Here is a 56,928-nt window from a genome sequence, read left to right as displayed (position 1 = left end):
TTTTGGCAGCAGGTACATTTAGCCAGTCGGCCATTGACAATGCGCTGCTGGAACCCCTCAATGCCCACCGCCGCCCCGCACCCAACGTGGCTCCACACCTGAGCCTGCGCCTGCAAAGCGAACACCCAGACGAACCCATCATTGTCAGCACGCTACAGGCCAACGTGCAAGCGGCGGCAGAACGCCTTGTGCGTCAGTACGTTGACCGCATCAGAACGCAAAATATTCATAACGCCGCCGTATTGGTGATCAACAACCAGACGGGTGCCATAGAGGCCTACGTAGGCTCGGCAGCGTTTGACGACATAGTAGATGGGGGGCAGGTAGATGGCGTACGGGCGATACGGTCGCCGGGGTCGGCGCTGAAGCCACTGCTGTATGCGCTGGCGTTTGATCAGGGGCTGATTACGCCCAAAGCCAAAATCAACGACGTACCCACCAACTTCGGGGCCGGTTCGGGCAGCTATGAACCAGATAACTATGACCGGCAGTTCAACGGCCCTGTCACGGCCGAATTTGCCCTGGCCAACTCGCTGAATATTCCCGCTGTGAAGCTCCTCCGCGACGTCTCGACGCCCGTTTTTGTGGCCAAACTGCGCGAGGCGGGATTTAAGACTGTCCAAAAACAAGCACCCGACCTGGGCTTATCTATGATTCTGGGCGGTTGCGGCGTCACGCTGGAAGAACTGACGCGATCCTACACGGCGTTTGCCAGCCCCCAGAAGCTGTTTTCGCCCGAGGCCACCTTCCTTGTTACGAATATATTGACTCAGATAACCCGGCCCGATTTGCCCAATAACTTCGATAATAGCTACCACCTGCCGCGCATTGCCTGGAAAACCGGAACAAGCTACGGGCGGCGCGATGCCTGGAGCGTAGGCTACAACCGGCACTATACTGTGGGGGTTTGGGTGGGCAATTTTTCGGGTATTGGCGTGCCGAATTTGAGCGGAGCCAATACGGCCACCCCCCTGCTGTTTCAACTCTTCAACGCCATCGATTACAACGCCCCGACGGGCTGGTTTCGGCCACCCACCGACGGCAAACTGGGGTTCCGGCAAATTTGCCCCGAAAGCGGCGACGTGCCCGAACATAGCTGCGCGGGCCGGGCCACCGACTATTACATCATGGGTGTATCACGGGCCAACCGTTGCCAGCATCAGACGCAGGTCTATACCAACCCAGCCGCAACGATCTCATATTGTGCACATTGCCGTCCGGCTGGTATGGACTCATTAACCCGGCCTGTGGCCCGCCTGTATCCCAATCTGGCGCCGGAAGTAGTAGCCTGGTATGCCGCAAGCCACCGGCCCTATGCTGCTATTCCACCCCATAATCCGGCCTGTTCGCGGGTGTTTGGCAACGGCGTGGCTCCGCTTATTACGAGCCTCAACGAAGGCAGTGACTATTTTATCGACCCCAAAAGCCCGGCTGATCTGGCGCTTACGTGCCAAACGGCCAACGACGTGCAACAAGTGTACTGGTATTTGAACAACCAGCTTTTCCGCACCGCCGAACCCACCGAGACGCTCTTTTTCCGCCCCACACCCGGTGTGCTCACCGTCTCCTGCGCCGACGACAAAGGCCGCGTCAGCAAGGTGCGAGTGGTGGTGAAGCGGGGTTAGAATCAGGCGGCTTCCAAGATAAAGTTACCGTCGATATCCAATTTTTCGTGTAGTTGCTTTGCCAAATCAAGCGTCAACCTGCGCTTGCCGTTGAGCAATTCAGAAATACGCGATGTTTCCACGTTTAGGAGTTGGGCCAAGTCTTTCTGCTTTAATCGGCGTTCATACATCTTCAACTCAATCATGCCAATAAGCGTAGTAGGCTTGGGGAAAGGAATATGCGCTTGTTCATAGGCCTGAATTGCTTCTGCTAAAGCGCGAGCCTCATTTTGCAACGCCTCATTATCACCCATGCGGGCTATAAGTTCATCGAATTGAGCAAATGCCTGTTTGTAAGCAGTCTCCGTTGAGATAGTCATGGGTGATAGTTTATCGTTTTAGCGTTGATTTTATCGTAAGCGGCGTGAGTGCCAACGAACTTGATATAAACAGTGCGGATACTGAATACAATGGAAACGATGAGCCTGTATCTGTTACCTTTTATGTTGAACACAAAGCGCTCATTTCCTACGTAGTCTACCGAGTTAAAAATGGCACGTACGTCATTGATTGTACTCCAGTCGGCGGCTAATACTACATCATACCATTCCATCAGAGCTACAAGCACATCGGGGTGTTCTTTCGCAAACTGGACTAGTGCACTCTTTGCAATGATGACCATACAGCAAACATGCGAACTAAATTCCATATTTTGGAATTTAGTTCGCATGTTTGCTGTATGCAGATAGAAATAAAATACGGATAGCTCTACGCCTTCAACTTTTCGGCAAATACTTTTCTGAACTTATCGAGCTTGGGGGCAATGACGAAGGCGCAGTACCCTTGACCGGGGTTCTGTGTGAAGTAATGCTGGTGGTAGGCTTCAGCCTGGTAGAACGTGGTGGCGGGGCTAATCTCGGTCACGATGGGCCGGTCATACGCACCCGACTTGTCCAGCTCAGTCTTGGCCGTTTCGGCGAGGCGTTTTTGCTCGTCGGTATGGTAAAAAATCACCGACCGGTATTGGGTACCCACGTCGGCACCCTGCCGGTTGAGGGTAGTGGGGTCGTGACTGCGGAAAAAGGCCTGGAGCAACTCGGCGTAGGTTATTTTTCGGGGGTCGTAGGTCACCTCTACGCACTCGGCATGGCCTGTGGTACCGTCGCAGACAGCTTTGTATGAGGGGTTTACCACATGGCCACCTTCGTAGCCCGACACAGCCGACTGCACGCCGTCGAGGGTTTCAAACATAGCCTCGGTACACCAGAAACAGCCGGTACCAAAGGTTGCTTTCTCTAAAATGGTGCCCGCCGGGCTATCTGCTGTTACTGATTGGGTGTTCATGCGGTATGATTTTGCTGGATTGTTCGCTGGTTAGTTAACATCCGCCAATTGGTATAAGTTTACCCTGTGGCTGGTCTCTCCGGCCCACCCCGTCCCGATGAAACCCTTCAAAACCGACTCCTTCCGCTACGACGGTTCCGAGAAATTTTCTGCCAAAAAAGCCGACACTAAAATTGACGACTGGTATACCGACGATGACGATTACGCCCTGAAACTGGCCGAACAGGCCGCCGAAATAGACAAGCTCCAAAACCGGATGTATGCCCACAACCGCTATGGCCTACTGACCGTTTTCCAGGCTATGGACGCGGGCGGCAAAGACAGCACCATTCAGCGCGTGTTTACGGGCACTAACCCAATGGGTCTGCGCGTGTATTCGTTCAAACGCCCCACCGAAGAAGAACTGGACCACGACTGGCTCTGGCGTACCTACGTGAACCTGCCCGAACGCGGCACCATCGGCATTTTCAACCGGTCGTATTATGAGGAAGTGCTGGTGGTGAAAGTCCACCCTGAAATCCTGACCAAGTCGCAGCGCATACCCGCCGAACTGACCAAAGACTTGGACAAGGTCTGGAAACAGCGCTACGAAGCCATCGTCGACATAGAAAAGCACCTGTCGCGCAATGGCTTTCCCACGATCAAATTCTTCCTGAACGTCTCGAAAAAAGAGCAGGCCAAACGCCTGATCGACCGAATCAAAGACCCTGAGAAAAACTGGAAATTCCAGGAAGGCGATATTGACGAACGCGATTTCTGGGGTGATTATCAGAGCGCCTTTGAAGATGCTGTTAACGAAACAGCCACCGAAAACGCCCCCTGGTATGTGGTCCCCGCCGACGACAAAAAGAACATGCGCCTGATTGTGGGCCGTATCCTGATCGAAGAGCTGAAGAAGCTGGACCTAAGCGAACAAAAGCCTGACCCTGTTAGGTTTGCGCAGCTGCAAACGTTGCTCCCTAAGCTGGAAAACTAAGATTTAACCTATTGGTTAACAGAAGCTTAACAAGCTAGGTAAACTTGTCTTAACGTCGGTTGTTTAGTTGAGTATAGCATGGCACCAGCAGCCGTAACAAGGTGGTTCCTGGTATGGCAGACGTATTCAACGAATGAACAAACTACAGACTGCCCAATTCCGTTTCGACGGAAGAACGCCCTATTCGGCCAAAAAAACGCCTACGCTTGTCGAACCGTTCTACGCTGATGAAGCTGATCGGGGCAGGCAACTCGATGCGTTGAGCAGCCGCATGGATCAGGCTCAGAATCAGATGCATGCACACGAAAAGTACGGACTGGTGGTGCTGTTTCAGGCTATGGACGCGGCGGGCAAAGACAGCAGTATCCGGCATGTATTTAAGGGCGTGAACCCATCGCGGTTTCGGGTGGCGTCGTTTACCAAGCCCACCAAAGAGGACCTGGCACACGACTACCTCTGGCGCTTCTGGAACAAACTGCCCGAACGGGGTATCATCGGCGTCTTTAACCGGACGTATTATGAAGAGGTGCTGGCCATCAAGGTGCATCCCGAACGCCTCACCGAAGATGGCAACCTGCCCGACGAGTTCATCAAAGGCCTGCCCGCCCTCTGGAAAGCCCGTTACGCCGACATCGCCAATTTCGAATTGTACCTGCACCGCAACGGCTTCAAGGTAGTGAAATTTTACCTGCATGTGGCTAAAGAAGAGCAAGGTAAACGACTGATTGCCAGGCTAGAGGACGATGAAAAGCAGTGGAAGCTAAGCGATGACGACCTGAAAGAGCGGGAGCACTGGCCCGATTATATGACCGCTTATGAGGCCGCAATCAACGCCACAGCCACCCCCCACGCGCCCTGGTACGTGATTCCCAGCGACGACCGAGACAACCAGCAGCTCATCATTGCAACCATCATGGCCGAGATCCTGGAATCGCTCCCCGTCACTTTCCCCGAAAAAGACGACAAAGAGGCCAGGCGGCTGATTAGGGAGATTGAAAGGCAGGATAATTAATGTACAATGCACAATGTATAATGTACAATGGCTTCGCGACCAGATATTCCCGCGCGAAGCCATTGTACATTATACATTGTGCATTGTACATTTTTTTAAAACAGCCACCCCCTGTTCCAACTCATCGGGTGTTTTGGAGGCGAAGCCGAGGCGGGTGTGGTGGACGGTGGGGGCCGTGGGTTGGTAAAAACGGCCGTTGTTGAACATCAGGCCCCGGTCACGGCAGCGGGCGGCGAGTTGGTGCAGGTCAATAGCCTTGTCGAACTCAGTCCAGACGGCCATGCCCCCGTCGGGAATGGTGAACGAAACGGCGTCGCCGAGGGTGGTTTTCAGCAGGTCGCAGAAGTGGTCGCGGCGGGCGTGGTAGGTCTTCTGGGCTTTTTTGAGGTGTTTCTGTACCTCGCCTTCGGCCAGCATTTCGGCAATGGCCTGCTCCAGAATGGTGTCGCCCTGTCGGTCTATGATGCGGCGGAGGTAGCCTATTTCCGCCACCAGATTGGGCGGACAAACCATGTACCCCACCCGAAACGCCGGGGCGATTGACTTAGTAAACGAGCCTACATAGACCACCATGCCCGCCGCGTCGGCGCTGGCGAGGGGCAGAATGGGGCTGCCTGCGTAGTGAAAATCGTAGTCGTAATCATCTTCCAGCACCACAAACCCGTACTGTTCAGCTAGTTGTAGCAGTTTGATGCGGCGTTCAGCACTGAGCGTAACGGTGGTAGGGTAGTGGTGGTGGGGCGTGACATAGACCAGCCGCACGGGCTGTTTCTGGCAAATAGCTTCGATGGCGGCCACCACCAGCCCCTGCGCGTCTACCGGAATCTTTAGGCGGTTGGCTCCGCATTCGTCAAACACCATATTGGCCGACTGGTAGCTCAACTCACCCACCAGCACCACGTCGCCGGGTTCCAGTAGCAGTTTTGAGAGTAGGTAGATGGCCATGATGCTGCCCCGCGTCGTGAAAATATGGTCGGGCGTGGCGGGGATGCCCCGGCTATCGCGGAGGTAGTTGGCTAGTTGCTGCCGAAAAAAGAGCGTGCCGTTGGTATCGGCATAGCCCATCAGGTGCTGCTGAAAACCCCGGTTCAGGATGTTGCGGTAGTTGCGGCCCAACTGCGCCACGGGGGCCAGCCGCAGGTCGGGCATACCATCGTCGAAACTCAGTGTAGCGACGGTTTTCAGGACGGGAATTTCCAGAAAAGGTCGTTTCCGGGTGGTGAAGCCCGTTTGCTGCGCCATGCCTGCGGGTGCCGAAGAGGTCAGCGGGCATGGCGTGACGTCGGGAAGCTGACTGCTCACAAACGTGCCTTTGGCCGGAATTTGCGTAAGCCAGCCCTGCGCCGTGAGTTCGTCGAAAGCCGCCAGCACGGTTTTGCGGTGAACGCCCAGCATCTCGGCCAGGACACGGCTGCCCGGCAGCTTGGCGTTGGCCGACACCACACCCTGCCTGATACGGCGAATGAGGGCGTTGGCAATCTGGGTAGACAGCGGCGTACTGAGCTGACGGTCCAGCGGAATGAGGGTAGCATAGGGGAGCATAACCGGACTACTGACTATTGCTAAACTGGTAGCCTGTAGTAGTCCGGCAAAGGTCGAGTTTTGTGTAAAACAAACCAACGCCATGACGCCCACCTCACGCACCAAGCTCACCCGCCTGCCCAAGCGCGGCGCCCACGACACCGCCACGATCTACCCCATTCTGGACGAAGGGCTGGTCTGCCACGTTAGCTATATCCTTAATGGACAGCCGTTTATGATTCCCATTGCCTACTGCCGCATTGGCGACGTGGTATACATTCACGGGTCGGTGGGTAGTCATTTCCTGCGCGAACTGGCCAAGGGAATCGATGTCTGCCTGGCCGTGACGCTTATGGACGGGCTGGTGCTGGCACGGTCGGCGTTTCACCACTCGGTCAATTACCGGTCGGTAATTCTATTTGGCAAAACGCGGCTCGTCACCGACGATGCTGAGGCCTGGGACGTGCTGAAACAGATTACGGAACACCTCATTCCGGGCCGTTGGGAAGACACCCGCCAACCCAACGACAGCGAGATGAAGAAGACCATGGTGCTGGCCATCGACATCGAAGAGGCCTCGGCCAAAGTGCGCACCGGCAACGTCAACGACGACCCCGAAGACGCCGACCTACCCCACTGGGCGGGGGTTGTCCCTCTGACCATCCAGCCCCAAACCCCTATCCAGGACCCCAGCCAAAACCCGGAAATTACTGTACCAAACTACGTAACGGGGTACAAACGAAATTAAAACAATCCGCACCCATGAATAAAGACGTAAATGTTCCAGCCGTAATCATCAATGCGCAGGGAGAACTGGTAATTAATGCATCGCCTACTTCGTCTAAGCACGATTTTGATTTCTTTGTTGGAAAATGGAATATTCACAACAAAAAACTGAAGTCACGCCTTAGTCAATGCACAGAATGGGAAGAATTTGAATCGACTCAGGAAATGTACCTGGTGCTGAACGGTCTTGGTAATATTGATAATTTTCTTGCTACGGTCAAAAGTCAAGCCTTTGAGGGTATGACAGTTAGGCTATTCAATCCAATAACAAAACTCTGGAGTATTTATTGGGCAGACTCGAACAACGGAATACTTGATCCGCCTGTTATTGGCTCTTTTAATAATAGGATCGGCTATTTTTTTACAAAAGATATAGTCCACAGCAAGTCTATCTTAGTCTTGTTTCGCTGGGATGCACGCGATCAAAATAACCCAATCTGGAGTCAGGCATTTTCCGAAGATGATGGCAAAAACTGGGAATGGAATTGGTATATGTATATGAGTAAACTTTAATGTACAATGCACAATGTATAATATGCACTGTGCATTGTACATTAAATCTACTGACTCCATTCTGTGGGCGTTCTGTCCCAGCGGTGTTTTTTTAGCTCATCCAACAGGCTGGGGTCCAGCAGTTTGCCGTCACTGGCGGCGCAGTTGGCCTCTACATTGCGGATCTGGCGCATGCCGGGAATCGTGGTGGCTACGTCGGGGTTGGCGAGGATAAAGCGCAGAGCCATTTCGGGCATAGTCATGCCTGCAGGAATCAGTGGCTTCAGGGCGTCGGCGTGGTCTACGCTGCTGTTCAGGTTTTCGGGTACGAAATACGTTGAGCGCCAGTCGTTGGCGGGGAAGGTGGTTTCTTTGGTCATCGTGCCCGTCAGCGTACCCTCATCGAAGGGGACACGAGCAATGACGCCCACGTTCATGTCGCGGCAGAGTGGAAAAAGGTTGTCTTCGGGATTTTGGTCGAAGATGTTGTAAATCACCTGAATACCATCAATCAGCCCCGTACGGATAGTATCGAGACAATTGTCTGGCTCCCAGCGGTTTACCGACAGCCCCCAGGCCCGCACTTTGCCTTGTTTGGTCAGGTCTTCAATGGCCCGTTTCCACTCGTCGCGGTTGGCCCAGGCGTCTTCCCACACGTGAAACTGCATGAGGTCGATGGTATCGACGTTCAGGTTTTGCAGGCTCTTTTCGGTGTACTCCACAATGTAGTCGGCGGGGAAAACGTCGTCGAGCGAAAAGTCGGGTTTCGAGGGCCATTTCCGGTTTTTGGGCGGAATTTTGGTAGCGGCGTAGAGGCGTTTGTCGGTATTGTCGCGGAGTAGCTGACCCAGAATCTGTTCGCTCACGCCTTCACCATAGCCCCAGGCGGTGTCGAAAAAGTTGCAGCCCAGTTCTACCGAGCGTTGCAGGGCGCGAAGCACCTCGGCTTTGTCGGAACCAGTCCACCCGGCCAGACCCCACATGCCGTAGCCAATCTCACTTACTTGCCAGCCTGTCCGGCCAAAGGTTCTGTAGTTCATATCAAGTTCAACGTTCAAGGTCCAAAGTTGCGCGCTCTCGTCTTTGTTTGCGTTATCTGAGCCTAACTTTAAACGTTAGACTTTAAACCCGAAACTCCAATATGCTTATTCGGTTTGTTCGTATGACGTTTCAGGAAGACCGGCTGGCCGATTTTCTGGCTATTTTCGAAGGGTCGAAAAGGCAGATTCGGGCGTTTCCGGGCTGCTTACACCTCGAACTCCGCCGCGACCTCGACAACCCGAACGTTCGCATGACGCATAGCATTTGGGCATCGGCTGAGGCGCTGGAAGCCTACCGGCAGTCGGCCCTGTTTCGGACTACCTGGGCGGCCACGAAAGTGCTTTTTTCAGACAAACCCCTGGCCTTTTCCACCGAAACGGTCGAGATTGTGTAAAAAAGTTGTTTCCCTATGACCAAACGGGCGTTTATAAAAACCATGACCGGAGCGCCGCTGCTGTCGGCGAATATGGACACCCTGCTGGCGGGGCTGGGCAACGCGTCGGCCACCGAAACCGCCCGCGATGAGGCTTTCTGGGCCACTATCAGGCAGGCCTACCGAATCAAGCCCGACTACATTAACCTTGAAAACGGCTACTACTGCATTCAGCCGGAACCGGTGCTCAACGCCTTTGTGCAGCACGTGCGCGACATGAACCTGGAGGGATCATATTACCTCCGTACCCGGCAGTACGACGACAAAGCCGCCCTCCGCGACCGCCTGGCCAGGCTGGCTGGCTGCCCGCCTAACGAACTGATAATCACCAGAAATACAACCGAGTCTATTGACACCGTGGTGGCAGGCATGACCTGGAAAACAGGCGACGAAGCCATCATGGCCACCCACGATTACGGCGCCATGCTCGATATGTTTCAGCTACAGGCACGGCGCTATGGAATTGTGAACAAGGTGCTGTCGATCCCCCTGCACCCTACCTCCGACGAGGCCATCGTTGACCTCTACGAGCAGGCCATTACGCCCCGAACGCGGCTGCTGATGGTGTGCCATATGGTGAACATCACAGGCCAGATTTTGCCAGTGCGAAAAATTGCCGACATGGCCCACCGGCATGGGGTAGATGTGCTTGTAGACGGTGCCCACGCTTTTGCCCAACTCGACTTTGCCATTCCCGATCTGGGCTGCGATTATTACGCCACCAGCCTGCACAAGTGGTTGAGTGTGCCCATTGGCGCGGGGCTGCTGTATGTGAAAAAGGCTAAAATTGCTTCCCTGTGGCCTCTTTTTGCCGATTCCAGCTTCGCCGATGACGACATAAGGAAGCTCAACCACACCGGTACGCACCCCGTGCATACCGACCTGACCATCGCCGACGCGATTGATTTCCACGAGAAAATCGGGATCAAGCGTAAAGAGGCCCGGCTGCGGTATTTGCAGGAATATTGGACCAAACAAGTGCGCAACCTGCCCGGTATCCACCTTAACACCCCGGCAGAATCGGCGCGGGCGTGTGCCATTGCCAACGTGGGCGTGGCGGGCATGACCCCGGCAGCGCTGGCCAAAACGCTACTGGACCGGTTCAAGATCTGGACTGTGGCCATTGATGGTGTTACCGTAAAAGGCGTCAGGATCACTCCCAACCTATATACCTCGACTACCGAATTAGACGTACTCGTGTCGGCTTTGAAAACGCTGGCAAAGGGTTGATAATCCAGATACGAACAACATGATCAAGCCCTTACAACAGGACAACGAACTGCTGGCCGATATTGAATTAGCCAAAAACGAACCCGGCAACTTACATGTATGGTGGCTGGGGCAGAGCGGCTTTTTACTGCAATACAATGGTATACATTTGCTCTTCGACCCGTATCTATCAGATTCATTATCAGTCAAGTACGCCCAGACCGACAAGCCCCATACCCGTATGTCAGAACGGGTGATTGACCCCGCCCGGCTCACCATGATCGACGTGGTTACGTCAAGTCACAACCATACCGACCACCTCGATGCCGATACGCTGCTTCCCCTTTTTGCGGCCTCGCCGGGTGCTCAGTTTGTTATTCCTGAAGCCAACCGCGCCTTTGTATCCGATCGCCTGAAGTGTGCTGTAAACTGGCCCATTGGCCTCACGGCGGGGCAGTCCGTGACCATAGCTGGTGTTACGCTGCATGGTGTACCAGCAGCACATAATGAACTGGCAGTCAATGACAAAGGTGAGAATTTATATATGGGCTTTGTAGCCGAGTTAGGCCCTTACAAAGTCTACCACTCGGGCGATACGCTCTGGTATGACGGCATTGTAGATACGCTGGCACCCTTTGGGGTCGATCTGGCGTTTCTGCCCATCAACGGCAACAAACCCGAACGGCGCGTGGCTGGCAACTTAAACCCCGACGAAGCCGCCCTACTGGGCCGCTGCATCGGGGCTAGACTGGTGATTCCGCATCACTACGACCTGTTTGCCTTCAACACCGCTAACCCAGCCGACTTCACCGCCGCCTGCCACCGCGAAGGCACGCCAAACCGGGTGATGCAACTAGGAGGAAGAGTAGTGGTAAGTGGTGAACGGTAAGCCGGTCCGCACTTACCACTATAAAACCACTATTTTAGCTGTCCCGCGGTGGCTTGCAGGGTGGATGCCAGGGCTTCGAGGCGGGTGGCCATGTCGCCTTCAGGACCGACACTCACACTCATCTCGTGCGTGTTGGTCGAGAGGTCGGTCAAGATCTGTTGCATCTCGCCGGGGTTGGGGTCACCAGCTTCCAACTGCGTTTTTAGTTGTTGCAGCAGGTTGGTTAGCTCACGGGTGTTCTCGGCATCACCCAGGGTATTAATCCACTGATCCAGCACACCCTTGCCGTTTTGTGGTGTCATGTCCATCACGCCGGGTTTCAGCGTGTCCATGGTCTGATCAAGTAGATCAGAGGCTTCTTCGTGTGATTCCATACAATTGTTAGAGCGTCTCCGCTATGTTTTTTAGCACAACAGACAGGCTCTCCAGCTTGCCCGTCCAGGGGCCTTCCGACGTGGGGGCTTCGGCATGAGTGGCTGCGTCGGTGGCCAAGTTGTGTAAGAGTTGCTTTAGCTGCGCCGGATCGGGCTGATTGCCACTCAGCAAGTCGCGGAGTTTGGTCAAGTTGGCCTCCAGGCCTTCTACGCCCACATTTCCAGGTAGGACTTCCAGCCAGCCATCAATCAGCGTCTTGCCTGCTTCTGGCTTTGGCAACACACTCAAATCTCCCCGAAACGCACCCAGCGTCTGGTCGAGCATTTCCTGCTCCTGTGTATTTGTTCCCATAACAATAAGGAGTCTTCAGTTTACAGTTGGCGTAGCCCGGACGCGGGACCCCCAACTGTAAACTGAAGACTGTTTTATACCGTCGTAGACAGTTGTCCGGCGAAGTTGCGGAGGGCTGTACCTAGCGTGCCAAGGCGCGAAGGCAGGTCTCCAGCGGCATGTTGGCCCAAGGTTTCGGTCTGGTCGGCCAGGTTCAGCAGGAGGTCGTGCAGTTTTTGGTTGCTGGGCGAACCGCTTTGCAACTCGCTCTGCAACTCCTGCAATGGCTGTATCATTTTGCTTGCCTCGTGGTCGCTTTTCAAAGACGAAAACCAGTCGGTAATGAGCGAAAGGCCCTCTTGTGGTGATGCCGCCTGACCCTGGTCAAAGGCTTCAATAGTAGCGTCGATCAGCGTTGATGCCGACGAACCGCCTGTTTGTGAATGTTGATTTGCCATGTTGTTTTTAGTTTGTGTTACCGTTTTCAGCACCTGAGCCGTACATACCGCCGCCAGTTTGAGTGGTACCTGCGGCGTTGTAAGCATCGCCACCAACCGATGATGACCCCGTAAACGGCGCACCGCTCATGTCGGAGCTATCAGAACCATAGGCACCGTTGGTAGTAGTTGAACCAATGCCGCCTGTGCTGCCGGTAGGATCATCCATATCACTTTGGCGCGACTGGTTGCTTTGGTTGTTACCGCCACCCGCCAGTTGCTGGCCAAACGTTTGTAACGCCGAAGCCAGTTGAGCCAGCGAATCTTGTTCGGGGCCTTCTACGCCCTGCGAAGCTGCTTTTGTCTGGTCGGCCAGTTCCTGAATCGTAGTTTGAAGCTGACCCGCATTGGGCTGACCACTCTGTAGCTGCATCCGCAGTTCGCTGAGGGTATGAGCAATGGGGTTGGTTGTTTCGTCGCCAGAGTGGAGGGCACTGATCCAGTTTTCGATCAGGGCCACGCCGTCTGTCGGCGAAATGGCGGTAACGTCGCCGTTGAACGTTTGCACAGTCTCGCTGAGAAGTTCCGATGCAAATTGTGAGGGTTGGGCCATAGGGGAAGAAAGTCATTAGTAATTAATCATTAGTCATTCGTACAAGGCTTCCGGGCAGCTACCAATGACTAATGATTAATTACTAATGACTCTAGTTAGACACTTGTTGATTAAGACTCTCCAGGGTCGAGATAAGGCGCTGGAGTTCGGTTTGCTGGGCGCTGGCTTCTGGCGAATCCATCACGCTCTGCGTAATGTCGATCAGGTCTTCGAGGTAGGCCTGAATCACCGACGGTTCAGGTGAGCCGCCTTCGTTGCTGTTGGGGTCGAGTTCCGATTTCAGGTCTTCGAGCACGTCAGCGATTTCATCGGTCTCGTCGGTGCCGTTTTGGTCCAGAAACTCAATCCACTGATCAATAAGCGACAACCCGTCTTTGGGTGCCGTATTCTGAATCCCGCTATCAAACGCCGAAACGGTCTGTTCAATAAGCGCGGTGGTTTTGGGGTCTTGTGAGGTCATAGCTTTGGAGTTTGTCTGTTTGTTGGTTGGTCTGTTTTATGCTCCGATCAACTGACAAAAACAGACAAACCAACAAACGGACAAACGCGATTTATTTCAGTTCTTTAGCAAACTCCTTCAGCGATTCGGCCAGGTCTTTAAGCGAATCCTGGAGATCATCGTCGTCCGCTTTTTTGGCCGCTTTGGCGGTTTCGTCGCCCAGCTTTTTCACCAGTTGGGCAATTTTTTTGACGTCGGGTGCTTTCTCGCCCAATTGGTCATGCAGTTCTTGTAGCTCGTCGGCGATACCACTGGCGGTTTCGTCTTTTTTCACTACGGCAATCCAGTCTTTAATGAGGGTGGCACCGTCTTTGGGTTTCACCGTGTCTACTCCATTGTCGAGGGCCTCGATAGTCGAGGTAATCAGCGCTTCGGCTTTTTTAGTGGCCATGTTTGAAAGAAACGTTAGTTGAGTTGAATGACCCGGCGGCAAACCCGGAACTTAAGCCCAATGCCCAAAACGGACGTAGGACTAAAACCTGACTAAATCTGTATTGTTTGTGGAAAATAGATATAGAACGTTGGATGCTGGCATAGTAGACTATCCAGCGTCCAGCATCCAATGTCTAACGTCCAGCATCCTACGAATGGCCCACTTCGTCGGTGCTGGCCAGTAGGCTTTGCAAGGTGTCGGCCAGTTGTTGTAAAGGCTGAGGGTTTGGCGTGGTTTCCTGTCGGGCAAAATAGGCCGTATATTCGGCCAACTCTGTCAGCAAGACCCGCACCTGTACGGGGTCGGGACCAGTCTGATTATCAACGTTAAGCAACGTCTTTTGGAGGTTGCTGAGCGCCGCCCGTACGGCTTCCAGGCCATCATAGTGGCTTAGTTCATTGAGCCAGTCGTCGACCAGGGCCTGCCCCGATTCGCTGGTGTGTTCGCCGTTTCTCAGCGCCTGCGTTGTAGTCTCCAGCAGGGTGTTGGTTGATTGAGGGGTCATGGGAGGGAGGGGAATGAAAAATGTAAAGTGAAGAATGTACAATGAACAATGCACAATGAACAATGGCTGTCGCGACGTGATCGTCTAACGAGACTAATTATGATTATCAGCACATTAGGTCGAAATTATTGAGCCAACAGACCGTGTCCAACTGCTAAACGGAACCGCCATTCTACCGCATCGGCGGACTGGGCGTCCCCGACCGATTCTTCATTTTACATTCCCTCTCATGAACCCCCAGCTACAACGCCTTTACGCCATTGCCCAAAAACCCGAACGCCGCATTGTGGGGCTGATGTCGGGCACCTCCCTCGATGGCCTCGACGTGGCGCTATGCCGTATTTCGGGTAGTGGCGGGCAGACGCGGGTAGTGCTGGAACAGTTTGAAACGGTGCCGTATGGTGAGCCTTTTAAAGACAGCATCCGGGCTGTTTTTGCCAAAAAGCAGATTGATTTCGAGCACCTTACATTGCTGAACGAGCAGATTGGGCGGCAGCATGGGCGGTGGGTGGCGCAGTGCCTGAAGGGCTGGGGCGTGGACCCCGCCGAGGTCGATCTGGTGGCTAGTCATGGGCAAACGGTCTACCACGCGCCGCAACAGCAACACCGTCGACCGGGCTACCTCAACGCTACACTGCAAATTGGCGACGGCGACCACGTGGCGGCCGAAGCGGGCATCATCACCCTCAGCGATTTCCGGCAGCGGCACATCGCCCACGGCGGTGAGGGTGCCCCGTTGGCCGTCTACGGCGATTATTTTATGTTCTCACAGGCGGGCGAAGACCGGATTCTGCTCAACATGGGCGGCATTGCCAACTTTACCTACCTGCCCGGTTCGCTCGATGCCAGCGTGGTGTTTACCACCGACACCGGCCCCGGCAACACCTTGCTGGATGCCTACGCCCGGCAATTTACGGACAAGCCCTACGACGAAGACGGGCAGATGGCCGCAGCGGGAGAGGTTAACGGAGCGTTGCTCGATGCCCTGAAAGACCACCCATTTTTCGTGCAGCCGTTTCCGAAAACCACTGGTCCTGAGGTATTTAGCAGAGAGTATGTACAAAATGCCCAGCAGCACAGCCATACTGAGACCATTGCCCCCAATGACCTGATGGCCACGCTTGCCCGCTTCAGCGCCGAAACCATTGCCCAGTCTATCACACAGATACTTACGCAGGGGGGCATCGCTCACCCGCACGTGTACATGAGTGGCGGCGGTGCGCACAACCCTGTGCTGACGGGTACTATCGAAGCCTTGCTTCCGGGTTGTACCTTTGCAAAAACCGATGCCCTCGGCATTGCTGGCGACGCCAAAGAGGCCGTCCTCTTCGCCGTTTTGGCCAACGAAGCCATCGCGGGCACCGGCGACATCAACTTCGGAAACCGCCAGGGAGTACCGAGCGTGAGCATGGGGAAGATTTCTTTTTATAAGTGATGGGTGGTGAGTGGTAAGTGATGAGTTTGCTTACGCCAGCGTGTTTGCTCTAGCGTAAGCAAACTCACCACTTACCACTCACCACCCATCACTCCAAACTATGACCGACGTAACCATTATTGGCGGGGGGATTGTGGGGTTAGCCACGGCCCTGCAAATCAAGCAGCAACAACCGGCGTTGTCGGTGGTGGTGCTGGAAAAGGAAAACCGCGTGGCGGCGCATCAGACGGGCCACAATTCGGGGGTGATTCACTCTGGGCTGTATTACAAACCGGGGAGTTTGAAAGCTACCAATTGCATTGAGGGTTACCGGATGCTGCTGGACTTCTGCGACCACGAAAACGTGCCCTACGACCTCTGCGGCAAGATTGTGGTGGCTACCAAGCCTGAGGAAGCGAGTCAACTCGACACCCTTTATGAGCGCGGGCAGCAGAACGGATTGGCTGGCCTGCGCCGCCTAAACCTGCCCGCCTTGCGCGAGATTGAGCCGCACGTGAATGGCGTGGCGGGCATCTTCGTGCCACAGACCGGCATCATCGACTACACAGAGGTGTGTCAGGCCTATGTCCGCGTGTTTGAGCGTTTAGGCGGCGAAATTCATTATAACGAAAAGGTAGAGCAGCTTACGCCCGGTAACTCAATGAGTGTGGTAGTCACGAACAAGGCCCGTTACGAAACCAAACTCGTGGTGAATTGCGCCGGGCTGTATTCCGACAAAATCGCGCAACTCACGCAGCGTGAGCCTATTGGCTTGCAGATTGTGCCGTTCCGGGGTGAGTATTTCAAAATCAAACCCGAAAAACATTACCTCGTCAAGAACCTGATTTACCCCGTGCCCGACCCGAATTTTCCGTTTTTGGGGGTGCATTTCACCCGCATGATCCACGGCGGCGTAGAGGCCGGCCCCAACGCCGTGCTGGCGTTTGGGCGCGAAGGCTATAAAAAGTCGGACGTGAATGTGAGAGAGTTGTTTGAAACGTTAGCGTGGCCAGGGTTCCAGAAAGTAGCTGCCAAATACTGGCAAATGGGCCTGGGCGAAATGTACCGGTCGTTCTCGAAATCGGCGTTTACCAAAGCCTTGCAGGAACTGATTCCTGAGGTGCAGGAGGCCGACCTTATCGAAGGTGGCGCGGGTGTTCGCGCGCAAGCCTGCGACCGCACCGGTGGCCTGCTAGACGACTTCTCAATCATCGAAACCGACCGCGCCGTCAACGTCTGCAACGCCCCCTCTCCCGCCGCAACATCTTCATTATCAATCGGTAAGACTGTAGCAGAGAAGGTGTTGAAGCGGTTTTAAGAAAATAGTTATAAGTCGTAAGTGGCTTGACGTGCTAAAACCCTGGCGCCAAGCCACTTACGACTTGCTGATTTACGACTACTTCTTCTTCCCCATTGCCCACTGAATACCGCCCAGCAGGTGAGCGACGAACAGGGGTTCTTCGTAGGATTCGTCGGTGTGGCCCATGCCCGTGTAGAACGACCGGCCCCCGTCGAAGGTGCGATACCACGCGATGGGGTGGTTGTCGCCGTTCTTGCCGCCTTCATACGTTTTCTCGTCGAGGTTGGCCAGAACGTGCATTTCAGGTACGATATTCTTGTAGCTGTACCACTCGTCGAAGCGTTTCCAGCGGTCGGGCAACATGCTAGTGGCGGGGTGTTTTTTGTCGAGAACAGCTATCTCAGCATCCTGCTGTTTGGGGTGGCTCAGAAACCACGCCCCGCAAAGCTGATTATACCACGGCCAGCTGTATTCGGTATCGGCGGCGGCATGGATGCCTACATAGCTACCCCCCTGCTTGATATACTGCTCAAAGGCAAGCTGTTGCAGGCTGTCGAGCACGTTGCCGGTAGTGCTCAGGAACACCACCGTCTTGTACTTTTTCAAGTTAGCCAGACTAAACTGGGCAGCATCTTCGGTAGTGTCGACCCGGAATTTGTTAGCGGCTCCCATGGCCATTATGGCCCGTTTGCCCGCCCCGATAGAGGCATGACGGTAGCCTTTTGTTCTGGAGAAAACCAGGATAGCGTCTTGTGCCAGGGCTGTATAGGTGAGAGAACAGGCCAGGAGCATAACCAGTAGCTGTCGCATGGAAAAAGGGAGTTTGTTTTGTTAAAAAGCCTTTTTTTTCGTAGCTTACTGGTATATCCGAATAGAAATGGGGCTGACCAATAGCCCTGGCATACAACCTGTTTTGCATGAAAGTCCGTCCCGCCGTGGTGTTGAGCCGAAATAACGAAGTGCTACTCATGCAGTATCACTATGGCACCACCACCCTCTTTGCCCTGCCCGGCGGCAACCCCGACCCCGGCGAAGACCTCGAAGCTACCCTGGAACGCGAACTGATGGAGGAATTGGGTGTTGAGATTCAGGTCTTCCAGATGCTCTTCTGCGGGGTGGTAACCCGCCCCAACCAACTTGAGGACGTGCTCCACTGCGTTTTTGTGGGCGAAATCTTCGGTGGCGAGCCAATACTCAATGCCGAACACACTACTGCCGCCGCCATTGTCTGGAAACCCATTACCGAACTGGAAGAACTGGCCCTGTACCCCAGCGTAGCCTCGGCCATTCAGGAATACCACGCCGCCATGCTGCCCACTACCTACCTGGGCTACATCGACCAGCCGTATTTTGGGTGATAATAACGAAACCGAGACAATCCAGGAGATACGTTGCTATAATGACTCCGCTGTTTGTTGCCGGTATGTTTTAGGCGTTGTGCCTTCCAGCAACTTAAATAACCGCGAAAAATAGTGGGCATTGTGGAAGCCAACCATGTCGCTTACCTCCCCCACTGTCATGTTTGGGTTAGCTAATAACCTACGGGCCAAACTAATGCGCTCCCGAATAATGAACTCGACCGGCGACAGCCCGAACACATCTTTAAATGATCGAAAAAAGCTAGACTTACTCATGCAGGCTTTCTGGCACAATATGTCGATCCCAATCTTTTCGGTTAAGTGTTCGTGGATGTAGCTGATCACCGCCGCAAACCTGTTGTTAGTGGGTAAGCCATCGGCCATGACCGCCATATTCTGCGTCTGAATAACCCGGATCAGTAAAGACTTGAGGGTAAGGTCGGCCAGAGCGTCTTTGGCCATGTTATCTTCCATACTGATGTTGATGAGGCGGTTCAGTACGTTGGCCAGTTCCCGATTATTATAGAAGTGATACTGACTGAAGTTCAGTTTCCATTCGCCGCTATCGTCTTGCCGGGGATACTGTTCGTTGAGGAACGCCAGCGTCTGCCCTACTACCTGCCAGTCTAGGGCAATGGTGGCACACTGAACAGGGTGTCTGGCATCGGCTTCAGGAAAATCAACCTTCATTGATACCCCTTCGGGCAGGATGACCGTTTCGCCGGGCAGAAAACTGAAACCAGGATTCTGCGATAAATACATCACCTTACGGCCTCGTAACATGCTGGTAATGACCAGTCCGTCGTAAGACAGTACTACTCCGGAACACGGTTTGTAGGTTTCGAAAATATTTAGTTCGCACTGGTTTAACGTAAACACCCGGCGGTTTTCGACCAGTGATGTGCGTGCGTGGGTATCTGACAGATTGATGGATTCCAGAGCGAATTTCCCAGGCATGGCGCAGAAGGTATGGCTGCTGGTTTAACAGGGTTCCCATCGTTTATGTTATGGTCCACTCGCTAGAACTGGATAATAGTAGCACTGATTGGCATTATAGTGTAACCACGCCCCAGGGCAATGCCCATAGTTTTGACCAGGATTTAAACTCCGGTCAATTTATCTTATCACGTTCATCAGTCGAAATCATGGGTATCACGTTAGATCAGGCAGAAGTGGCTATCAAAGCGGCCAAGGCCAAAGCTTTAGAAATCAACACGTTAATGAATATTGCTGTTGTTGACGCCGGGGCCAACCTGGTGGCGTTTGTGCGCATGGACGGTGCCTGGCTCGGCTCGGCTGATATTTCGCAGAAGAAAGCCCGTACGGCCCGCTTCTTCGACATGCCGACCGGTGAACTGGGCAAGCTTTCACAGCCCGGCGGTCCGCTCTTTAACATCGAACATGCTAACGGAGGCCTCATTACGTTCCCCGGTGGTCTGCCCATTAAAAACAGCGCGGGCGAGATCATTGGGGCTGTGGGCGTATCGGGTAGCAGCGTTGAAAACGACCACACCGTGGCGCAGGCTGGTGTAGACGCCATCAGTTAGCCCGAACTTATCTAAATCCCTACAACTATGTGTCAAAATCATGGTGTTGCCTACATCAGCCCCGGAGTGGTTGAGGTACAACAAATCGAATACCCAAAGCTGGCCCTTGGTGACCGTAAATGTGAACACGGGGTTATTCTGCAAATTGTTTCGACCAACATATGCGGCAGCGATCAGCACATGGTACGGGGCCGCACAACGGCTCCGGCCGGGTTGGTGTTGGGCCACGAAATAACAGGACTGGTGATTGAAGCCGGACGCGACGTGGAGTTTATCAAGGAAGGAGATCTGGTGTCGGTACCGTTCAATATTGCCTGCGGCCGGTGCCGAAACTGCAAGGCGGGTCAGACGGGGATCTGCCTGAACGTGAACCCCGGCCGGGCTGGTGCCGCCTATGGGTACGTCGATATGGGCGGCTGGGTTGGCGGTCAGGCCGAATATGTGATGGTACCCTACGCCGACTTCAACCTGCTCAAGTTTCCGGATAAAGACCAGGCAATGGCTAAAATCCGGGATCTGACCCTGCTTTCCGACATTTTTCCGACGGGTTACCACGGCGCCGTTATGGCGGGAGTGGGTCCGGGGTCTATCGTCTATGTGGCTGGGGCCGGGCCTGTGGGGTTGGCCTGTGCGGTATCGTGCCACCTGCTGGGTGCTGCCGTCGTGATCGTGGGCGACATGATTCCTGAGCGGCTGGAACAGGCCAGAAGCTTTGGCTGTGAAACCATCGACCTGCGCAACGAAACTCCGCTGGCCGACCAGATTGCTCAGATCGTTGGCGTTCCCGAAGTCGATTCGGCGGTTGACTGTGTGGGTTTTGAAGCGAAAGGTCACGGTGCTGGAGCCGACGTAGAGCAACCCGCCAACGTGCTCAATGCGGCTATGACTATTACCCGCGCAGGAGGATCCATCGGCATTCCAGGCCTATACGTAACCGGCGATCCGGGAGCCAAAGAGAAGGCTGCTCAGGAAGGAAGCCTGAGCATCCGGATTGGGTTGGGCTGGGCCAAATCGCACTCGTTTTTCACCGGCCAAACACCCGTGATGAAATACCATCGGCAGTTGATGAACGCCATCCTGTATGATAAAGTCCAGATTGCCAAGGCCGTCAATGTGGAGGTAATCAGCCTGGATAAGGCACCGCAGGGCTACCAGGATTTTGACAAAGGAGCCGCTAAAAAATTCGTGATCGACCCACATGGCCTGATCCCGAACTAAACAAACCAGCAAAACAGCATGATAATGAACTACACCCGGCGTGGTACCGGCAAGCCCCTTTTGTTGCTTCACGGCATCGGCAGTTCGCTGCGGACGTGGGACCTTGTGATGGATGGCCTGACGGCTGAGCGCGACGTGATTGCCGTTGATTTACCAGGTTTCGGCCAATCAACGGCCCTGGTTGGGGAAGTCTCCATTCGTACCCTCGCCGACGCGGTAACCGATTTCCTGACCGAACAGAATTTGCTGGGTATCGACGTTGTAGGCAATTCGATGGGTGCCCGGCTGGTACTGGAACTGGCACGGCGGGGTGGCGTGGTAGGTACGGTGGTGTCCCTAGATCCTGGTGGGTTCTGGCAGGGCTGGGAGGTGCCGTACTTCTATCACTCGGTCCGGCTGTCGGCTCAGTTGTCTGAGCGTATTCAGCCATTGCTGCCCGTGCTGGTAGGCAACCCGATCAGCCGAACACTGCTGTTTGCGCAGTTTTCGGCCCACCCCTGGACCATTCCGGCCCCGGTGGCCCTCAACGAGTTTCGGGAATTTCGGCCCACGCCCAGCTTCACGAAACTGCTCGACAGCCTGGCGCATGGTCCTAAACAGGCTGGTGCCCCGGCCGGATCGCTCCGGCATCCGCTGGTGATTGGCTGGGGTCGTCAGGATCGGATCTGCCTGCCCAGCCAGTCGAAGTTGGCCATGTCTTTATTCCCTGATGCGCACCTGCACTGGTTTTCGAATTGTGGTCACGTGCCTCAACTCGACCTGCCGACAGAGACCGTCCGGTTAATCCTGGACGTGACCGGGGGTATGTACGAACCGCAACCTGTTGACAAACAGGAACTGGCACCGTCGGCTGTATCATCTGACAAAGTGCTGCTGGGCGTGGGCATTGCAGTGTTGACAGCGAGCTTGTTTTTTGCCTTTGGCCGGAAGCGATTGGCCTAATGAGCATCACACTGACTGAAGAGCCACAGTCGACATCCAATTAAGTTATGCGTTGTTCCCGCCCGGGGTTGTTCAGTTTTTGAACAACCCCGGGCGGGAACAACGCATTTAAACCCTACCCTTCCACAAACTCCCCACTACCATTGATATGGCGCTGGCAATCAGGCCCCAGAGCATGGGCGGGAAACTGGTTTTGAGCCAGAGACAGAGCACCCACGTGCCGAAGCCCACCACAATAGCCCAAAGGCACCCGCGCAGGTTGGCCCGTTTCCAGTAGATGCCCGCCGTGAGGGGCACAAATAACGATACCAGGCTGAACGCCGACGATTCGCCCACGAGATCAAATATGCTCGTGCTGCGCCCCAGGGTCATGGCTACACACAGGACCGAGATCACCACAATAGCCCATCGAATGGCTTTAAGCAACTGACTGTCAGTAATGTTAGGCCGGGAAAACTTCAGAATATTTTCGCCGAATACTGTGGCCGGGGCCAAAATTGCCCCGCTCGACACGCTCAGGATGGCCGAGGTGAGTGCTCCGAAAAACAGAATTTGTAGCGGCAAACTGCCGTGGCGCATCACCATATTCGGAATAATCAGTTGACGGGTTTGCTCGGCACCGCCAGCTAAGTCGGGGTGTAATAGCCTGGCCGACAGGGCAATAAATAGGGGCAGGGTCGCCACCGTCAGGTAAAGCCCTGAGGCCAGATACGACGCCCGCACCGCCACCGACGCCGACTTGGCCGACATCACCCGCTGGAAAATATCTTGCTGCGGAATGCTACCCAGCCCGATAGTTATCCAGGCGGCAATGTAGGTGGCCCAACCATTGACGGAGGTAGTTGTCGAATCTGTCGCACCGGCGGACCGGCCGGGTATGAACCGGAAGAAACCATCAGGCACCCGCGCTACCACCCCCGTAACACCCCCCACTTGCGGCCACAGCACCACAGCCAGCACCACCAACGCCAGGATGATGATGAGGTTGTGCAGAAAATCGGTGATGGAGATCGACCACATGCCGCCCAGCAGCGTGTAAATCATGACGATGGTGGCGCTTGCAACAATGCCCCAGGCCATAGGAATGCCAATAACCACATTCAGCACAATGCCAATGGCGATGTACTGCGCAGCGATCCAGCTGAAGTAAGACGGAATCATTATGACGGCGCTGAGCAACTCTGCCGATCGCCCAAACCGAATGCGGAAATAGTCGGGAAATGTGGTAATTCCTTCATTATAGAGTGGTTTGGCAAAAAACGCGCCGACCAAAAACAGACAGAGCGCCGACCCAAACGGCTCTTCTATGACGCTTAACACACCCCCTTCCACAAACTTGGCCGGCGCACCCATGATGCTCTCCGACCCAAACCAGGTAGCAAACGTGACCGACGTGGCCAGCGCCAGCGATAGCCCTCTCCCGGCCAAAACGAAGTCCTGCGAAGTAGTCACGCGCCGCGCTGCCCACGCCCCAATGGCTATGTTCGAGAGCAGGTAGAGGCAGATGCAACTAACAAGAACCATGTTTCTTAAGTAACGTCCAAACCGTGCTGACATAGGGTTGTCAGTGGTTGGGTAGAGCTTTGTGGCTCACAAATCAACGAAAGTTATGACAACCCAGGAAGTAGCCAACCGGTATTATGAACTAGCCCAGCGGGGCCAGATTGAACAGATCCAGGATGAACTGTATGCTTCCACGGCCGTGAGCATCGAGTCTGAGAATGAGTCAGACTTACCCATTCGGGTGGTTGGTTTGCCTGCCATGAGGCAGAAGGAACAACAGTATTACCAGCAAGTAGCCGAGATGCACGGTGGGCAGTCGGGTGTACCAATTGTAGCCGGCCGGTTCTTTGCCTGTACGCAAAGCATGGATATTACGCTGAAAGGGCAACCAAGGCGGAATAAAGAACAGGTTTGCGTGTTTGAAGTAATTGACGGCAAGATAGTGAGCGAACAGTTTATCTATAATGACGCTGATTGACAATCGCTTATACAAAACGAGCCACCCTCAGGCGAGTGTGGTTCGTTTTGTATGAACTGACTATTGGTTAAGTAAGCACTATAAATCAGGAAGAAAGATCTCCATTGCTTGTCTGGCTTGTACCCTACTTCATCGTATCAGATGACCCGTCCATCCGAAAAAGATGGCAAATGAGGCATGTCAAAGCCTATGTTTGGGTGTTTATAATCTCTCCGAAAACCAACCTTCGCATTGCGTCGCAAGCAGCCCGATTAGGACAATTCGAAGAACAAGTAGCCGGGGTTAAAGAACTTTTTATAAACGCCGGAAACTTCAAACTTTCTACCAGTTTCCAAAGTTTCGTCTTCAGCATAGCGTGTAGATACGTATGAGATGAAGGAGAAAATTCTGGCCGAGGCCGAACGTCTTTTCTGGAAATATGGCGTTCGTACCATCACCATGGACGACATTGCCCGGCGGCTAGCCATTTCTAAGAAGACGATATATCAGTATTTTACTGATAAGGAAGACATTGTTTATCAGGTAGTTAGTTTTCACATCGAGCATGAAATGACAGAATGTGATCGGCTGCTCGATGGCTCTATGAATCCAGTAGAAGAGATGATGCTGGTATCGGATATGATGAAGCGTAACGCCGATATGATAAACCCCAGCCTACTGGTGGATGTGCAACGGTATTACCCGAAAGCCTGGGATGTATTCCTGCAATACAAGGAAGGCCGCATAATAAACGACATTAAAGCCAACCTGCAACGGGGCGTAGACGAAGGCCTTTACCGACCCGATATTGACTTGGAAACCATGGCCCGGCTTCGTATTGAACTGATTCAGATTGGTTTCGATGATCGCATCTTCCCTAACACCAAAGATGTAATGGCTACGCAGGATCACCTGTTGCATCATTTCATCCGGGGTATTCTAAGTGAACAAGGTTTCACTGTTTATAACACACTTAAAAACAAGGAATACAACTTAAGCGCATATGAAAACAAGTAATACAAATCGACGTCGAGCCTTAGTCTTGTGGATAGCGGCGGGTTGGCTTAGCCTCACAACGCTGGGTGTGGCCACGGCGCAGATACCAACGACAACGACTGGCACACCGGCTACGGGGCAGTCTGCCACGACCGGAGTGCCTAGTAGTGGGGCTGCGGTATCACCGAGTGGGCAGCAACCTGGCTTGCAGCAGCCTGCGGCAGCGGGTGCCGTAGCTCCACAAACTAACCCAACCAATATCCAGCCAAGCACGGCTACCCAACAGCCGGTTAACATTCAACAAGGCTCAACAGCTGTTCCTGCCATCAACTCAGGGCTGGCACCTGCACAAACGGGGCTAACGAAAAATGACCAACCTCCTAGTGGTCAAAACTTTACTCTGCAAGAAGCCATTAACTTTGCGGTCAAACAGAACGTAGCCGTTCGTAATAGTCAGCTTGATGCTGTTAGTTCTGAGGCCCGCATCCAGGAGATCAAATCCAGTGCCCGTCCGCAACTAAGCGTAGGTGGTCAGTTCCAGTTTAATCCCATCATTCAACAGATTGTCATTCCGGCAGGAGGGTTTGGCCCACCAGCTTCATCAACAGCATCGGGGGGGGCTGATGCCGTAACGACAGTCCGGCTCAGCACAAACTTTGTTGGTAACGCTTCGGCGACGTTTAACCAGTTGCTGTATGATGCTGCGTACAAAGTGGGGCTTCGGGCGGCGGCCACCCTGCGGGAGTTATCGCAGCGGAACGTTACTGCCTCGCGTATTACAGTTGCAGAGCAGGTAGCAAAAGCCTATTACGGCGTATTAGTAGCTCAGGAGCGGGCTAAACTACTGGACCTCAACATTAGTCGGCTCGATACATTGCTTCGTGACACACGGGCCTTGAACAAACAGGGGTTTGTGGAAAAGCTGGACGTACAACGGCTTGAGGTACAGGCTAATAACCTCCGGGCTGACCGACAAAATGTAGAAAATCTAATTCAGTTGAGCTACGCTCTCCTCAAATTCCAGATGGGACTGAGCGTCAATGAAGAGATTACGTTGACAGAGAAGTTGCAGGAACGAAACCTCGATGAGTTGCAAGCGTTAATCGCCCCCGACCCAACATTCCAATACAGCAGCCGGATTGAGTTTACCACACTCCAATCGCAGATTGAACTGGCCAGATTCGACATTGAGGGTACTCAGGCAGCGTACTTTCCACGGGTAGCCCTGTTTGCCAATTATGGCTATAACAATGGGCGGAACAACTTTGTGGATATGCTTTCGACAAAGTGGTTCAACTCGTCGGCAGTGGGTTTGCAGGTGTCAATTCCGATTTTCGATGGATTCGCCAAGCGCTACAAATCGCAACAACAGCGCATTACGCTCCAAAAGGCACAGAACAGCGGCGAGTTGCTGAAGAATTCTATCGACCTACAGATCCGGCAGTCGAGCATCACGCTTAACAACGGGTTTCAGACGCTCCAAACCCAGCAGCGCAACCGCGACCTGGCCGCCGAAATCGTGCGCGTAACCCGGATCAAATACAAGGAGGGTGTTGGCTCGAACATTGAAGTACTCAACGCCGAAACCTCCCTCCGCGAAGCCCAAACCAATTATTTCGCCTCCCTTTACGACTTCCTCATCGCCAAAGTGGATCAGGACAAAGCACTGGGACGGCTGTATGTAGGACAATGAACTGATTTACGAATTACGACTTACGATTGGTTGCTCTCGCGTTAACCCGCGTACAAGCGAACTGAGGCGTAAGCGATAAATCGTAATTCGTACATCGTAAATCGTAAATCATGAAGCGCACATATATCATCACTACCCTGCTGGTTACGTTGCTGGCAGCCTGCGGGCCGAAAAAGTCGGACCTGCAAACGAAGAAAGAAGAACTGGCCAAGCTGAAAGGCGAACAGGCCGATTTGAATACCAAGGTAAAAAGCCTGGAAACGGAACTGGCCAAGCTCGACCCCGTCAAGCGTGAAGAAGCCAAAGTGAAAGCCGTGGCGGTGGCACCGGTGGTGGCGGGCACGTTCCGGCACTTTGTGGATTTGCAGGGTACCGTGGACGCCAAAAACAACGTGCAGGTGTCGCCAAAGGGTGCGGGTGGCGTAATTACGGCCATGTATGTGGTAGAGGGCACACCCGTGCGGGCTGGTCAGGCCATTGCTAAACTGGATGACCAGATCGTTCGTGAGTCGCTGGCCGAGGTACAGACGCAGTTATCACTGGCCAACACCGTCTATGAGAAACAGGCCAACCTCTGGAAGCAGCAGATTGGTACCGAATTGCAGTACCTGCAAGCCAAGAGTAACAAGGAGTCGCTGGAGCGGCGCATTGCTACGATTAAAGCCCAGTTGGGTCAGTCGGTGGTAACGGCACCTATCTCGGGTGTGGTTGATCAGGTAGTGGGCAAAGTAGGGCAACCTGCCGCACCAGGCATGGGCATTGTGCGAATCGTGAACCTGTCGCGGCTGAAGGTAGTCGCCAAAGTAGCCGATACGTATTCGGGTACGGTGCGCAAAGGTGACCCGATCCAGATCACGTTCCCCGACATCAAGAAGCAGATCAACGGCACCATCACGTTTGTCTCTACGTCGGTTGACCCGCTGAGCCGGACGTTTACCATCGAGGCCTCGCTACCGTCTGATAATGCCCTGAAACCGAACATGCTGGCACAGGTTAAGATCAACGACGCCTCGAAGCCAAACGCACTGGTAATCAACCAGAACTTGATTCAGAATACGGAAAACGGCCAGCTGGTGTATGTGGCCGTAGCCGAAGGCAACAAGAAAGTGGCGAAGGCGAAGAAAGTGACGACGGGCCAGAGCTACGGCGGCCAAATCGAGATTACGCAGGGCCTCAGCGCCGGTGACCAGCTCATCACGCAAGGCTACCAGGAAGTGACAGACGGACAAACGATTTCTTTTTAAAGACGCTGGACGCTGGACGCTGGACATTGGATCTGCACGCTGCATCATCTTTTGTCCAGAGTCTAGCGTCCAACGTCCAATGTCTCTTTTATGAAATTCACAGACTACAAAACCCTCGGCTTCACCAACTGGTGCGTTGAGAACAGGACGGCGATTTACATCTTTACGTTCCTGATTACCCTCGGTGGGTTGTTTGTCTATAACAACCTGCCCAAGGAGCAGTTTCCGGACATCAAGGTCCCGACGGTGATTATCCAAACGGTGTATTTCGGTACGGCCCCCGCCGATATTGAAAACACGGTGAATAAACCCATCGAGAAACAACTGAAGTCGATTACGGGCGTGAAACGGCTGAAGTCGAATTCGTTGCAGGATTTCTCGCTCATAACCGTCGAATTCAACCCCGACGTGAACGTGGCCGAGGCGCTGCAACGCGTACGTGACGCTATCGATAAGGCCCGCCGTGACCTGCCACAAAAGCTCGATAGTGGTCCCACGGCGCAGGACGTGAACTTTTCGGAGTTTCCGATCATGAACATCAACCTGGCGGGCAACTTTTCGCTCAACCAGTTGAAAGAGTACGCCGAAGACATGCAGGACGCCATTGAGGCCATGCCTGAAATCAGCCGCGTGGATATTGTGGGTGCCCTAAAACGCGAAATTCAGATCAACGTAGACTTGTCCCGGATGCAGAGCACAGGCCTGACGTTTTTCGACATTCAGAGTGCCGTGCAGGGCGAAAACATCAACGTGTCGGGTGGTGATCTAGACGTTGACGGCGTGCGCCGTACCCTGCGTGTGAAGGGTGAGTTTACGGGTGTAGATCAGATCCGCAACCTGCAAATTCGCTCGGCAACCGGGGCCACCGTGCGTCTCGGCGACGTGGCCGACGTGCAGGATAGCTTTGAAGAGCAGCAGGATTTTGCCCGGCTCGATAATAAGACCGTCGTAACGCTCAACGTGATCAAACGCGCCGGGGCTAACCTGCTGTCGGCATCAGAGCGGATCGAGAAAACCATTGACGAGTACAAAGCCGACCGCTTCCCGCAGGGCCTCGACATCAAAATCACGGCCGACCAGAGCGAGCGGACCAAAGAGAACGTCAATGACCTGGTAAACACCGTGGTGCTGGGCTTCATCTTTGTGGTGCTCGTGCTGATGTTTTTCATGGGTGTGCGCGATGCCATCTTCGTGGGTTTGTCGGTGCCACTGTCGGCGCTGGTGGCCTTTGTGCTCATGCCCGTGCTGGGGCCGGTGGTGGGCACGGCGTTCACACTCAATACCATCGTGCTGTTTGCCTTTTTACTAGGGCTGGGGTTGGTGGTCGATGACGCCATTGTGGTGATCGAAAACACGCACCGACTCTTCAATCAGAATAAAGACTGGACTATTCAGCAGGCCGTGAAAGCGGCGGCGGGCGAGGTGTTCATCCCCGTATTTTCGGGTACGCTGACCACCATCGCGCCGTTTTTCCCGCTGTTGTTCTGGCCGGGTATTGTGGGCGAATTCATGAAATTCCTGCCCCTGACGCTTATTCTGACCCTTTTCGCGTCGCTGTTTGTGGCCTACGTGATCAACCCCGTTTTTGCGGTATCATTCATGAACCGTCATGACGACGATAACCACGAAGACAAACAGGGCTTTGCCGAAATTAAACGTCCGCTGATTATTTTGGGGGTACTGGCCGTGATTGGTTATCTCATTGACCGGGGCATCGGTAACCTGTTTATACTGGCTATCCTGCTCTACGTCTTTAACCACTACGTGCTCACGCCCCGCCTGATTGTACCCTTCCAGGAGCGGCTGTTACCCCGGCTGAAAAATGGCTACCGGAAGCTGATTTCGTTCCTGCTCACGGGCTACCGGCCCGTTTGGACCGTGGCGGCGGCGTTTGGTTTGCTCGTGATGACGTTTTTCCTGTTAGGAGTGTTCCCACCCAAAGTGATTTTCTTCCCCAGCGGCGAACCTGATTATATCTACGTCTATAATGAGATGCCCCAGGGTACCGACGCCACCGTAACCGACTCGGTGACGAAGGTGATTGAGAAGCGGGTGTATAAAGTCTTGGCCGATAACAAAGCTGAACACACCGTAAACTCGGTGATCTCAAACGTAGGAAAGAACGCCGGTGATCCCCAAAACCCCGACCGCAATGCCACGCCGCAGAAATCGAAGGTAACGATTGCGTTCAAAGGCAACGAGGAGCGCGAAGGCATCTCGACCGATTCGCTGTTGAACAAAGTGCGTATTGCCATGCAGGGTATTCCGGGCACGGAGATTTCTGTGCAGCGCGAAAGCAACGGGCCGCCCACTGGTAAGCCTATTTCGGTGGAAATTGCGGGCGACGACTTTGTGGTGTTGCAGAAACTGGAAAACCAGATTCGGCAGCGTATCCAGGCGGCGGGCGTACAGGGTATCGAGAAACTGAAGTCAGACCTGGTGACCAACAAACCCGAAATTGTGCTGAACATCAACCGGGAAAAAGCTGAGCGTGAGGGTATTAGTTCGCAACAGGTGGCCTTCAGCATTCGTACGGCCCTGTTTGGTACCGAGGTATCGAAATTCCGCGATGCCAAAGATGAATACCCCATTATGGTCCGTTTGCGGAAAGACAACCGCAGCCAGATTGAGCGGCTGCTTAGCCAGAATATCGTGTACCGCGATATGAACAGCGGCGGTGCACTACGGCAGGTGCCGCTGACGTCGGTGGTGGATATCCAGTATTCAACCACGTTTAGCCAGATCAACCGCAAGAATCAGAGCCGCCTTGTCACGCTCAGTTCCGACGTGGTGGGGGGCTACAACGCCAACCAGATTGTGGCGCAGATTCAACAGATCGTCGGCGATATCGACGTGCCCAACGGGTACACCGTGAAGATGGGTGGTGAGCAGGAAGATCAGCAAGAGTCAATGAACTTCCTGGTGTCGGCGTTCGGTATTGCCATCCTGATTATCTACCTCATCCTGGCCACGCAGTTCAACTCGGTGGTGAAGCCCTTTATCATTTTCACCACCATTTTGCTGTCGCTGATTGGGGTGTTCCTGGGCTTCATGATCACGGGCAAACAGTTCTCGGTCATCATGTCGGGCGTAGGGATCATTGCCCTGGCGGGGATCGTGGTGAAAAACGGTATCCTGCTGATCGAGTTTATCGAAGAGCTACGGGGCCGGGGCATACCCACGCGTGAGGCCATCATCGAAGCTGGTGGCACCCGTCTGACGCCCGTATTGCTTACGGCGGCGGCGGCGGTGCTGGGTTTGGTACCCCTAGCCTTCGGTATCACGGTCGATTTTGTCAGCCTCTTCCGCGACTTCAACCCGCATATTGTTATCGGTGGCGACAGTTCGGTGTTCTGGAATATTCTGGCCTGGACCATCATCTACGGTCTCACGTTCTCTACCGTGCTGACGCTGGTGATTGTACCGTGTCTTTACTGGATCAACGAGCGCGTCCGCGACAAGTGGTTCCGCAAGGGCGATAGCACAATGCAGCCCGTTGCGCAGGAAGAACCCGCTGAGGTGTAACGGCTTGTCACAAACAAAAAAGGCTCTCAACGCGCGTTGAGAGCCTTTTTTGTTTGTGACAAGGATGAGTTGCCGTGCTGCCGGTGCCTTGAGATTTGGCCAACAGGTTCAGAATCAATGGCCAGATAGGGTAATCGCAGCGCCTGGCTACCTTTCTCTGTGACAACGGATTATGAAAATTATACCCAATGCCTATGCAGACGTTATGCCAGTTTATGGGTGGGCTGCTGGGACTGTTGCTGATCGGGTTGCAAGGGTGCGGGGTTGATAAACCCGCCGAGATAGCCCGGTTCGACGCGGTGCTACCTCAGCAAATAGACTACAACCTGCACGTAAAACCCATCTTGTCGGATAAGTGCTTTTTCTGCCACGGCCCCGACAAAATGGCCCAAAAAGCCGGGCTGGAATTAGCCACGCCCGAAGGTGCCTACGCCACCCTGAAAAAAGCCCGCCATAAGCACGCCATCGTTCCCGGCGATCTGGCCGACTCAGAAGTATATAACCGGCTCATTACCAAGGATAATGACCTGATGATGCCGCCCAAATCGTCGAATCGGGTGCTGTCTGATTATGAGAAAGCGGTGATCTGTAAGTGGATTGAGCAGGGGGCCGAATACAAACCGCACTGGGCGCTCATTAAGCCCGAAAAACGCGCCTTACCTGACATCAGCAACACTATCTGGCCCAAAAACGGCATCGACTATTTTGTGCTACAAAAGCTGGACGAAAAAGGGCTGAAACCGTTGCCGGAGGCAGACCGCGAAACGCTGTTGCGACGAGTGAGCCTCGACCTGACGGGCCTGCCGCCTACCGTGCCCGAAATCGACGCTTTTTTGGCCGACAAAGCGCCCAATGCCTACGAAAAGGTGGTGGATCGGCTCCTGAAATCGCCCCATTACGGCGAAAAGATGGCCATCGACTGGCTTGACGTAGCCCGCTTTGCCGATACCCACGGCTACACCGTAGACCGCTACCGCCCCGTTTGGCCCTACCGCGACTGGGTCATCAAGGCGTTCAACCAAAATATGCCCTTCAACCAATTTGCCACCTGGCAACTGGCGGGTGACCTGCTGCCCAAACCCACGCGCGACCAACGAATTGCCACGGCCTTCAACCGGATGCACGCGCAGAACATGGAGGGCGGTATCGTGAATGAAGAGTTTCGGGTCGAATACGTGGCCGACCGGACCAACACCCTCGGCACGGCTTTTCTGGGCATGACCGTAGAGTGCGCCCGCTGCCACGACCATAAGTTCGATCCCGTTTCGCAGAAAGATTATTTCAGCCTGTTCAGCTTCTTCAACAACGTAGACGAGGCCGGGCAAATCTCTTGGGACGATGCCATGCCCGTGCCAACCATGCTGCTGACCGAGGCCCGGCATGACAGCCTGCTGGCTTATCTGGATGCCACCATCAAAACCACCGAACAGCACCTGGCCACTACGGCACAAACCGAAAAAACAGCCTTTGCTGAATGGCAGACGGGGCAGAAAAACACGTGGACGTTCGACCCTAAAAATGGCCTGCAGGCCCGTTTCACGTTTGATAAACTGGTGGCGAAAAAATTCGTCAATGAACTGTCGGTGAAAGACAAAGGCAGCGTGGTCGACCCGGTGCTGGTGCCGGGCAAGCAGGGGCGGGCGTTCCGTTCCAACGGCGACGATATTCTGGACCTTGGATCGGTCGGCATCTTCAACCGGGCGCAGGCTTTTTCGGTGGGGGTATGGGTCAATATTCCTAACGAACTGAACAAGGGCGTGATTTTCCACAAAGGGCAGGGCGACATACTCTACAATTTTCGGGGCTATTTTCTAAACCTCCGCGACGGCCACGCCGAACTGCTTATGGCCCACACTTGGCCCTACAACAACATCTTGAAAGTGAGTCAGTTATCCCTACCCAAACAGACCTGGGTACACTTGCTGATGACTTACGACGGGTCGAGCCGGGCGAGTGGGCTGAAGCTGTACGTGGCGGGAAAAGAGATGCCGATGATGACCGAGAAAGACAACCTCTACAAAGATATTGTCTGGCCCGTGGGCAAAAGTATGACTGGCAAACAGCCCGGTTTGCAAATTGGAGCCGACATGCGGGGCACAGGTTTCAAAAATGGCCTCGTCGACGAACTGCTGGTGTACGGCCGCGAACTGACCGCCCCCGAAGTAGCCCTGCTGGCGCAGTTTCCAGGCGAAATGAAACCTATTTCGGGATCAATTACCAACCCTAACGCCTTGTATCCGTACTACTTAGCCACGGTCTCTGGCCCGTATCGGCAACGGCGGACGGAACTATTGACGCAGCGTGCCGAACGCAACCGCGTGGTGGAGGATATTCCCGAAATGATGGTCATGGACGAGTTGAAAAAGCCTCGTCCGTCGTTTATTCTCAAGCGCGGCGTGTATGATGCGCCTGGCCAGCGGGTTCAGCCCGACGTGCCGAATCAGCTTTTTCCTTTCGGCAACAATCTGCCAAAAAACCGTCTTGGCCTGGCCCAATGGCTCTTTCAGCCCGACCACCCGCTCACGGCGCGGGTAGTCGTGAACCGATATTGGCAACGGTATTTCGGCGTTGGACTGCATAAAAACGCCAACAACTTTGGCAATCAGGGTGGCTTGCCCACGCACCCCGAACTGCTGGATTGGCTGGCCGTTCAGTTCAGTCACGATATGCACTGGAACGTGAAAGCCATGCAACGCCTCATCGTGCTCTCGGCCACCTACCGGCAGTCGTCGCAGATAACGCCCGACGGACTGAAAAAAGATCCGGAGAACACCTGGCTGGCGCGAGGTCCGGCGTTCCGGCTGCCCGCCGAAATAGTACGTGATCATGCCCTGGCCAGTAGCGGATTACTATCGCCAAAGCTGGGTGGTCCCAGCGTAAAGCCCTATCAACCAACGGGTTTATGGGCGGTGAATAACGCCGTGTACGAACCTGATTCGGGCGAAAGCTTGTACCGCCGCAGCCTGTACACCTTTTGGAAACGCACCAATCCGCCCCCGTCTATGAATACCCTCGACGCACCCTCCCGAAGCTATTGCGTGGTGCAACGACAAAAAACCAGCACCCCATTGCAGGCGCTGGTTCTCCTCAACGACCCACAGTTTGTGGAGGCTGCCCGCGTTATTGCTGAGCGGGTATGTACTGAAAAAGCCGCCCTCAACGACCGCATTCGCTATGCCTATCGCCTGCTCACCGCCCACCAACCGTCGGTGAAGGAGTTGGCCATTTTAACCAATCTGTACGAACACGAACGGGCGTTGTTTGCCCGAAGCCCGGCCAACATGAAAGGCTGGCTCCACGCCGGGGCACATGCCATGCAAACCCACACGGATGCCCCCACGCTGGCCGCCACCACCGTTGTAGCCAGCACAATCATGAATTCGGATTCATTTATTACACGACGATGAACCACGACCAACAACTTACGGACGCGCTGAATCGGCGGTCGTTCCTGACGAAAACTTCGTTGGGACTGGGTACACTGGCGCTGGGGTCATTGCTATACCCCGATAAGCTGTTTTCCAGTCCTCAAAAGGCGGTAGAACAGAGCGGTGTGCTGGGTGCGCCCCACCATATCCCGAAAGCAAAACGGATTGTCTACCTGTGCCAAAGTGGTGGACCCAGCCAGTTGGAACTGTTCGATTACAAACCCATGCTCGAAAAAATGCATGGGCAGGACTTGCCCGCTTCGGTCAGGAAAGGGCAGCGGCTCACGGGTATGAGTGCTTCGCAGGCTACGTTGCCACTGGTAGGATCACCTTACAAATTTGCGCAACATGGCCAAAGTAGGGCCTACGTGAGCGAACTGCTACCTTACACCAGTCAGGTGGTAGACGATCTGTGCTTCGTGAAATCGATGTATACCGAGCAGATCAACCATGACCCGGCGCTGACGTTTTTTCAGACGGGCAACCAACTGGCCGGTCGGCCCAGTATGGGGTCGTGGGTGAGCTACGGACTGGGTTCCGAGAATGAAAACCTGCCTGCGTTCATCGTGTTAGTGTCGAACAATGCGCCGCAGGACCAGCCACTCTATGCCCGGCTGTGGGGCAACGGATTTCTGCCGTCTAAACACCAGGGCGTTCAGTTCCGCGCGGGGGCCGATCCGGTGCTGTACCTTAACAACCCGGAGGGCTACACCAAAACCGACCGCCGGGCCATGCTCGACGCCCTTAATGAACTGAACCAGGCGCAGGCCGAGCAGGCGGGTGACCCCGACATTGGCAACCGCATTGCGCAGTATGAGATGGCCTTCCGCATGCAAACCTCCGTGCCCGACGTCAACAACCTGTCCGACGAGCCAGACTGGGTGTTCGATCTTTACGGTCCCGATGCCCGCACACCCGGCACCTTTGCTGCTAACTGTTTAATGGCCAGACGATTGGTAGAGCGCGATGTGAAATTTGTGCAACTCTATCATCAGGGTTGGGACCAGCACGGCAACCTGCCGTCGGGGCTGACCAAGCAATGCAAAGCCACCGATCAGGCGTCGGCGGCGCTGGTGCAGGACCTGAAACAACGCGGCCTGCTCGACGACACCGTTGTAGTTTGGGGGGGCGAATTTGGCCGGACTAACTATTCGCAGGGCAAGCTGACCAAAGATAACTATGGCCGCGACCACCACCCCCGCTGCTTTACGGTCTGGATGGCGGGAGGCGGCATCAAACCTGGCATCACGTATGGCGAAACCGATGAGTTCGGCTACAACATCGCCCACAACCCGGTCCACGTCCACGATTTTCAGGCCACGCTGTTGCACCTGCTGGGTATCGACCACGAGAAACTCATCTATGAATACCAGGGGCGGCGATTCCGGCTAACCGATGTGGCTGGTAAACTGGTGAAGGGGATGCTGGCGTGAGGCCCGAAAACTTCGGGCTGTTTTTTTGGGTTAACCTGGCTACGACCTGCTGCTGAAAACACCCCAAAATGAGCCGTTCCCTGCTTGGTTATTTGATGATTGGCATCTTTCTGCTGATCGATCTCTACATTTTTCAGGCCCTTAAATTTCTGTTCCGGTCGTCTACGGAGGCCACCCAGCGCACTATGGCCTGGGGTTTTTGGGGATTTTCGGTTCTCTCCATTGTCACCTACCTTTTCATCCTGACCCTCCCCGCCGACTCAATGGGGCGCATTACGCGTACGATGCTGACGTTTGCCGTAGCCATTGTCTACTTTTCAAAGTTCATCAGCATCATTTTCCTGTTCATTGGCGACATTGTTCGCTTCTTCTCTTGGATATGGACGCAGGTTGTTGGAGGCACTATTAGCCCTACCGAAACTCCGCACACCGAACTGCCGGGTGCCAACGTCCCTCCCCGTAATGAGACGATTACGCGCTCCGATTTTCTGGTGAAAACAGCCCTCGCTGCTGGAACCATCCCCCTTGTGGCATTCTCCTACGGCATCATCTCCGGGGCACATGATTACCGCGTTCGGCGGGTGACGCTGCCCCTGAAAAACCTGCCCCGTAGCTTCGACGGCCTCACCATTGCCCAACTGTCGGACATTCATTCGGGCAGCTTCTTCAACAAAACTGCCGTGAAGGGGGGCGTAGACATGCTCCTGCGCGAGAAGCCCGACCTGGTCTTTTTCACCGGCGACCTGGTCAACAGCCGCGCCGACGAGGTGAACGACTACATCGACATTTTCAATAAGGTGAAGGCCCCGCTGGGTGTCTTTTCCACCCTCGGCAACCACGACTACGGGGCCTATGTGCAGTGGCCCAGCGAGGCCGCCCAGCGCCAGAACGTGCTCAATGTGGTGAAGGCCCATAAGCTTATGGGCTGGAACCCGCTTATGGACGAAAATCATATTCTGACCCAGAACGGCGACAAACTGGCCATTATCGGGGTACAAAACCTCGGTTTCGGCCCGGCGGCGTTGCGGGCGGGTAATTTGGCCAAGGCGTATCAGGGTGCCGAAGACTACCCTGTCAAGCTCCTGCTCTCGCACGACCCTACGCACTGGGATGCCGAAGTGCGCCCCAACTACCCCGACATTGACGTCACCTTCAGCGGTCATACCCACGGAGCGCAGTTTGGCGTCGAAATTGGTGACTACAAATGGAGTCCGGTTAAATATTTCTACCGGCAGTGGGCGGGTCTCTACAAAGAGCCGACAAAGAAAGGCCTTGAGCAGACGCTCTACGTCAACCGGGGCTACGGCTACATAGGCTACCCTGGTCGCGTCGGCATCTTGCCCGAAATCACCATTTTTACGCTGAAACAGGCGTAGCGTCAGGCGATAAACAAACCTTGGCTGCGCTTTCCTCGTTCAGTTACCTGTATCAACATACATGTCCCCGTTCCCATGAAAATCTTGTTTATCTCCGTTATCTCGTTTGTGCTGTCGCTGCTGGCACCCGCGAAACCCGACACCACCGTTGCCACGTCGATACCCGTTTGTGGTATGAAAGGGATGGATCAGTTTGTCGATGCCCCCGGCTTTTTGGCTTTCCACGAAAGTCCGCTGCCGTTCCACTACGTGAGCAAAGCCGGTGAAATGACCACGTTTAGTACACCCGATGGTAAAAAAGCCAATGCGTTTCTGCTGAAATCAGCTAAGCCATCCGACAAATGGCTGTTCGTCTACCAGGAATGGTGGGGCTTAAACGACCATATCAAAAAAGAAGCCGAGACGTTCTACAACGACCTCAAAAACGTCAACGTCATCGCTATTGATATGTACGATGGCAAAGTGGCTACCGATCCCGCCGAAGCCGGGAAGCTGATGCAGGGTGCCGATAAAGCCCGTTTGGGTGCTATCATGAAGGGTGCCATTGCTATGGCTGGCCCAAAAGCTGAGATTGCCAGCGTAGGCTGGTGCTTTGGTGGTGGACTGTCGCTGCAATCGGCACTGTTAGAGGGCAAGCAGGCCAAAGGCTGCGTGATGTACTACGGCTTCCCTGAAATGGACGTAGAGAAACTGAAAACCCTCGACACCGACGTGCTGGGCCTGTTTGGCTCACAAGATGGTTACATTTCGCCCAAAGTGGTGGCGCAGTTTGAGGAGAACATGAAGAAAGCGGGCGAGAAAATCGAGGTGAAAATGTACGACGCCGTTCATGGTTTCGCCAACCCCAGTAACCCCAAATACGACAAAGCCGCCGCCGCCGATGCCTACAAACGGTCGCTGACGTACTTAAGAGACCGGCTGAAAGCGTAAAAACAAGTCCAAAGTTTAAAGTCCAAAGTCTAAAGTTGCTTCGCCATTCTGGGCGACTTCGTCAGGCGAAGCAACTTTAGACTTTGGACTTTAAACTTTGGACTTAAATGCAACTAACCATCTCGGCCGATAATCCACTAGAGTGGGTGGCCCTGCGGGCGAATCTGGTGCCGGTGCCGCTGTTGCACGCCCAGGTTATGCCCGTCATCAGCAAAGCCGTGCTCGAAGCCGCCGACAAAGGTGTGTTCGATGCCGCCGCCGACGGCCACGAAACCGCCGAGGCCGTGGCGCAGGCCTGCCAGCTTAATCCCAAAGCCACCCGCGAACTACTAGGGCTGCTCACGGCGCTGGGCTATTTTACATACAATGCCGGTCGGTTCACACTGACCAAAATGGCCCGAAAGTGGACGCTGAAGCACGAGCCGGAGTCGGTCTATGGCATGATGCTGTTTAACAACCGGGTGGTGTGGCCGTGGCTGGAAAAGTTGGGCAACTACCTCCAAACCGGCGAGGGTATCCATTACCACGACCATCTCGACGCCGAAGGGTGGAACTACTACCAGCAGGCCATGGTAGCCGCCAGCGGTAGCGAAGCCAAAGAGTTTGGCCGCCGTGCGCCTGTTTCTAAAGCCATGAAGGCTGGTCAGCCCGTGCAGATGCTTGACATCGGCGGGTCGCACGGGCAGCATTCGGTGGCGCTGTGCAAACGGTATGCGGGTCTTACCTCTCGCATTTTGGACTTGCCCGCCGCCATTGAGCAAGCCGCCCCGCTGCTGGCCCGCCTGGGCATGGGCGAGCGTGTGCAGCACGTACCCGGCAACGCCCTTACCGACGATTTTGGCGAAGCGCAGTATGACTTTGTGCTCATGTCGAGCCTGGCACACCATTTCACGCCTGAACAAAACGCTGATGTGGCCCGCCGGGTAGCCCGTGCCTTGAAACCAGGCGGTATTTACATCATCAACGAGTTTATCCGACCAGAACCCGATGCCGCCCCCGAGCTGGTGGGCAGTTCGACCGACCTGTTTTACGGCCTTACCAGCACCGCAGGCAACTATTCTATTTCCGAAATTCAGGCCTGGCAGCGCGACGCAGGCCTGCGCGTGGGCAAGGTGGTCACCTACCGAACGCTACCCGGACGGGCCATGGTGGTGGGCAATAAATGAGCAGCAGGCAATAACGGCAATCAAATGGGCACCACAATCTCGACGGTTAGGCCAGCGTCGGTGTTCATCCGAAGCTGCCCATTCAGCGACGCCACCCGCGACGGCACGCTGACCATACCTATGCCTTTGGGATTTTGCTCTGGTTGCAGGCCAACGCCATCGTCCTGAACGGTTAGGTACATCGTGTTTGCCGTCCGTTTCATCGTGATAAGAGCATGATCGGCCTGGGCGTGCTTCAGGATGTTGTTCGACAGTTCCAGGATAATTACGTACATCTCGTACGCCAGTCGGCTGCTTATTGGCTCGATGGTGTCGTCGGCGGCCAGCTGAAACTGCGTTCGGCCCAGGGCATTCAGGTCCTGAGCCAGTTTCTCGATGGTGCGAGCCAATCCCCGCGTCTCGAGTTCATTCGAGAGCAGGTTCTGAGAAATCAGCCGGACGTCGGTATATACTTCGTCGAGTGCATCAATCGACGACTCGAACGCCCGTTGCTCCTGATCCGACCCGAAGCGCGGGCTGATGGCCTCCAGTCGCCACCGAATGGCCGCCAGCTTGGCCGAGAGGTTGTCGTGGAGTTCGGTGGCCACCCGTTTGCGTTCCAGGGTTTGGCCCGTGAGCAGGGCTTCTTTTATGGCCCGGTTTTTAGCCGTTAACTGCTGGTTGGTGCGCACCATGTAAACGCCAAAGCCGAGGCTAATTAGTCCGCTCATAATCAGCAGATTGCGTATCCATTCATTGCGGCTTGCCCTAGTCTGGAGCGATTCGTTTTCCAGCGTTTTCAGAGCTGTTTCTTTCCGGGCGAAATCGAAATCGGTATACACCTGTTGCACCCGCTCTATAGAAAGTGAATCTTCATGCGCTTTGTTACGCTCCAGAAATGCAAGCGCTTTTTCGGTTTGACCAGTTCGTTTGTAGGCTACATAAAGCAACAGCTCGATCCGGGCCAGGGTGCGCATTTCGTTAAACTGCCGGGCATAGCCGTAGGCCCTTTCCAGATGAACCAACGCGGCTTTGGGGTCGGGGTGCGGACCGAAAAAACCCAGCATCTGCCCTTTAAACTGCGACATCGACGCCAAGCAATAGTAATCGGTTTGAGCCAGTCCCGTGGCCAGACACCTGTCTGAATACAGTAGGGCATGTTGCTGGTCGCTCAGAAAACTGTACACACCAGCCAACGTGCCGTAGACGGTGTTAATAGCGAAGTAATCAACGGAATGTTTCTCTACAATAGCCTCAGCTTCAGACAAATAACGAAGTGCAGCCTTAGGATCATTAAGTGATATCTGGTGGTTGGCGGCGTAAGCTAACCCCAGGCAGATGAGTGAATTATCTTGTAGATGATGTCCAATAGTCACCACAGTCAGCGCATGGCTCAATCCGTCCAGTTTGTGCTGTTTCTGGGCACCGGCAAGCTGGGCGGCCTCGCTCAAAAGCAGGCTCGACACCCGATAGTGGGCATAGGCTCTGGCTTTCAGGTTCGGCGTTTTGTCTAGCAGGGTCAGCGCCTCAACAGCGTGCTGAAGAGCTGCCGGTGTGTTACGGTCATTGAGCAGCGTCACCGTGGCCCGGCCATATTGATACAGGCCCCGGCCTGTTGGCCAGGATGTATGCCGACTGAGCCGGTCCAGCGAGTCGAGGTAAAAGCGGGCCGTGGGTTCTCTGAAGTAAGCGGCGTAGAACGTAAGTTTAGTGAGTGCCCAGATCAATGTGGTGTCGCGGCCTGGCGATGCCCGTTGGACAACAATCGCCCGGGCTTCGCTGGTGAGCTGGGCCATCAGCGGTCGTTGTTGCGCAGGCGCCACAGTGCAGAACAGCAGGACAAGGCCAAAAAACAGGCATACTCGTTTCATGCCGGAAAGATAAGGCCCTGACCGTGAGCGCGAAACAGCCTATTCTAACCGATCAACGTCCAGGAGTCAGTAGGGCAGTAGGTGTGCCCTCTACGCGTTGCTTCAGGGCGTTGTTCCAGTGGGTCATGCCGCTGTTGCCGATTTTTCGTACAATAGGCTTGAGCACGGTTACTAGCCAACCTTCCAGCGACTCTTCCTGCACCACCAGCGTACCCCCGTTTTGGGGTTTAAGCGTGAAGACATGCACCGCCGACAAGCCCGTCGCTTTGCCCGTCCAGCCAAGTTGGCGATTTGGAACCACGCTCTGGAGGTAGGAAATAGGTTTGGCTCCTTTCTCTTTCCAGACAAACTGTGTGCCTGGTGTAAGACCACCGTTGAGGGTCAGAAAGGCCACGTCCGTATTCCAGGCGGGCCATTTTTCCATGTCGGCCAGTACGCTCCAGACCTGTTCGGGCGTGGCATTAATAACGATCTCGTGACGAAAGTGCAGGGGGGCATTTTTGTTCGTTTCCATAAGCGGCTGTGATTGTGCACTGATGCCTGATGCGGTGCACAGGGTCAGGAGTGGGGCGATCAATTGTTTCATTGTCAGCTTGTTGTTATGACGAAACAAAGGTCTTTTGCTGCCCTAAGCAGAAACGATAACAAAAGATAAGGAATGGCCCGGCGCTACGTTATTTCATAACCCTCGCCCGGATGCGGCTGAGGCTGACAGGTGTGATGCCCAGGTAGTTGGCGATGTAATGCTGCGGAATGCGCTCAATAATCTTCTTTTTGTTGCTGCCCAGCAAGGCAAGATAGCGTTCCTCCGGGCTTTGGGTTAGCAGCCCAACCATACGGTCTTCAAGGCCCATGGCAATGTATTCATTCAGCAGCCGCCCAAACTTCTGCCAGGCGGGGCTTCGTTCGTACAAATCAGCCAGGACGGTATACGGAAACACAACGTAGCTACCCGCCGTGAGCGCCTCAATAGTCAACAGTGAAGGCTGTTGGCTGATGCAACTGAAGTAGGCGCTCATGAGATGCCCTTCGAAGTAGAAGTACGTCGTTCTCTCGTCGCCGTCTTTAAGGTAATACTGCCGAAAAGACCCGGTCAGGACAAAAGCAATGGTGGTAGCCTGTTTGCCAGTTTCGGCGAAGTATTGATGTTTTTGTATGGCCTCAACGCGCAAATGAGGCTCCAGCATAGCCCAGTCTGCCTCAGTCAGTGGAGCAAACCGGGCTAAAGCCGTTCGGAATAGCAGCGCGTCGGCGGGCGGGATCATGACTACAAGATGCTTTTGGTCTGCCCGGCATCTACGCCTTTAATAAACTTGATTAGTCCAGGAAAATAGTGCGACTGGTCGTCCCACATGCTGCAATGGCTGCCGTCGGGGCAAATCAGGCTGCTGCCGTTTTGTACCTGGGTGGCCATCCAGGCCATGTGTTTGGGGTCCATGGTGTCGTGGTTGCCGCCAATAGTGAGGGTGGGGACGGTAATCTTGGGCAAGTCGGCGCGGCGGTCCCAGTTGGCCAGCCGGCCCGAAATACCAAATTCCGATGGCCCCTGCATGAGCGTATAAATGGTAGCGTTCAAGGCCGGAAATGCCCGGTCGAGCGCGTTGGGCCAAGGTTTCAATCGGCAAAAATGTTCATTGTAGAAATTGCCCATCAGCAATTCTGTGTAGCGCGGGTTGTTGAAATCTTTTCGGGCCTCAATCGCGCGGATTTCGGCTAGTACTTTTGGGTCCATCTGTTTGGCCAGCACCTCGTCAGCATACTTGCCGTAGTCGGGGCAGCTGCTCATCATGTTACTGATAATGAGACCCTTCAGGTTTTGTTGGTGCTTCAGCGCGTATTCTGTGGCCAGAATGCCGCCCCAACTGTGGCCCAGCAAGTAGAAGTTGTCTTTGTTGAGGCCCAGCGCCTGCCGTACCTGCTCGACTTCCTCCACAAAGCGCGGCGTTTCCCAAAGAGTACTATCGGTGGGGTGGTCGCTGTTCATGGAGCCAAGCTGATCGTAATAATAAAATTCGATGCCCTCAGCAGGCAGGTAACTCTCAAAGCACTCAAAGGGGGTGTGGTTGGCGCCGGGGCCACCATGAAGCAATAACACCTTGATTTTCGGGTTGTTACCCACGCGCTTAGTCCAGACATTGAATGTACCCGACGGCGTTTTCACGGGTATCATCCTGACGCCACCGGTGCGCACTCCTGTTTCGGGAGACTGGTTATAGGCATCGGTTGTTGAGGCAGCCGGCTTGTTGCAGGCCATAGCGGCAGCAAGAACTACACAAAAAACGGGCAGACGTAGTAACGATGAACGCATAGATAGCCGGGGTTAATGGGGCACTAATGATAGGTGGTTTCGAGCAAAGAGGCAACATTCCTTGAACAGTCGTTTTTTGTATAAACTATTCATAAATAAGCTGATAAATTAATAACCTACAAGCAGGTACCGCTTAGTATATAATGGATACCGTCTGGTTAATCTGCCCGACGTAGCATCGCCATTTGTGCTTAGTTAGACTGCCCATAAGCACACAACTACCGGGAAAACAGCCACGTCTCTTGCCGCTCCCTATCGGGGTTTATTCTAACGCGTTCAACAGTAATCTTTTTCACGTTTAAACTCACTTAACACATGGACGTTTTTATGGGGATGATTGGCCTGTTTGGGTTCAGTTTCCCGCCCAAAAACTGGGCACTTTGCGCCGGGCAGATCATGCCAATTTCGCAAAATACGGCACTTTTCTCGCTGCTGGGCACCACCTATGGCGGCGATGGTGTACAAACTTTCGCCCTGCCTGACTTGCGGGGCCGCGTACCGAACGGGCAGGGTCAGGGGCCGGGCCTGAGCGATTACCAGATGGGGCAGGTGGCCGGTACGGAGTCGGTGACGCTGCTACAAAGTCAGATGCCGCAGCACAATCACCTGCTGAACGTATCGGGTATGGGTGGCACGCAAAATACGCCGGCTGGTAACGTAACAGCGCAGGTACTGAGCAGCGAAGAGCAGCCTCTGAATGCGTTTGGTGCCACGGCCAACGCCACAGCTAACCCGCAGGCCATTGGTTTGTCGGGCAACAGCCTGCCTCACGACAACTTGTCTCCCTACCTGACAATGAATTACAGCATTGCCCTGAACGGCATCTACCCAAGTCGTAACTAGTTGGTCCATACGTTGCTGTCCTGCTTGTCACCAGTGCTGATGGCAAGCAGGGCAGGTCTCTTTTTCAATTCAATATCAGTTTACTAATACGTTATCTATTCCTGTCAATTCCTACATATGGCATCAGTATCTATCTACTCTGTATCGGCCTCTACAAGCAGTATGGGGGCTTTGTGCCGGTTTATCGGTCGGCGGTTCCTCGGTTCGGTGGCGTTGCTGCTCGGTCTATGGCTAATGGCGCCAGGGGCCTATGCCCAGCTTTATTACGTAGTACGGGATAATGTGGCATCAACCCGTACCGACGAGCTGCGTCGGATCAATTATGACGGAACAAATAACACACTTGTAGCGACCAATTTTGCCGACGTGCCCGGCATGGTGGCTATTGATCCAGCTGTCAACAAAGCCTTTGTCTGCGAAGCGCGTGTTACAGTAGACCCTAAAATAATCAGTGTTGATCTGACAACGGGCAGTAGCACAACCCTGGTTAGTTTAACGAGCTTCTCCGGCTGTTCAGGTATTGCCCTCGACCGGGTAAACCAGTATATCTACTATACTGTAAACGATGGAGTTGCGACAACGCGAACCGATCAACTCCGGCGAGTGCGGTACGATGGCACCGGTGATCAACTCGTGATAACCAATTTTGTTGACGTAGCCGGGCCACTAAGTTTTGATCCGGCCAATAACCGGATATTTGCCCTCGACGCGCGGGGAACGGCTGCTGGAGACGGCCCTGACCTGGTTGTCGTTAACCTGACGAACAATACTGCGGCCTCGATATTCAGCACGACGGCATTCTCCATTACTAGCATCGCCTACGACTCGCGGACCAACAAACTATACTATACCCGCAGCGATGCAGTTGCTGCCACGTCTACTGACCCGATCTACCGGATCAACCCGGATGGCACTGGCGACGAGCAGGTAGTAGCCAATTTCGGTTTGAATTCGCCCGGCTCGATTGCTGTCGACAAGGTAAATAACCTGCTCTTTGTCAGTGATACACGGGCATCGGCTCCAGAACTTCTCAAGATAGATTTAGGAACATTGGCGGTCAGCAGTGTCACCTCGTCGCCTGTGTCAAACACGGCTACATTCTTTCTGGGAGGTGGTGGAATTGCCTTAGTCCCCACCTGTGGCACGTTCGCCACCAGCCTGATACCCAGCCCCAGCAATACGCTGACCTGCGCCCAGACTACACTCACACTCACCGCGTCGGGTGGTGGCACGTACGTCTTCCGGGGGCCGTCGGGGGTGTTGTCGGGCAGTGGCAATACCCGAACCATCAGCGCGCCGGGTACGTATTCAGTCATCGTAACGGACTTGGAAGGCTGTACGGCCCTCAGCACCACCACCATTACCAGCAACACGACCCCCCCAACGGCGCAGGTGTCTCCAACAAGCATTGCCCTAACCTGCCAGGCCCCCACCGCAAGCCTCACGGCCACTGGCGGCGGTACGTACCGCTGGGACGACAACAGCACCAACGCGATACGTACCGTAAACACGGCGAATACGTACTCGGTTACGGTGACGGGAACCAACGGCTGCACCGCCACCGCCAGCAGTACCGTCAACACAAACTTCACGCCGCCGGGGGCCAACCTCACCGCCAGTGGAACTATTTCCTGCACGGCCACCAGCGTAACCCTCACGGCCACCTCTACCAGCGGGCAAACATTTGCGTTTAGCCCCGGCGTTACGGGCATTGGCAGCACCGGCCCTACCAGCCGAACTGCCGTGGTGACCACCGCCGGGCCGTATTCGATTACGATCACTGGTGCAAACGGCTGCACCAGTACGGCAGCTGTTACCGTAACGGGCAGTACCACCGCCCCCACCGCCAGTATCAGTACCCCCAGTAACCTAAGCGTGCTGGATTGCAATACGACGGTTCTTACGCTGACGGCATCGGGCGGGGACACGTACCTGTGGGATAACGGCCAGCAAACCGCCAGTCGCAATGTTAGTGCGACAGGTGTCTATTCGGTAACGGTGACGGGAACCAACGGTTGCACAGCTACGGCCAGCAAGACCATTTCTCAGAACATAACACCCCCGCCCGTGAGCCTGACCGCCACCGATGTCTGCGCCGGACAAAGCCTGACGCTTACGGCCACCAGCGGCATTGGCAACTACACCTTTGTGGGGGGGAGCGGCCTGATCAGTTCCGGTTCGCAAAACAGCACGACCGTATCGGGTCTCACGGCGGGGCCGCAAACCTTTACGGTATTAGTCAGGAGCAGCGTAAACAGTTGTACCAATATCGCCACCGCTACGGCTACGGTCAACGCAGGCCCCACCGCCACGCTGACGGCCAGCCGGGCTGGCGGACCACCCAGCAGTACGCTGACCTGCGCCCAAACCAGTCTCACCCTTACGGCCACGGGTGGCACCAGCTACACCTTTGCCGGGCCGGGTGGTGCGGGTATCGTGAGTTCAGACCCGGTGGCCGGTACAGCGGTCGTCAACGCTGCCGGTACGTACACCGTCACAGTGGGCAACGGAACGGGTTGCACCAGCAGCACGACCGTGAGCATCAGCAGCGACCAGGCTACCCCCACACTCACGATTTCGGCCAGCCCGAGTACGACACTGACCTGTGCTAGCACCAGCCTCACGCTTACGGCCACCACGTCGGGCACAGGGGTTGTCTGGAGTACCGCCGAGAGTACATCGTCCATTACCGTCAATACGGCTAACACGTATTCAGTCACGGCAACGGGGGCCAACGGCTGTAGCTCGATGACCAGCGTGGTGGTGAGCAGCAATACCACCGCACCGGGTAGCCCGGCCCTCACGGCCAGCAACAGCGGCACACTCACCTGTGCCGTACCCAGCCTGACACTGACGGCCACTGCAACGGGCACCGGACTAACGTACTTGTTTACGGGGCCGGGCGGCGGGCTGGTGGGTATCGTGAGTCAGAATGCTGCGTCAGGTACGGCAGTCGTGAATGCACCAGGAGCGTATTCGGTCGTCGTCACGGGTAGCAACGGCTGCACAGCAACAGCTTCGACCGTTATCAGCCAGAGCGTCACCCTGCCTACACCCACGCTCACGGCCAGCCCCAGCAGCACCCTGACCTGCGCTGTGTCAAGCCTAACGCTGACGGCTACTGGCGGCAATATGTATGCCTTTGCCCGCGTGGGCGGCGGAGCAGGGTTAATGAGCCAGAATGCAGCGAGTGGTACAGCGGTGGTGAACGCATCAGGTACGTACAGCGTAACGGTGACGAATACCACCACCGGCTGTTTCAGCATCACGACCCTAGCCATCAGCCAGAACATAGCTGCTCCTTCGGCTACGCTTACACCGACCAGCGTATCGGTCTGTGCGCCGGGCAGCGTGACCCTGACGGCCCCCGGCGGAGCTACAAACTATGCCTTCAGTGGGCCGGGTGGTTTCAGCCAGAACGGCAGTGGCAATAGTACAACCATCTCACAGTCAGGCAATTATACCGTCATCGTAACAGGAATTAATGGTTGTACAGCCACTGGCACCTCATCAGTGACGATTCAACCGCGCCCCTCGGCCCCCACCCTTACGCCGGGAGCTACGTTCACGACTCTGACCAGCAACACGCCCTTCGACCTGACCGGGCTGGTGCAACCCGCCACGCCGCCCAACACGCTGGCTTTCTACGGTACGGGTGGGCTGCTCAACCCACCCAGGGCCAACGTCAGCAACGTGGGTATTCAGAGTTTCTCGGTGGTGCAAGTCAGCGCGTTTGGCTGCCTGAGTCTGCCCACGCCGTTTAGCTTAACGGTTATCTCGCCGCTGCCTCCGGCTAGCCAGAGTAGTTGCCGGGGCAGCGCCGTGGTGTTGAGTGTTCAACCCACGGGGGTGCGCTACGAGTGGTACAAAAACGGGCAGACCGCCGCCAACAAGCTCATCAACGTACTGGGCGTGCAGCAGGGCGCTACCACGGCCAGCCTCACGCTGGTAAGTGTACAGACCAACGCCACGTATTATGCCAAAGTGTTTGCCGCCGACGGCAGCTTCAGTTGGTTTGGTCCCTTTGCCGTGGTGATTGCCAACTGCGGTGGCCGAATGGGAACAACAGAAGTGGCGCTGACTATTTCGCTACAACCCAACCCGCTGGAAAACGGGCAGTTACGTGCCATCGTCACGGGTGCGGGGGGGCAGCCCCTCACGGTGCAACTCTACGACAGCCGGGGGTATGTAATTCGCCAGAATACCTGGGAACTAGCTGATCACGAACAGCTTATCCATTGGGATGTCGCCACTCAGCCCGGCGGTGTCTACCTCTTGCGGGCGGTGAGTCATGGGCAGCAGAAAATGACCAAAGTGCTCAAGCCATAGCCGCAGTTTTTCTTTTACCTTGTGCCACGAGACCACCCCCTCGTGGCACAACTTGTTTTAGCCCAGCCCATGTTTATGACCAGACTACTCCCTTCGCTTTGTTTGCTGGTTTCGTTGCTTTCCCCTGCCGGGGCACAAGATCGGCTCAGCGGCAAGACGTTTGCCACACGGGCAGTGGTCATGGCCCGCCACGGTATGGCGTGCACGTCACACCCGCTCTCTACCCAGGCTGCTATCGACGTACTGCGGTCGGGAGGTAATGCCATCGACGCGGCCATTGCGGCCAACGCCATGGAGGGCTTGGTAGAACCGCACGTAAACGGCATCGGGGGCGATCTGTTTGCCATTGTCTGGGATGCTAAAACCAAAAAACTGTATGGCCTCAACGCCTCGGGCCGGTCGCCGTATTCGCTCACGCTGGCCGAGTTTCAGAAACGGGGCCTCACCCATATCCCGGCCGATGGCCCCCTGCCGGTGTCAGTGCCGGGCTGTGTAGATGGTTGGTTTTCGCTGCACAAGCGCTTTGGCAAAAAACCCATGCCAGAACTCCTGGCCCACGCTATTCGCTACGCCCGCGAAGGCTACCCCGTTCACGACGAGGCCGCGTTCTACTGGCCCGGTATGCTGGCCCGCTTTGGCAAGTACCCCAACGTGCTGACCACTTATGCACCCGCCGGAGCCGCCCCCAAACGCGGCGATCTGTTTCGTAATCCGGCCCTGGCCAACACGCTGGAAAAGATTGCTACGGGTGGCCGCGATGCGTTCTACAAAGGTGAGATCGCCCAGACTATTGATGTATTCATGAAAAAGATGGGTGGTTTCTTAACCGCCAAAGACCTGGCCGACCATACATCGGAATGGGTCGAGCCGGTATCAACCAACTACCGGGGCTACGACGTCTGGGAACTGCCGCCCAACAGCCAGGGTATTGCCACCCTACAAATGCTGAACCTGCTGGAAGGCTACGATTTTTCCCAGATTCCGTGGGGTAGCGCCGACCATATCCACCGGTTTGTGGAAGCCAAAAAACTGGCCTTTGAAGACCGCGCCAAATACTACGCCGACCCCGCTTTTGTGACTATTCCGGTGCAGGAGCTGATTAGCAAACCCTACGCTGCCAGTCGCCGTAAGCTCATCGACCTCAACCGGGCCGCCAGCCGGGTGGAGGCGGGTAACCCGGCGCTGAAACAGGGAGACACTATTTACTTGACCGTGGCCGACGACGAGGGCAACATGGTGTCGCTGATTCAGAGCAACTACCGGGGGTTTGGTTCGGGTATGGTGCCCGACGGCCTGGGATTCACGCTGCAAGACCGGGGTGAACTGTATAGCCTGACAGAGGGCCAGAATAACACGTACGCACCCCACAAACGCCCTTTTCAGACCATCATTCCTGCATTTGTGACCAAAGACGGACAGCCATTTATGAGCTTTGGGGTCATGGGCGGCAGTTTTCAGCCGCTGGGCCACGTAGAGATTATTATGAACATGATTGACTACGGCATGAACCCGCAGGAGGCCGGCGACGCCCCGCGCATCGACCATCAGGGGTCGTCGGAGCCAACGGGCGAACGCATGACCGACGCCGGGCAGATCACGCTGGAATCAGGATTTCCCTACGAAACCATCCGCGACCTCATGCGCCGGGGGCACCGCGTAGGCTACGGCTTGGGTAGTTACGGCGGTTACCAGGCCATCATGTATGACGCCAAAAACCACGTCTACCACGGCGCCACCGAATCACGCAAAGACGGACAAGCGGCTGGTTTTTAGAAAATTAGTCATTGGCTGCGCCCGCACGGGCGGACCGGTCATTCGGTAGCCAATGACCAATGACCAATAACTCATGAAAAATACGCTCCTCGTTTGCCTGTTCCTGTTGCCGTCTGTGCTTTTGGCTCAGACGAAATCTAACAGCCTGAAGATCAATCAGCAACGAATTTTGACCCGGCTGCTGGAACTGTCGAAATTTGGCGAACTGCCCAACGGGGGCATAGGACGAGTGGCCTATAGCAAAGCCGATCTGGAAGGCCGGGCCTACTTTATTGGCCTGATGAAAAAAGCCGGACTCGCCGTCACCATCGACTACGCGGGTAATATCATTGGCCGACGAAAAGGAAAAAACCCGACCCTGAAACCCATTGCTTTTGGTTCGCACATCGATTCTGTACCCAACGGCGGCAACTACGATGGCCCCGTTGGGTCTATCAGCGGGCTGGAACTGATTGAGACCCTCAACGAAAACAACATCGTCACTGAGCACCCGTTGGAGCTGATCATTTTTGCCAATGAAGAAGGCGGTACGGTGGGCAGCGGGGCCATGATCGGCAAAATCACCACCGCCGCCCTGAAGCTGGTCACCCAAAGCGGATTGACCATTGCCGACGGCATCAGGACCATTGGCGGCAACCCCGATAGCCTGAGCCGTGTGGTTCGAAAAAAAGGCGATGTGGCCGCCTTTGTCGAACTGCACATCGAGCAGGGCGGTATCCTGATGACCGAAAATCTACAGATCGGCGTAGTAGAGGGCATTGTTGGCATTGAACACTGGGACGCCACCATCATTGGCACACCCAACCACGCGGGCACCACACCCATGAACGCCCGGCGCGATGCGCTGCTGGCAGCGGCTAAACTGGTTGTGGCCCTGAATGAGGTGGTTACCAGCCACGAAGGTCGGCAAGTGGGTACCGTTGGTAAACTGATAGTCGAGCCGGGGGCGTATAATGTGATTCCGGGAAAGGTGGTGCTGGGCGTGGAAATCAGGGACCTATCGCATGATAAAATCTGGCAATTGTTTCATGAACTGGAAGCCAAAGCCCGCGACATTGCCAAAACCTCCGAAACGACCATCACCTTCGTGCCGTCTTCGGTGGGGGTAACGCCCGCCCTCACGGCCAAACCAATTCAGAATAAGATCATTGGTGCGGCCAAAGCGCTGGGGTTCTCCTATCGGTACATGCAAAGCGGGGCGGGACATGACGCACAGGAAATGGCGCAAATAGCCCCCGTAGGCATGATTTTTATTCCCAGCGTGGGTGGTATCAGCCATTCGCCCAAAGAGTTCTCCAAAGGAGTAGACATTGGCAACGGTGCCAACGTGTTGCTGCAAACCCTGCTGGCCCTGGACCGGGAGTAGCCTGGGCTACCGTCTACTAACTATCTGGTTAGCAGATAAACCGATTAGCTGCATATAAATCCTGTCTGTATATGTTGCTGTGTTTTTTCGACTACGACTTGGTTGTAGCCAAGCCACTATCTCTCCATGGATCTAGTCAAGATTCAATGTAATCCTGCTCACCAACCTTGCAATCATTTCTCCCAATGATGCCTCTAATAACTTCTGAACCCACTGCCGAGACGACTCACCTGGGTCCTGTATCGCAAAACGAACGCATCAACACGATTGACATCCTGCGGGGTGTGGCCTTGTTGGGTATTCTGATGATGAACATTCCGTACTTCGGAATGGCCCAGCGCTTTTCGGAGGTGTTCCGAAACGACCCGACAAACCTGAACTTCTGGGTTAATGCCGTCATCACCGTCCTGTTCGAGGGCAAGATGCGGGCGTTGTTCTCCATCATTTTCGGGGTGGGCATTATCCTGTTCATGGCCCGCAAAGAAAAAGCGGGAATGACCACCGGGTGGGCCGCGACGGGTCTGTTTTTCAGGCGCATGGGCTGGCTGGTGCTGTTTGGCCTGATTGACGCGCACGTGCTGCTATGGCTGGGCGACATTCTGTACTACTACGGCATCATTGGCATGATTGCCTTCTGGTTTCGGCGGATGAAACCGGGGTATCTGGCCATCGGTGTTCCGTTGGTGGCGATCCTTGAATTTGTGCTGAGTACGCTGTTTTACCAGAACATCCGCGACAAACGGCTGGCCTATTTGGCCGTGCAGGCGGTTCAGCAAGCTGGCCGACCGTTAACGAAGGCGCAGGAACAGACCGTCAAAGACTGGAAAGAGGCCGAGAAAGAGTTCTTCCCCAACAAAGCCAAAGTCGACGAAAACACCCGGAAGATGAAGTCGGCGAACTACTTTACCGTAGCGTCCGCGCATCGCAACGAAGTTTGGGATGGGCAAACTAAATACCTGATTTTCGGCATCTGGGACCCGCTGGCGCTGATGTTGCTGGGCATGGCTCTCTACAAATGGGGCTTCATAACGGGCCAATGGTCACGCCGACGCTATTGGCAAACGATGTTGATCGGCTACGGGCTGGGCTTACCGTTGGTGACGTTCAGTTTCTGGTATGGCTACAGCCTAAAAATTGAGGATACCGAGGGGTTCATCCGATACATGGAAACGCACGCTATAACCTGGAATAACCTCATTTATCCGGTTCAGCGCATTTTGCTGGTGATGGCCCACGCCAGCCTGGTCATCTTGCTGATTCAATCGGGCTGGGTACAGACACTGCTCAACCGGCTGGGAGCCGTGGGACAAATGGCGTTCACCAACTATGTGATGCACACGGTCATCTGTACATTGGTATTCTACGGTTACGGCTTGAATCAATATGCCGAATGGCAATTTTACCAACTCTATTTCCTGGTAGTGGCCATCTGGGTATTACAACTGATTATCAGTCCGATCTGGTTGCGGCATTTCCAGTTTGGCCCGCTGGAATGGGTTTGGCGGAGTTTGACGTATTGGAAAATGCAGCCGATGAAACGGTAACTATGCCCATGATAACCATCAACGATTGGCAGCTAAATAAAGAAAAATGGCTCGACGCAGACCTGACGCTGATGACCGCTGATGCCGGTTGGAAAACGCGCACTCAACAGAAAGGCATTACCATCTGGCAGCGATCATTTGCCGACGACAAAAACGATTTATTCAGGTGGCGATTGCCGCGTGTGGCGGCCTCGCACACCGACGTTTTCGATGTATTTGTCAATAAAATGGTGGATTATCACCACTAAAGTAATGCTAATGTTGGGTGGTCTACTACGCATGTTAAGCCATTCAGCTGAGCTTATTGCGCCACTTTTGGTGAATAAATCAGATCAGTTCGCCAAACTAACGGCCAATAACATAAACTGGAAGGTGCCGCTTTCATCGGTCATCGGGTATACTGGTGAGTTTAGCAGTAGCCTGCCAAACCGAATATTGCCCGTTCAGGTCAATTACCTCTACCAGACTCTATTTGGCCTTGCCCCCGAAACAACCCTACCCTGGAAAGAGGTGGACATATCGGCCAAAAAAGTACTGACGGGGGGCTATTCTCAGCTAAGCGCGTTACGGCACTACTACTACAGTGTGGTGAAAGAAGAACAAAAAGGGAGTTAAAATAGCATAGTATCTTGCACCGACCCGATACAGGAAATTAACCCCTCCGTGGTCTTTCATGCCTACAGGCAACAAGATGCCGTTCATTTATTCTTCCTATTATGTCTCAGACTAAGCTAACCCTTGGCGACAAAGCTTTTTTTCCGTTCGTCGAGAAACCCATCGCCTATGAAGGCCGTGACTCCGATAATCCGCTGGCTTTCAAATTTTACGACCCCAGCCGGACCATTCTGGGCACGCCCATGAAAGACCTTTTCCGCTTTGCCGTAGCCTACTGGCATACCTTCTGCGGCACCGGTGCAGACCCCTTCGGTCCAGGCGTGAAGCACTTCCCCTGGGATGCTCTTACTGGCAACGACCCCCTGGGAGCCGCCTACCAAAAAGCCGATGCCGCCTTTGAGTTCATTACCAAAATGGGCATCGAATACTACTGCTTCCACGACGTCGACGTATCGCCGGAAGGCAAATCAAATCACGAGTTTGAAGCCAACTTTCGGAAGGTAGTCGACTACCTGAAGCAGAAACAGGCTGCCAGCGGTGTGAAGCTGCTCTGGGGTACGGCCAACCTGTTTTCGCACGAACGGTATATGAACGGGGCCAGCACTAACCCCGATTTCCACGCGCTCACGCACGGAGCCTGGCAGGTGAAAAACGCCATCGACGCCACCATCGAACTCGGCGGGCGGGGCTACACCTTCTGGGGCGGCCGCGAGGGGTACATGTCGCTGCTGAACACCAATATGAAGCGCGAAACCGAACACCTCGGCCGGTTTTTGCAGGTCAGCCGCGACTATGCCCGCAAGCAGGGTTTCAGAGGGTCATTCTACATCGAACCCAAGCCTATGGAACCCACCAAGCACCAGTACGATTTCGACGCGGCTACGGTGGTTGGTTTCCTGAACAAACACGGGTTGCAGGACGATTTCGAGCTAAACATCGAAACCAACCACGCCACCCTGGCCAGCCACACCTTTGCCCATGAGCTACAGGTGGCCGCCGACAATAACATGCTCGGCAGTATCGACGCCAACCGCGGCGACTACCAAAACGGCTGGGATACCGACCAGTTTCCTGTCGACGTATACGAACTAACGGAGGCCATGCTGGTGATCCTGGAGGCAGGTGGTTTCAAATCGGGCGGGGTTAATTTCGATGCCAAAACCCGCCGTAACTCTACTGACCTACAAGATATTTTCATTGCCCACATTGGCGGTATGGACACCTTCGCCCGCGCTGCCATTGCCGCTGAAGCCATTCTGGGCAAATCGAAATACAAGCAACTCCGCGCCGACCGCTACGCCAGCTACGACAGCGGCGCTGGTGCCGACTTCGAGGCGGGCAAGCTCACCCTCGAAGACCTCCGCCAATACGCTATCGACAACGGCGAGGTAACTCAGCGCAGCGGTCAACAAGAGTTGTATGAAATGATTGTGAATCAGTATATTTAGCGAACAAAAAACCTATAAGGTTTTCAAAACCTTGTAGGTTTACTACTTATCTATTCACGCTAAAAAACACTGCTCATGTTGACTACTATTTTCGGGAGTATACTGGCTATTATAGGTTTAGGTGGTCAGGAGATGTTATGGGTGTTGCTGTTCGCGCTGATACCCGTTAGCTGGTTTGCGTGTTCAATGATTGCCCTGATCAATGCCCTACGAAGCGATTTTCGAGGCAGTTCAGACAAACTGATTTGGGTGTTAGTCATTCTATTTGTGCCGTACTTTGGGCCAATTCTGTATTTCACCATTGGCCGTCAACAACGCGTTATATGAAACTAGCCGCCCTGTTATTCCTCCTACTACCCATTGTGGGACTTGCCCAGACTCAGGAAGCCTCGCCAGAAGACGAAGCAGGCATTATGCAAGCTGTCGATGACTTATTTGAGGGCATGAAAAAAGCGGATGCCGGGGCCATCAGAAAGGCTTTTGCCCCCATGGCTACGCTGCAAACGGTAGTAAACAAAGACGGCAAAGTGAGTGTAAAAAACGAGCCGATAGAAGGCTTCGCAACCGCCATTGGCAAAGCCAAGCCCGGCGACTTAAACGAAGTCATCGACCCCTACCAGATCATGATCGACGGTGATTTGGCTACGGCTTTTGTTCCCTACAAATTCTTTTTGAAAGACCAGCGCCACCACTGTGGGGCTAATGCATTCACCCTTGTGCGCCTGGGAGGTGTCTGGAAAATCCAGGCCATCATCGACACCCGCCGGGAGTGTGTGGACTGAAGAAGTTCAATGTCTAAGCGGTCCGCCGCCGCGGGTCTAAG

53 protein-coding genes (1 of these 53 only partly in view) are annotated in these 56,928 nt (G+C 54.7%); 34 read left to right on the top strand and 19 right to left on the bottom strand.

Annotated features, from left to right (window positions below):
- Window positions 1-1,625, top strand: partial view of a penicillin-binding protein 1C gene (gene pbpC, locus J2I48_RS07970; RefSeq protein ID WP_207334894.1) — the 3' portion only. The gene continues 679 nt to the left of window position 1, outside the view; only the last 1,625 of its 2,304 coding nucleotides appear in the window; its start codon lies beyond the left edge, outside the window; its stop codon occupies window positions 1,623-1,625.
- 2 nt (window positions 1,626-1,627) lie between these two features.
- On the opposite strand, the gene J2I48_RS07965 is transcribed toward pbpC, so the two are convergent.
- The 3 genes from J2I48_RS07965 to msrA form a co-directional block, all read right to left on the bottom strand.
- Window positions 1,628-1,984, bottom strand: a complete 357-nt coding sequence (locus tag J2I48_RS07965) for a helix-turn-helix domain-containing protein (protein ID WP_207334893.1) — start codon at window positions 1,982-1,984, stop codon at window positions 1,628-1,630.
- The gene (locus J2I48_RS07960) at window positions 1,981-2,286 is read right to left on the bottom strand and encodes a type II toxin-antitoxin system HigB family toxin (RefSeq protein ID WP_207334892.1); all 306 of its coding nucleotides are present in this window, start codon (window positions 2,284-2,286) and stop codon (window positions 1,981-1,983) included. The genes J2I48_RS07965 and J2I48_RS07960 overlap by 4 nt, the downstream gene beginning before the upstream one ends.
- A gap of 86 nt (window positions 2,287-2,372) precedes the next feature.
- On the bottom strand, window positions 2,373-2,948 hold the full coding sequence (gene msrA / locus J2I48_RS07955) for a peptide-methionine (S)-S-oxide reductase MsrA (protein WP_207334891.1): 576 nt from the start codon (window positions 2,946-2,948) through the stop codon (window positions 2,373-2,375).
- A gap of 97 nt (window positions 2,949-3,045) precedes the next feature.
- Between msrA and J2I48_RS07950 the strand changes: the two genes are divergently transcribed.
- Both J2I48_RS07950 and J2I48_RS07945 read left to right on the top strand, forming a co-directional pair.
- The gene (locus tag J2I48_RS07950; RefSeq protein WP_207334890.1) at window positions 3,046-3,924 is read left to right on the top strand and encodes a PPK2 family polyphosphate kinase; all 879 of its coding nucleotides are present in this window, start codon (window positions 3,046-3,048) and stop codon (window positions 3,922-3,924) included.
- A 133-nt stretch (window positions 3,925-4,057) separates the two neighbouring features.
- A complete protein-coding gene (locus J2I48_RS07945; protein WP_207334889.1) occupies window positions 4,058-4,936 on the top strand; it encodes a PPK2 family polyphosphate kinase in 879 nt (292 codons plus the stop codon).
- Between the two features lie 69 nt (window positions 4,937-5,005).
- Here the strand turns inward: J2I48_RS07945 and pdxR are convergent, their stop codons facing one another.
- Window positions 5,006-6,478 carry a MocR-like pyridoxine biosynthesis transcription factor PdxR gene (gene pdxR, locus J2I48_RS07940; RefSeq protein ID WP_207334888.1) on the bottom strand — a complete coding sequence of 491 codons (1,473 nt, stop codon included), beginning with the start codon at window positions 6,476-6,478 and terminating at the stop codon, window positions 5,006-5,008.
- A gap of 82 nt (window positions 6,479-6,560) precedes the next feature.
- Between pdxR and J2I48_RS07935 the strand changes: the two genes are divergently transcribed.
- Both J2I48_RS07935 and J2I48_RS07930 read left to right on the top strand, forming a co-directional pair.
- Window positions 6,561-7,205 (top strand): pyridoxamine 5'-phosphate oxidase family protein, encoded by a 645-nt coding sequence (locus tag J2I48_RS07935; RefSeq protein ID WP_207334887.1) that lies wholly within the window; start codon window positions 6,561-6,563, stop codon window positions 7,203-7,205.
- A gap of 14 nt (window positions 7,206-7,219) precedes the next feature.
- Window positions 7,220-7,756, top strand: coding sequence for a hypothetical protein (locus J2I48_RS07930; RefSeq protein WP_207334886.1), 537 nt, complete (start codon window positions 7,220-7,222; stop codon window positions 7,754-7,756).
- A 47-nt stretch (window positions 7,757-7,803) separates the two neighbouring features.
- Here J2I48_RS07930 and J2I48_RS07925 read toward each other — a convergent pair whose 3' ends face one another.
- Window positions 7,804-8,775: an aldo/keto reductase gene (locus J2I48_RS07925; RefSeq protein ID WP_207334885.1), complete on the bottom strand. Its 972-nt coding sequence runs from the start codon at window positions 8,773-8,775 to the stop codon at window positions 7,804-7,806.
- Window positions 8,776-8,876: 101 nt separating this feature from the next.
- Here J2I48_RS07925 and J2I48_RS07920 point away from each other — a divergent pair, with 101 nt between their 5' ends.
- From J2I48_RS07920 to J2I48_RS07910, 3 genes are read left to right on the top strand one after another with little or no spacing between them, the layout of a single operon-like run.
- Entirely contained in the window at window positions 8,877-9,170 is a 294-nt protein-coding gene (locus tag J2I48_RS07920; RefSeq protein ID WP_207334884.1) for a putative quinol monooxygenase, read from the top strand.
- 15 nt (window positions 9,171-9,185) lie between these two features.
- A complete protein-coding gene (locus J2I48_RS07915; protein WP_207334883.1) occupies window positions 9,186-10,439 on the top strand; it encodes an aminotransferase class V-fold PLP-dependent enzyme in 1,254 nt (417 codons plus the stop codon).
- Window positions 10,440-10,458: 19 nt separating this feature from the next.
- A complete protein-coding gene (locus tag J2I48_RS07910; protein WP_207334882.1) occupies window positions 10,459-11,307 on the top strand; it encodes an MBL fold metallo-hydrolase in 849 nt (282 codons plus the stop codon).
- Window positions 11,308-11,336: 29 nt separating this feature from the next.
- Here J2I48_RS07910 and J2I48_RS07905 read toward each other — a convergent pair whose 3' ends face one another.
- The 7 genes from J2I48_RS07905 to J2I48_RS07875 form a co-directional block, all read right to left on the bottom strand.
- Complete coding sequence (locus J2I48_RS07905; RefSeq protein WP_207334881.1) at window positions 11,337-11,681, bottom strand: hypothetical protein; 345 nt, start codon at window positions 11,679-11,681, stop codon at window positions 11,337-11,339.
- Between the two features lie 7 nt (window positions 11,682-11,688).
- Window positions 11,689-12,033, bottom strand: a complete 345-nt coding sequence (locus J2I48_RS07900; protein WP_207334880.1) for a hypothetical protein — start codon at window positions 12,031-12,033, stop codon at window positions 11,689-11,691.
- 74 nt (window positions 12,034-12,107) lie between these two features.
- On the bottom strand, window positions 12,108-12,470 hold the full coding sequence (locus J2I48_RS07895) for a hypothetical protein (protein WP_207334879.1): 363 nt from the start codon (window positions 12,468-12,470) through the stop codon (window positions 12,108-12,110).
- Between the two features lie 7 nt (window positions 12,471-12,477).
- Window positions 12,478-13,062 carry a hypothetical protein gene (locus tag J2I48_RS07890; RefSeq protein ID WP_207334878.1) on the bottom strand — a complete coding sequence of 195 codons (585 nt, stop codon included), beginning with the start codon at window positions 13,060-13,062 and terminating at the stop codon, window positions 12,478-12,480.
- Window positions 13,063-13,153: 91 nt separating this feature from the next.
- A complete protein-coding gene (locus tag J2I48_RS07885; RefSeq protein WP_207334877.1) occupies window positions 13,154-13,522 on the bottom strand; it encodes a hypothetical protein in 369 nt (122 codons plus the stop codon).
- Between the two features lie 91 nt (window positions 13,523-13,613).
- The gene (locus tag J2I48_RS07880) at window positions 13,614-13,952 is read right to left on the bottom strand and encodes a hypothetical protein (protein ID WP_207334876.1); all 339 of its coding nucleotides are present in this window, start codon (window positions 13,950-13,952) and stop codon (window positions 13,614-13,616) included.
- Window positions 13,953-14,142: 190 nt separating this feature from the next.
- Window positions 14,143-14,499 (bottom strand): hypothetical protein, encoded by a 357-nt coding sequence (locus tag J2I48_RS07875; protein WP_207334875.1) that lies wholly within the window; start codon window positions 14,497-14,499, stop codon window positions 14,143-14,145.
- Between the two features lie 229 nt (window positions 14,500-14,728).
- Here J2I48_RS07875 and J2I48_RS07870 point away from each other — a divergent pair, with 229 nt between their 5' ends.
- Window positions 14,729-15,934: an anhydro-N-acetylmuramic acid kinase gene (locus J2I48_RS07870; RefSeq protein WP_207334874.1), complete on the top strand. Its 1,206-nt coding sequence runs from the start codon at window positions 14,729-14,731 to the stop codon at window positions 15,932-15,934.
- 100 nt (window positions 15,935-16,034) lie between these two features.
- Window positions 16,035-17,231, top strand: coding sequence for an L-2-hydroxyglutarate dehydrogenase (gene lhgD / locus J2I48_RS07865; protein ID WP_207334873.1), 1,197 nt, complete (start codon window positions 16,035-16,037; stop codon window positions 17,229-17,231).
- 78 nt (window positions 17,232-17,309) lie between these two features.
- Here lhgD and J2I48_RS07860 read toward each other — a convergent pair whose 3' ends face one another.
- Window positions 17,310-18,023 (bottom strand): ThuA domain-containing protein, encoded by a 714-nt coding sequence (locus J2I48_RS07860; RefSeq protein ID WP_207334872.1) that lies wholly within the window; start codon window positions 18,021-18,023, stop codon window positions 17,310-17,312.
- A 107-nt stretch (window positions 18,024-18,130) separates the two neighbouring features.
- Here J2I48_RS07860 and J2I48_RS07855 point away from each other — a divergent pair, with 107 nt between their 5' ends.
- A complete protein-coding gene (locus tag J2I48_RS07855; RefSeq protein WP_207334871.1) occupies window positions 18,131-18,571 on the top strand; it encodes an NUDIX hydrolase in 441 nt (146 codons plus the stop codon).
- A gap of 36 nt (window positions 18,572-18,607) precedes the next feature.
- Here the strand turns inward: J2I48_RS07855 and J2I48_RS07850 are convergent, their stop codons facing one another.
- The gene (locus J2I48_RS07850) at window positions 18,608-19,528 is read right to left on the bottom strand and encodes an AraC family transcriptional regulator (RefSeq protein ID WP_207334870.1); all 921 of its coding nucleotides are present in this window, start codon (window positions 19,526-19,528) and stop codon (window positions 18,608-18,610) included.
- Between the two features lie 188 nt (window positions 19,529-19,716).
- Between J2I48_RS07850 and J2I48_RS07845 the strand changes: the two genes are divergently transcribed.
- From J2I48_RS07845 to J2I48_RS07835, 3 genes are read left to right on the top strand one after another with little or no spacing between them, the layout of a single operon-like run.
- On the top strand, window positions 19,717-20,118 hold the full coding sequence (locus J2I48_RS07845; RefSeq protein ID WP_207334869.1) for a GlcG/HbpS family heme-binding protein: 402 nt from the start codon (window positions 19,717-19,719) through the stop codon (window positions 20,116-20,118).
- A 27-nt stretch (window positions 20,119-20,145) separates the two neighbouring features.
- Window positions 20,146-21,336, top strand: coding sequence for a formaldehyde dehydrogenase, glutathione-independent (fdhA, locus tag J2I48_RS07840; RefSeq protein ID WP_207334868.1), 1,191 nt, complete (start codon window positions 20,146-20,148; stop codon window positions 21,334-21,336).
- An 18-nt stretch (window positions 21,337-21,354) separates the two neighbouring features.
- Window positions 21,355-22,278, top strand: a complete 924-nt coding sequence (locus J2I48_RS07835; RefSeq protein WP_207334867.1) for an alpha/beta fold hydrolase — start codon at window positions 21,355-21,357, stop codon at window positions 22,276-22,278.
- Window positions 22,279-22,386: 108 nt separating this feature from the next.
- Here the strand turns inward: J2I48_RS07835 and J2I48_RS07830 are convergent, their stop codons facing one another.
- Entirely contained in the window at window positions 22,387-23,802 is a 1,416-nt protein-coding gene (locus tag J2I48_RS07830; protein WP_207334866.1) for a high affinity choline transporter 1, read from the bottom strand.
- An 85-nt stretch (window positions 23,803-23,887) separates the two neighbouring features.
- On the opposite strand from J2I48_RS07830, the gene J2I48_RS07825 reads away from it, so the two are divergent.
- The 10 genes from J2I48_RS07825 to J2I48_RS07780 all read left to right on the top strand — a co-directional run bounded on the left by J2I48_RS07825 (window position 23,888) and on the right by J2I48_RS07780 (window position 40,029).
- Entirely contained in the window at window positions 23,888-24,259 is a 372-nt protein-coding gene (locus J2I48_RS07825) for a SnoaL-like domain-containing protein (RefSeq protein ID WP_207334865.1), read from the top strand.
- Between the two features lie 372 nt (window positions 24,260-24,631).
- Complete coding sequence (locus J2I48_RS07820) at window positions 24,632-25,255, top strand: TetR/AcrR family transcriptional regulator (protein ID WP_207334864.1); 624 nt, start codon at window positions 24,632-24,634, stop codon at window positions 25,253-25,255.
- A complete protein-coding gene (locus tag J2I48_RS07815) occupies window positions 25,242-26,927 on the top strand; it encodes a TolC family protein (RefSeq protein ID WP_207334863.1) in 1,686 nt (561 codons plus the stop codon). Before J2I48_RS07820 ends, J2I48_RS07815 begins: the two co-directional genes overlap by 14 nt.
- 110 nt (window positions 26,928-27,037) lie before the next feature.
- Window positions 27,038-28,171 (top strand): efflux RND transporter periplasmic adaptor subunit, encoded by a 1,134-nt coding sequence (locus tag J2I48_RS07810; RefSeq protein WP_207334862.1) that lies wholly within the window; start codon window positions 27,038-27,040, stop codon window positions 28,169-28,171.
- Window positions 28,172-28,261: 90 nt separating this feature from the next.
- Window positions 28,262-31,696: an efflux RND transporter permease subunit gene (locus J2I48_RS07805; protein WP_207334861.1), complete on the top strand. Its 3,435-nt coding sequence runs from the start codon at window positions 28,262-28,264 to the stop codon at window positions 31,694-31,696.
- A gap of 194 nt (window positions 31,697-31,890) precedes the next feature.
- Window positions 31,891-35,103, top strand: a complete 3,213-nt coding sequence (locus tag J2I48_RS07800) for a DUF1553 domain-containing protein (protein WP_229375950.1) — start codon at window positions 31,891-31,893, stop codon at window positions 35,101-35,103.
- Window positions 35,100-36,557 carry a DUF1501 domain-containing protein gene (locus J2I48_RS07795; RefSeq protein WP_207334859.1) on the top strand — a complete coding sequence of 486 codons (1,458 nt, stop codon included), beginning with the start codon at window positions 35,100-35,102 and terminating at the stop codon, window positions 36,555-36,557. Before J2I48_RS07800 ends, J2I48_RS07795 begins: the two co-directional genes overlap by 4 nt.
- A 68-nt stretch (window positions 36,558-36,625) precedes the next feature.
- Window positions 36,626-37,933, top strand: coding sequence for a metallophosphoesterase (locus J2I48_RS07790; protein WP_207334858.1), 1,308 nt, complete (start codon window positions 36,626-36,628; stop codon window positions 37,931-37,933).
- A gap of 75 nt (window positions 37,934-38,008) precedes the next feature.
- The gene (locus tag J2I48_RS07785; RefSeq protein WP_207334857.1) at window positions 38,009-38,863 is read left to right on the top strand and encodes a dienelactone hydrolase family protein; all 855 of its coding nucleotides are present in this window, start codon (window positions 38,009-38,011) and stop codon (window positions 38,861-38,863) included.
- 107 nt (window positions 38,864-38,970) lie between these two features.
- The gene (locus J2I48_RS07780) at window positions 38,971-40,029 is read left to right on the top strand and encodes a class I SAM-dependent methyltransferase (protein WP_207334856.1); all 1,059 of its coding nucleotides are present in this window, start codon (window positions 38,971-38,973) and stop codon (window positions 40,027-40,029) included.
- A 20-nt stretch (window positions 40,030-40,049) separates the two neighbouring features.
- On the opposite strand, the gene J2I48_RS07775 is transcribed toward J2I48_RS07780, so the two are convergent.
- The 4 genes from J2I48_RS07775 to J2I48_RS07760 form a co-directional block, all read right to left on the bottom strand.
- Complete coding sequence (locus J2I48_RS07775; RefSeq protein WP_207334855.1) at window positions 40,050-41,879, bottom strand: sensor histidine kinase; 1,830 nt, start codon at window positions 41,877-41,879, stop codon at window positions 40,050-40,052.
- A 52-nt stretch (window positions 41,880-41,931) separates the two neighbouring features.
- On the bottom strand, window positions 41,932-42,465 hold the full coding sequence (locus J2I48_RS07770) for an SRPBCC domain-containing protein (protein WP_207334854.1): 534 nt from the start codon (window positions 42,463-42,465) through the stop codon (window positions 41,932-41,934).
- A gap of 88 nt (window positions 42,466-42,553) precedes the next feature.
- Window positions 42,554-43,144 (bottom strand): Crp/Fnr family transcriptional regulator, encoded by a 591-nt coding sequence (locus tag J2I48_RS07765; RefSeq protein ID WP_207334853.1) that lies wholly within the window; start codon window positions 43,142-43,144, stop codon window positions 42,554-42,556.
- Between the two features lie 2 nt (window positions 43,145-43,146).
- Window positions 43,147-44,187: a proline iminopeptidase-family hydrolase gene (locus tag J2I48_RS07760; protein WP_207334852.1), complete on the bottom strand. Its 1,041-nt coding sequence runs from the start codon at window positions 44,185-44,187 to the stop codon at window positions 43,147-43,149.
- 315 nt (window positions 44,188-44,502) lie between these two features.
- Here J2I48_RS07760 and J2I48_RS07755 point away from each other — a divergent pair, with 315 nt between their 5' ends.
- The 10 genes from J2I48_RS07755 (at window position 44,503) to J2I48_RS07710 (ending at window position 56,887) form a co-directional block, all read left to right on the top strand.
- A complete protein-coding gene (locus J2I48_RS07755; protein ID WP_207334851.1) occupies window positions 44,503-45,030 on the top strand; it encodes a phage tail protein in 528 nt (175 codons plus the stop codon).
- A gap of 117 nt (window positions 45,031-45,147) precedes the next feature.
- The gene (locus J2I48_RS07750; RefSeq protein WP_207334850.1) at window positions 45,148-49,359 is read left to right on the top strand and encodes a T9SS type A sorting domain-containing protein; all 4,212 of its coding nucleotides are present in this window, start codon (window positions 45,148-45,150) and stop codon (window positions 49,357-49,359) included.
- A gap of 75 nt (window positions 49,360-49,434) precedes the next feature.
- On the top strand, window positions 49,435-51,132 hold the full coding sequence (gene ggt / locus J2I48_RS07745) for a gamma-glutamyltransferase (RefSeq protein ID WP_207334849.1): 1,698 nt from the start codon (window positions 49,435-49,437) through the stop codon (window positions 51,130-51,132).
- 73 nt (window positions 51,133-51,205) lie between these two features.
- Window positions 51,206-52,498 carry a Zn-dependent hydrolase gene (locus J2I48_RS07740; protein ID WP_207334848.1) on the top strand — a complete coding sequence of 431 codons (1,293 nt, stop codon included), beginning with the start codon at window positions 51,206-51,208 and terminating at the stop codon, window positions 52,496-52,498.
- Between the two features lie 185 nt (window positions 52,499-52,683).
- Window positions 52,684-54,042: a DUF418 domain-containing protein gene (locus J2I48_RS07735; protein ID WP_207334847.1), complete on the top strand. Its 1,359-nt coding sequence runs from the start codon at window positions 52,684-52,686 to the stop codon at window positions 54,040-54,042.
- A gap of 8 nt (window positions 54,043-54,050) precedes the next feature.
- Window positions 54,051-54,290 carry a hypothetical protein gene (locus J2I48_RS07730; RefSeq protein ID WP_207334846.1) on the top strand — a complete coding sequence of 80 codons (240 nt, stop codon included), beginning with the start codon at window positions 54,051-54,053 and terminating at the stop codon, window positions 54,288-54,290.
- 31 nt (window positions 54,291-54,321) lie between these two features.
- Complete coding sequence (locus tag J2I48_RS07725; protein ID WP_207334845.1) at window positions 54,322-54,657, top strand: hypothetical protein; 336 nt, start codon at window positions 54,322-54,324, stop codon at window positions 54,655-54,657.
- 101 nt (window positions 54,658-54,758) lie between these two features.
- On the top strand, window positions 54,759-56,105 hold the full coding sequence (gene xylA / locus J2I48_RS07720; RefSeq protein ID WP_207334844.1) for a xylose isomerase: 1,347 nt from the start codon (window positions 54,759-54,761) through the stop codon (window positions 56,103-56,105).
- Window positions 56,106-56,180: 75 nt separating this feature from the next.
- Window positions 56,181-56,432, top strand: coding sequence for a PLDc N-terminal domain-containing protein (locus J2I48_RS28540; RefSeq protein ID WP_310587258.1), 252 nt, complete (start codon window positions 56,181-56,183; stop codon window positions 56,430-56,432).
- Window positions 56,429-56,887, top strand: coding sequence for a nuclear transport factor 2 family protein (locus J2I48_RS07710; protein ID WP_207334843.1), 459 nt, complete (start codon window positions 56,429-56,431; stop codon window positions 56,885-56,887). The genes J2I48_RS28540 and J2I48_RS07710 overlap by 4 nt, the downstream gene beginning before the upstream one ends.
- Window positions 56,888-56,928 lie beyond the last annotated feature (41 nt).

It is taken from the genome of Fibrella aquatilis (genome assembly GCF_017353255.1).
Taxonomy (GTDB): Bacteria; Bacteroidota; Bacteroidia; order Cytophagales; family Spirosomataceae; genus Fibrella; species Fibrella aquatilis.
Note: the sequence above shows the minus strand (reverse complement) of the source record. Positions and strands in the feature narration are given on the sequence as shown.

Excerpts from the sequence above, each read along its gene's own strand:
- J2I48_RS07965 (WP_207334893.1), bottom strand. The coding sequence starts at position 1,984 with ATGACTATCTCAACGGAGACTGCTTACAAACAGGCATTTGCTCAATTC.
- J2I48_RS07960 (WP_207334892.1), bottom strand. The coding sequence starts at position 2,286 with ATGGTCATCATTGCAAAGAGTGCACTAGTCCAGTTTGCGAAAGAACAC.
- msrA (WP_207334891.1), bottom strand. The coding sequence starts at position 2,948 with ATGAACACCCAATCAGTAACAGCAGATAGCCCGGCGGGCACCATTTTA.
- J2I48_RS07950 (WP_207334890.1), top strand. The coding sequence starts at position 3,046 with ATGAAACCCTTCAAAACCGACTCCTTCCGCTACGACGGTTCCGAGAAA.
- J2I48_RS07945 (WP_207334889.1), top strand. The coding sequence starts at position 4,058 with ATGAACAAACTACAGACTGCCCAATTCCGTTTCGACGGAAGAACGCCC.
- pdxR (WP_207334888.1), bottom strand. The coding sequence starts at position 6,478 with ATGCTCCCCTATGCTACCCTCATTCCGCTGGACCGTCAGCTCAGTACG.
- J2I48_RS07935 (WP_207334887.1), top strand. The coding sequence starts at position 6,561 with ATGACGCCCACCTCACGCACCAAGCTCACCCGCCTGCCCAAGCGCGGC.
- J2I48_RS07930 (WP_207334886.1), top strand. The coding sequence starts at position 7,220 with ATGAATAAAGACGTAAATGTTCCAGCCGTAATCATCAATGCGCAGGGA.
- J2I48_RS07925 (WP_207334885.1), bottom strand. The coding sequence starts at position 8,775 with ATGAACTACAGAACCTTTGGCCGGACAGGCTGGCAAGTAAGTGAGATT.
- J2I48_RS07920 (WP_207334884.1), top strand. The coding sequence starts at position 8,877 with ATGCTTATTCGGTTTGTTCGTATGACGTTTCAGGAAGACCGGCTGGCC.
- J2I48_RS07915 (WP_207334883.1), top strand. The coding sequence starts at position 9,186 with ATGACCAAACGGGCGTTTATAAAAACCATGACCGGAGCGCCGCTGCTG.
- J2I48_RS07910 (WP_207334882.1), top strand. The coding sequence starts at position 10,459 with ATGATCAAGCCCTTACAACAGGACAACGAACTGCTGGCCGATATTGAA.
- J2I48_RS07905 (WP_207334881.1), bottom strand. The coding sequence starts at position 11,681 with ATGGAATCACACGAAGAAGCCTCTGATCTACTTGATCAGACCATGGAC.
- J2I48_RS07900 (WP_207334880.1), bottom strand. The coding sequence starts at position 12,033 with ATGGGAACAAATACACAGGAGCAGGAAATGCTCGACCAGACGCTGGGT.
- J2I48_RS07895 (WP_207334879.1), bottom strand. The coding sequence starts at position 12,470 with ATGGCAAATCAACATTCACAAACAGGCGGTTCGTCGGCATCAACGCTG.
- J2I48_RS07890 (WP_207334878.1), bottom strand. The coding sequence starts at position 13,062 with ATGGCCCAACCCTCACAATTTGCATCGGAACTTCTCAGCGAGACTGTG.
- J2I48_RS07885 (WP_207334877.1), bottom strand. The coding sequence starts at position 13,522 with ATGACCTCACAAGACCCCAAAACCACCGCGCTTATTGAACAGACCGTT.
- J2I48_RS07880 (WP_207334876.1), bottom strand. The coding sequence starts at position 13,952 with ATGGCCACTAAAAAAGCCGAAGCGCTGATTACCTCGACTATCGAGGCC.
- J2I48_RS07875 (WP_207334875.1), bottom strand. The coding sequence starts at position 14,499 with ATGACCCCTCAATCAACCAACACCCTGCTGGAGACTACAACGCAGGCG.
- J2I48_RS07870 (WP_207334874.1), top strand. The coding sequence starts at position 14,729 with ATGAACCCCCAGCTACAACGCCTTTACGCCATTGCCCAAAAACCCGAA.
- lhgD (WP_207334873.1), top strand. The coding sequence starts at position 16,035 with ATGACCGACGTAACCATTATTGGCGGGGGGATTGTGGGGTTAGCCACG.
- J2I48_RS07860 (WP_207334872.1), bottom strand. The coding sequence starts at position 18,023 with ATGCGACAGCTACTGGTTATGCTCCTGGCCTGTTCTCTCACCTATACA.
- J2I48_RS07855 (WP_207334871.1), top strand. The coding sequence starts at position 18,131 with ATGAAAGTCCGTCCCGCCGTGGTGTTGAGCCGAAATAACGAAGTGCTA.
- J2I48_RS07850 (WP_207334870.1), bottom strand. The coding sequence starts at position 19,528 with ATGCCTGGGAAATTCGCTCTGGAATCCATCAATCTGTCAGATACCCAC.
- J2I48_RS07845 (WP_207334869.1), top strand. The coding sequence starts at position 19,717 with ATGGGTATCACGTTAGATCAGGCAGAAGTGGCTATCAAAGCGGCCAAG.
- fdhA (WP_207334868.1), top strand. The coding sequence starts at position 20,146 with ATGTGTCAAAATCATGGTGTTGCCTACATCAGCCCCGGAGTGGTTGAG.
- J2I48_RS07835 (WP_207334867.1), top strand. The coding sequence starts at position 21,355 with ATGATAATGAACTACACCCGGCGTGGTACCGGCAAGCCCCTTTTGTTG.
- J2I48_RS07830 (WP_207334866.1), bottom strand. The coding sequence starts at position 23,802 with ATGGTTCTTGTTAGTTGCATCTGCCTCTACCTGCTCTCGAACATAGCC.
- J2I48_RS07825 (WP_207334865.1), top strand. The coding sequence starts at position 23,888 with ATGACAACCCAGGAAGTAGCCAACCGGTATTATGAACTAGCCCAGCGG.
- J2I48_RS07820 (WP_207334864.1), top strand. The coding sequence starts at position 24,632 with ATGAAGGAGAAAATTCTGGCCGAGGCCGAACGTCTTTTCTGGAAATAT.
- J2I48_RS07815 (WP_207334863.1), top strand. The coding sequence starts at position 25,242 with ATGAAAACAAGTAATACAAATCGACGTCGAGCCTTAGTCTTGTGGATA.
- J2I48_RS07810 (WP_207334862.1), top strand. The coding sequence starts at position 27,038 with ATGAAGCGCACATATATCATCACTACCCTGCTGGTTACGTTGCTGGCA.
- J2I48_RS07805 (WP_207334861.1), top strand. The coding sequence starts at position 28,262 with ATGAAATTCACAGACTACAAAACCCTCGGCTTCACCAACTGGTGCGTT.
- J2I48_RS07800 (WP_229375950.1), top strand. The coding sequence starts at position 31,891 with ATGCAGACGTTATGCCAGTTTATGGGTGGGCTGCTGGGACTGTTGCTG.
- J2I48_RS07795 (WP_207334859.1), top strand. The coding sequence starts at position 35,100 with ATGAACCACGACCAACAACTTACGGACGCGCTGAATCGGCGGTCGTTC.
- J2I48_RS07790 (WP_207334858.1), top strand. The coding sequence starts at position 36,626 with ATGAGCCGTTCCCTGCTTGGTTATTTGATGATTGGCATCTTTCTGCTG.
- J2I48_RS07785 (WP_207334857.1), top strand. The coding sequence starts at position 38,009 with ATGAAAATCTTGTTTATCTCCGTTATCTCGTTTGTGCTGTCGCTGCTG.
- J2I48_RS07780 (WP_207334856.1), top strand. The coding sequence starts at position 38,971 with ATGCAACTAACCATCTCGGCCGATAATCCACTAGAGTGGGTGGCCCTG.
- J2I48_RS07775 (WP_207334855.1), bottom strand. The coding sequence starts at position 41,879 with ATGAAACGAGTATGCCTGTTTTTTGGCCTTGTCCTGCTGTTCTGCACT.
- J2I48_RS07770 (WP_207334854.1), bottom strand. The coding sequence starts at position 42,465 with ATGAAACAATTGATCGCCCCACTCCTGACCCTGTGCACCGCATCAGGC.
- J2I48_RS07765 (WP_207334853.1), bottom strand. The coding sequence starts at position 43,144 with ATGATCCCGCCCGCCGACGCGCTGCTATTCCGAACGGCTTTAGCCCGG.
- J2I48_RS07760 (WP_207334852.1), bottom strand. The coding sequence starts at position 44,187 with ATGCGTTCATCGTTACTACGTCTGCCCGTTTTTTGTGTAGTTCTTGCT.
- J2I48_RS07755 (WP_207334851.1), top strand. The coding sequence starts at position 44,503 with ATGGACGTTTTTATGGGGATGATTGGCCTGTTTGGGTTCAGTTTCCCG.
- J2I48_RS07750 (WP_207334850.1), top strand. The coding sequence starts at position 45,148 with ATGGCATCAGTATCTATCTACTCTGTATCGGCCTCTACAAGCAGTATG.
- ggt (WP_207334849.1), top strand. The coding sequence starts at position 49,435 with ATGACCAGACTACTCCCTTCGCTTTGTTTGCTGGTTTCGTTGCTTTCC.
- J2I48_RS07740 (WP_207334848.1), top strand. The coding sequence starts at position 51,206 with ATGAAAAATACGCTCCTCGTTTGCCTGTTCCTGTTGCCGTCTGTGCTT.
- J2I48_RS07735 (WP_207334847.1), top strand. The coding sequence starts at position 52,684 with ATGATGCCTCTAATAACTTCTGAACCCACTGCCGAGACGACTCACCTG.
- J2I48_RS07730 (WP_207334846.1), top strand. The coding sequence starts at position 54,051 with ATGATAACCATCAACGATTGGCAGCTAAATAAAGAAAAATGGCTCGAC.
- J2I48_RS07725 (WP_207334845.1), top strand. The coding sequence starts at position 54,322 with ATGTTAAGCCATTCAGCTGAGCTTATTGCGCCACTTTTGGTGAATAAA.
- xylA (WP_207334844.1), top strand. The coding sequence starts at position 54,759 with ATGTCTCAGACTAAGCTAACCCTTGGCGACAAAGCTTTTTTTCCGTTC.
- J2I48_RS28540 (WP_310587258.1), top strand. The coding sequence starts at position 56,181 with ATGTTGACTACTATTTTCGGGAGTATACTGGCTATTATAGGTTTAGGT.
- J2I48_RS07710 (WP_207334843.1), top strand. The coding sequence starts at position 56,429 with ATGAAACTAGCCGCCCTGTTATTCCTCCTACTACCCATTGTGGGACTT.